The sequence below is a fragment of the Desulfuribacillus alkaliarsenatis genome (assembly GCF_001730225.1).
In the GTDB taxonomy this organism is placed as follows: domain Bacteria; phylum Bacillota; class Bacilli; order Desulfuribacillales; family Desulfuribacillaceae; genus Desulfuribacillus; species Desulfuribacillus alkaliarsenatis.
In genome coordinates this window covers 1-57,671 of the sequence record NZ_MIJE01000003.1, presented here as the reverse complement: position 1 = coordinate 57,671, position 57,671 = coordinate 1, and the positions used below count along the sequence as shown (strand labels likewise).

General features: G+C 40.0%; 50 protein-coding genes and 1 pseudogene (1 of these 51 running past the window's edge). 4 read left to right on the top strand and 47 right to left on the bottom strand.

From position 1 onward, the window contains the following. On the top strand, positions 1-392 hold the 3' portion of the coding sequence (locus tag BHF68_RS04490; RefSeq protein ID WP_069642467.1) for a YktB family protein. 235 nt of this gene lie to the left of the window's left edge; the window shows 392 of its 627 coding nt (coding positions 236-627); its start codon lies beyond the left edge, outside the window; the stop codon is at positions 390-392. A gap of 31 nt (positions 393-423) precedes the next feature. Here the strand turns inward: BHF68_RS04490 and ppaX are convergent, their stop codons facing one another. From ppaX to ftsE, 14 genes are all read right to left on the bottom strand, one after another. Then, positions 424-1,068, bottom strand: coding sequence for a pyrophosphatase PpaX (ppaX, locus tag BHF68_RS04485; protein WP_245669633.1), 645 nt, complete (start codon positions 1,066-1,068; stop codon positions 424-426). Between the two features lie 11 nt (positions 1,069-1,079). Further along, the gene (gene lgt, locus BHF68_RS04480) at positions 1,080-1,898 is read right to left on the bottom strand and encodes a prolipoprotein diacylglyceryl transferase (protein ID WP_069642466.1); all 819 of its coding nucleotides are present in this window, start codon (positions 1,896-1,898) and stop codon (positions 1,080-1,082) included. Positions 1,899-2,159: 261 nt separating this feature from the next. After that, a complete protein-coding gene (locus BHF68_RS04475; protein ID WP_069642465.1) occupies positions 2,160-3,860 on the bottom strand; it encodes a peptidoglycan DD-metalloendopeptidase family protein in 1,701 nt (566 codons plus the stop codon). Between the two features lie 182 nt (positions 3,861-4,042). Beyond that, positions 4,043-4,396 carry a phage holin family protein gene (locus BHF68_RS04470; RefSeq protein ID WP_069642464.1) on the bottom strand — a complete coding sequence of 118 codons (354 nt, stop codon included), beginning with the start codon at positions 4,394-4,396 and terminating at the stop codon, positions 4,043-4,045. Then, on the bottom strand, positions 4,389-4,598 hold the full coding sequence (locus BHF68_RS04465) for a PspC domain-containing protein (protein WP_069642463.1): 210 nt from the start codon (positions 4,596-4,598) through the stop codon (positions 4,389-4,391). The genes BHF68_RS04470 and BHF68_RS04465 overlap by 8 nt, the downstream gene beginning before the upstream one ends. 52 nt (positions 4,599-4,650) lie before the next feature. After that, complete coding sequence (locus tag BHF68_RS04460) at positions 4,651-5,430, bottom strand: transglycosylase domain-containing protein (protein WP_069642462.1); 780 nt, start codon at positions 5,428-5,430, stop codon at positions 4,651-4,653. Continuing rightward, positions 5,427-8,291 carry an excinuclease ABC subunit UvrA gene (gene uvrA, locus BHF68_RS04455; protein WP_069642461.1) on the bottom strand — a complete coding sequence of 955 codons (2,865 nt, stop codon included), beginning with the start codon at positions 8,289-8,291 and terminating at the stop codon, positions 5,427-5,429. The genes BHF68_RS04460 and uvrA overlap by 4 nt, the downstream gene beginning before the upstream one ends. 553 nt (positions 8,292-8,844) lie before the next feature. After that, complete coding sequence (gene uvrB, locus BHF68_RS04450) at positions 8,845-10,818, bottom strand: excinuclease ABC subunit UvrB (protein WP_069642460.1); 1,974 nt, start codon at positions 10,816-10,818, stop codon at positions 8,845-8,847. Between the two features lie 195 nt (positions 10,819-11,013). Beyond that, positions 11,014-11,898 carry a chemotaxis protein CheW gene (locus tag BHF68_RS15050; RefSeq protein ID WP_084019206.1) on the bottom strand — a complete coding sequence of 295 codons (885 nt, stop codon included), beginning with the start codon at positions 11,896-11,898 and terminating at the stop codon, positions 11,014-11,016. 58 nt (positions 11,899-11,956) lie between these two features. Continuing rightward, on the bottom strand, positions 11,957-13,258 hold the full coding sequence (locus BHF68_RS04440) for a PDZ domain-containing protein (protein WP_069642459.1): 1,302 nt from the start codon (positions 13,256-13,258) through the stop codon (positions 11,957-11,959). 116 nt (positions 13,259-13,374) lie between these two features. Further along, complete coding sequence (locus BHF68_RS04435) at positions 13,375-14,823, bottom strand: S41 family peptidase (RefSeq protein WP_069642458.1); 1,449 nt, start codon at positions 14,821-14,823, stop codon at positions 13,375-13,377. A gap of 139 nt (positions 14,824-14,962) precedes the next feature. Next, complete coding sequence (locus BHF68_RS04430) at positions 14,963-16,165, bottom strand: murein hydrolase activator EnvC family protein (protein WP_069642457.1); 1,203 nt, start codon at positions 16,163-16,165, stop codon at positions 14,963-14,965. A 123-nt stretch (positions 16,166-16,288) separates the two neighbouring features. Then, on the bottom strand, positions 16,289-17,176 hold the full coding sequence (ftsX, locus tag BHF68_RS04425) for a permease-like cell division protein FtsX (protein WP_069642456.1): 888 nt from the start codon (positions 17,174-17,176) through the stop codon (positions 16,289-16,291). After that, positions 17,166-17,852, bottom strand: a complete 687-nt coding sequence (gene ftsE / locus BHF68_RS04420) for a cell division ATP-binding protein FtsE (RefSeq protein ID WP_069642455.1) — start codon at positions 17,850-17,852, stop codon at positions 17,166-17,168. Before ftsE ends, ftsX begins: the two co-directional genes overlap by 11 nt. Before the next feature lie 206 nt (positions 17,853-18,058). On the opposite strand from ftsE, the gene BHF68_RS15325 reads away from it, so the two are divergent. Further along, complete coding sequence (locus BHF68_RS15325; RefSeq protein ID WP_176719875.1) at positions 18,059-18,220, top strand: hypothetical protein; 162 nt, start codon at positions 18,059-18,061, stop codon at positions 18,218-18,220. Positions 18,221-18,294: 74 nt separating this feature from the next. Here the strand turns inward: BHF68_RS15325 and BHF68_RS04415 are convergent, their stop codons facing one another. The 5 genes from BHF68_RS04415 to BHF68_RS04395 all read right to left on the bottom strand — a co-directional run bounded on the left by BHF68_RS04415 (position 18,295) and on the right by BHF68_RS04395 (position 24,055). Then, on the bottom strand, positions 18,295-18,732 hold the full coding sequence (locus BHF68_RS04415; protein WP_069642454.1) for a YaaR family protein: 438 nt from the start codon (positions 18,730-18,732) through the stop codon (positions 18,295-18,297). Between the two features lie 116 nt (positions 18,733-18,848). Beyond that, positions 18,849-20,348 (bottom strand): flagellin N-terminal helical domain-containing protein, encoded by a 1,500-nt coding sequence (locus BHF68_RS04410; RefSeq protein WP_069642453.1) that lies wholly within the window; start codon positions 20,346-20,348, stop codon positions 18,849-18,851. A 16-nt stretch (positions 20,349-20,364) separates the two neighbouring features. Continuing rightward, positions 20,365-20,832 carry a flagellar export chaperone FliS gene (gene fliS / locus BHF68_RS04405; protein WP_141706228.1) on the bottom strand — a complete coding sequence of 156 codons (468 nt, stop codon included), beginning with the start codon at positions 20,830-20,832 and terminating at the stop codon, positions 20,365-20,367. A 110-nt stretch (positions 20,833-20,942) separates the two neighbouring features. Next, the gene (locus BHF68_RS04400; RefSeq protein ID WP_069642452.1) at positions 20,943-21,236 is read right to left on the bottom strand and encodes an EscU/YscU/HrcU family type III secretion system export apparatus switch protein; all 294 of its coding nucleotides are present in this window, start codon (positions 21,234-21,236) and stop codon (positions 20,943-20,945) included. Further along, positions 21,233-24,055, bottom strand: a complete 2,823-nt coding sequence (locus BHF68_RS04395; protein ID WP_069642451.1) for a TP0910 N-terminal domain-containing protein — start codon at positions 24,053-24,055, stop codon at positions 21,233-21,235. The genes BHF68_RS04400 and BHF68_RS04395 overlap by 4 nt, the downstream gene beginning before the upstream one ends. 230 nt (positions 24,056-24,285) lie before the next feature. Here BHF68_RS04395 and BHF68_RS04390 point away from each other — a divergent pair, with 230 nt between their 5' ends. Continuing rightward, complete coding sequence (locus BHF68_RS04390; RefSeq protein ID WP_176719874.1) at positions 24,286-24,843, top strand: beta-class carbonic anhydrase; 558 nt, start codon at positions 24,286-24,288, stop codon at positions 24,841-24,843. A 186-nt stretch (positions 24,844-25,029) separates the two neighbouring features. Here the strand turns inward: BHF68_RS04390 and argH are convergent, their stop codons facing one another. The 3 genes from argH to argF all read right to left on the bottom strand — a co-directional run bounded on the left by argH (position 25,030) and on the right by argF (position 28,804). Continuing rightward, entirely contained in the window at positions 25,030-26,400 is a 1,371-nt protein-coding gene (argH, locus tag BHF68_RS04385; RefSeq protein WP_069642449.1) for an argininosuccinate lyase, read from the bottom strand. 172 nt (positions 26,401-26,572) lie between these two features. After that, positions 26,573-27,775: an argininosuccinate synthase gene (locus tag BHF68_RS04380; RefSeq protein WP_069642448.1), complete on the bottom strand. Its 1,203-nt coding sequence runs from the start codon at positions 27,773-27,775 to the stop codon at positions 26,573-26,575. Positions 27,776-27,868: 93 nt separating this feature from the next. Continuing rightward, positions 27,869-28,804: an ornithine carbamoyltransferase gene (argF, locus tag BHF68_RS04375; protein ID WP_069642447.1), complete on the bottom strand. Its 936-nt coding sequence runs from the start codon at positions 28,802-28,804 to the stop codon at positions 27,869-27,871. Positions 28,805-28,997: 193 nt separating this feature from the next. On the opposite strand from argF, the gene BHF68_RS04370 reads away from it, so the two are divergent. Beyond that, on the top strand, positions 28,998-29,189 hold the full coding sequence (locus BHF68_RS04370) for a hypothetical protein (RefSeq protein ID WP_069642446.1): 192 nt from the start codon (positions 28,998-29,000) through the stop codon (positions 29,187-29,189). 137 nt (positions 29,190-29,326) lie between these two features. On the opposite strand, the gene carB is transcribed toward BHF68_RS04370, so the two are convergent. The 25 genes and pseudogenes from carB to fliD all read right to left on the bottom strand — a co-directional run bounded on the left by carB (position 29,327) and on the right by fliD (position 57,671). Further along, the gene (carB, locus tag BHF68_RS04365; RefSeq protein ID WP_069642445.1) at positions 29,327-32,632 is read right to left on the bottom strand and encodes a carbamoyl-phosphate synthase (glutamine-hydrolyzing) large subunit; all 3,306 of its coding nucleotides are present in this window, start codon (positions 32,630-32,632) and stop codon (positions 29,327-29,329) included. After that, positions 32,620-33,744, bottom strand: a complete 1,125-nt coding sequence (carA, locus tag BHF68_RS04360) for a glutamine-hydrolyzing carbamoyl-phosphate synthase small subunit (RefSeq protein ID WP_069642444.1) — start codon at positions 33,742-33,744, stop codon at positions 32,620-32,622. The genes carB and carA overlap by 13 nt, the downstream gene beginning before the upstream one ends. A gap of 14 nt (positions 33,745-33,758) precedes the next feature. Further along, on the bottom strand, positions 33,759-34,988 hold the full coding sequence (locus tag BHF68_RS04355; RefSeq protein WP_069642443.1) for an aspartate aminotransferase family protein: 1,230 nt from the start codon (positions 34,986-34,988) through the stop codon (positions 33,759-33,761). Next, positions 34,988-35,854, bottom strand: a complete 867-nt coding sequence (gene argB / locus BHF68_RS04350) for an acetylglutamate kinase (protein WP_084019210.1) — start codon at positions 35,852-35,854, stop codon at positions 34,988-34,990. Before argB ends, BHF68_RS04355 begins: the two co-directional genes overlap by 1 nt. Before the next feature lie 522 nt (positions 35,855-36,376). Then, positions 36,377-37,585, bottom strand: coding sequence for a bifunctional glutamate N-acetyltransferase/amino-acid acetyltransferase ArgJ (gene argJ, locus BHF68_RS04345; RefSeq protein WP_069642442.1), 1,209 nt, complete (start codon positions 37,583-37,585; stop codon positions 36,377-36,379). 95 nt (positions 37,586-37,680) lie between these two features. After that, positions 37,681-38,751, bottom strand: a complete 1,071-nt coding sequence (gene argC / locus BHF68_RS04340) for an N-acetyl-gamma-glutamyl-phosphate reductase (RefSeq protein WP_301553593.1) — start codon at positions 38,749-38,751, stop codon at positions 37,681-37,683. 304 nt (positions 38,752-39,055) lie between these two features. After that, positions 39,056-39,478: a c-type cytochrome gene (locus tag BHF68_RS04335; RefSeq protein WP_069642441.1), complete on the bottom strand. Its 423-nt coding sequence runs from the start codon at positions 39,476-39,478 to the stop codon at positions 39,056-39,058. 139 nt (positions 39,479-39,617) lie between these two features. Beyond that, positions 39,618-40,550, bottom strand: coding sequence for a transketolase family protein (locus BHF68_RS04330; RefSeq protein ID WP_069642440.1), 933 nt, complete (start codon positions 40,548-40,550; stop codon positions 39,618-39,620). Further along, positions 40,550-41,422: a transketolase gene (locus BHF68_RS04325; RefSeq protein WP_245669631.1), complete on the bottom strand. Its 873-nt coding sequence runs from the start codon at positions 41,420-41,422 to the stop codon at positions 40,550-40,552. Before BHF68_RS04325 ends, BHF68_RS04330 begins: the two co-directional genes overlap by 1 nt. A gap of 92 nt (positions 41,423-41,514) precedes the next feature. Continuing rightward, positions 41,515-42,417 carry a YitT family protein gene (locus BHF68_RS04320; protein ID WP_176719873.1) on the bottom strand — a complete coding sequence of 301 codons (903 nt, stop codon included), beginning with the start codon at positions 42,415-42,417 and terminating at the stop codon, positions 41,515-41,517. Next, positions 42,417-43,527, bottom strand: a protein-coding gene (prfB, locus tag BHF68_RS04315) for a peptide chain release factor 2 (RefSeq protein WP_141706227.1) whose coding sequence is annotated in 2 segments (ribosomal slippage) — positions 42,417-43,454 and positions 43,456-43,527 — 1,110 coding nt in all. Because the reading frame shifts where the segments join, the coding sequence is not laid out codon by codon here. Before prfB ends, BHF68_RS04320 begins: the two co-directional genes overlap by 1 nt. 109 nt (positions 43,528-43,636) lie before the next feature. Next, positions 43,637-44,797, bottom strand: a complete 1,161-nt coding sequence (locus BHF68_RS04310) for a Ger(x)C family spore germination protein (protein ID WP_069642439.1) — start codon at positions 44,795-44,797, stop codon at positions 43,637-43,639. 2 nt (positions 44,798-44,799) lie between these two features. After that, the gene (locus tag BHF68_RS04305) at positions 44,800-45,915 is read right to left on the bottom strand and encodes a GerAB/ArcD/ProY family transporter (RefSeq protein ID WP_069642438.1); all 1,116 of its coding nucleotides are present in this window, start codon (positions 45,913-45,915) and stop codon (positions 44,800-44,802) included. Between the two features lie 47 nt (positions 45,916-45,962). Beyond that, positions 45,963-47,516: a spore germination protein gene (locus BHF68_RS04300; protein WP_069642437.1), complete on the bottom strand. Its 1,554-nt coding sequence runs from the start codon at positions 47,514-47,516 to the stop codon at positions 45,963-45,965. 604 nt (positions 47,517-48,120) lie between these two features. Next, positions 48,121-50,697 carry a preprotein translocase subunit SecA gene (secA, locus tag BHF68_RS04290; protein WP_069642435.1) on the bottom strand — a complete coding sequence of 859 codons (2,577 nt, stop codon included), beginning with the start codon at positions 50,695-50,697 and terminating at the stop codon, positions 48,121-48,123. A 255-nt stretch (positions 50,698-50,952) separates the two neighbouring features. Continuing rightward, positions 50,953-51,189, bottom strand: coding sequence for a hypothetical protein (locus BHF68_RS04285; RefSeq protein ID WP_069642434.1), 237 nt, complete (start codon positions 51,187-51,189; stop codon positions 50,953-50,955). Between the two features lie 89 nt (positions 51,190-51,278). Next, positions 51,279-51,818: a ribosome hibernation-promoting factor, HPF/YfiA family gene (hpf, locus tag BHF68_RS04280; protein ID WP_069642433.1), complete on the bottom strand. Its 540-nt coding sequence runs from the start codon at positions 51,816-51,818 to the stop codon at positions 51,279-51,281. A 157-nt stretch (positions 51,819-51,975) separates the two neighbouring features. Further along, positions 51,976-52,698 (bottom strand): amino acid ABC transporter ATP-binding protein, encoded by a 723-nt coding sequence (locus BHF68_RS04275; RefSeq protein WP_069642432.1) that lies wholly within the window; start codon positions 52,696-52,698, stop codon positions 51,976-51,978. After that, positions 52,695-53,357 carry an amino acid ABC transporter permease gene (locus tag BHF68_RS04270; protein WP_069642431.1) on the bottom strand — a complete coding sequence of 221 codons (663 nt, stop codon included), beginning with the start codon at positions 53,355-53,357 and terminating at the stop codon, positions 52,695-52,697. The genes BHF68_RS04275 and BHF68_RS04270 overlap by 4 nt, the downstream gene beginning before the upstream one ends. Positions 53,358-53,596: 239 nt before the next feature. Further along, positions 53,597-54,025 carry a ferritin-like domain-containing protein gene (locus tag BHF68_RS04265; RefSeq protein ID WP_069642430.1) on the bottom strand — a complete coding sequence of 143 codons (429 nt, stop codon included), beginning with the start codon at positions 54,023-54,025 and terminating at the stop codon, positions 53,597-53,599. Positions 54,026-54,055: 30 nt separating this feature from the next. Then, positions 54,056-54,496, bottom strand: a complete 441-nt coding sequence (locus BHF68_RS04260; protein WP_218070325.1) for a hypothetical protein — start codon at positions 54,494-54,496, stop codon at positions 54,056-54,058. Between the two features lie 247 nt (positions 54,497-54,743). Then, positions 54,744-55,541, bottom strand: a complete 798-nt coding sequence (locus BHF68_RS04255) for a basic amino acid ABC transporter substrate-binding protein (RefSeq protein WP_069642428.1) — start codon at positions 55,539-55,541, stop codon at positions 54,744-54,746. 463 nt (positions 55,542-56,004) lie between these two features. After that, the gene (locus tag BHF68_RS04250) at positions 56,005-56,373 is read right to left on the bottom strand and encodes a hypothetical protein (protein ID WP_069642427.1); all 369 of its coding nucleotides are present in this window, start codon (positions 56,371-56,373) and stop codon (positions 56,005-56,007) included. 6 nt (positions 56,374-56,379) lie between these two features. Beyond that, positions 56,380-56,805: a flagellar protein FlaG gene (locus BHF68_RS04245; RefSeq protein ID WP_084019204.1), complete on the bottom strand. Its 426-nt coding sequence runs from the start codon at positions 56,803-56,805 to the stop codon at positions 56,380-56,382. Positions 56,806-56,845: 40 nt separating this feature from the next. Continuing rightward, positions 56,846-57,671, bottom strand: a pseudogene (gene fliD / locus BHF68_RS15540) (flagellar filament capping protein FliD).

The window sequence follows — 57,671 nt, the reverse complement described above, 5'->3', positions numbered from 1 at the left end:
CTCGGGGTTACAAAGCTTTACCGCACTTCCAGGTGGGCATTTGGTCTACCCATGCGTATATCGACTTTGCCATTATCTATGAATCCCAGAACAAAACTGTCTTTGCAGACAATTTAGCAAAACAGCTGACAGCAATTAAGCAGCAAATTCCCGCTAACTATACCTGGTCCCTAGACCACACCAAGCCTCATGGCGAACATGTCCATCATAATATGAGTGACGAGCTATTCAATGAATACATAGAGAAGCTCAAAACTGTGAAAAAAAGCGAAATCACTTGCGGTATTGAGCTAGATAAAAATACCGTCATTAACATGGATGGTCAACAGTTTCTACAAAAAATTGAAGATACCTTCGAGCGTCTTTTACCATTGTATAGGATATCGTTTTGATTATTATTTTAGCACTAAGAATATTTATATTTTAGCTAACGATTTCAATTAACTCACGCATATCATTTATTATGTAGTCTGGTTCGTATTGTGTTAGGTATTCTAAGCCTCTCATACTCCAGCCTACGGCACAGCTTGTTACGCCTGCGTTTTTTGCACCTAGAATATCTGCAGGATTGTCGCCGACCATAATTGTCTTTTCTGGTATAGCTTTAATTCCTTGCATTGCTAGTATAAGTGGCTCAGGGTCTGGTTTATGGGCGGCCGTATCATCAAGGCAAACTGTAGCACCCATGTATGCATCAAGGCCAAATAATGTTAAACCTTTCATAGCTGCCTGCCTTTGTTTCGTAGTTACGAGGGCCATCTTATGGCCCTTATCATGTAGCTCTTTCACAACCTCAAACACATTCGGGAAGGATTGCACAAGCTGATCATGATATTCTAAATTATGCTCCCGATATACACGCACCAAATCATCGGCTATGTCAGGGTCGAAGGTCGCCATCATATCATACAAAGGCTTGCCCATCATCTCTTGTACTTGTTCACGTTTGAATTTGTTTGGATGAAATTTATTTAAGGCATGCATAAACGATGTCAATATAAGTTCATTAGTATCAATCAGTGTTCCATCTAAATCAAAAAGAATATACGGGTATTTCAAAATTTCCACGCTCCAATCCCCTATTGCTCTCCGTACTTTTTATCTGCATAACCATTGGCACGACGATACCACATAAGTACTGCCGCTCCAATAATAATACCACCGCTCATGACCTGGGCTATACGAAGTGTCTCTGTCAGCATTAAGCTATCTGTACGCATGCCTTCTATGAAAAAGCGACCTACAGAATACCAAATAGCATACCCTAGGAATACATCACCTCGTCTTACCCAATCCTGACGCCTTAACCAAAAGATGATTAATAGGATTCCAGCAACATTCCATAACGATTCATACAAAAACGTCGGGTGGTAGTAAACACCACCTATGTTCATGTGCTCCGCAATCCACCAAGGTAATATATCAATAATCCATTGCGATTTTTCTGTAATCGGTCCCCCATGGGCCTCTTGATTAATAAAGTTACCCCAACGTCCCATAGCTTTACCGAGTAAAAATGAAGGGGCAGCCACATCCGCCATCATCCAAAAGGATATATTCTTCACCCTTGTATATATATATGCGGCTAATAAGGCTCCTATTAAACCGCCATGAATAGCTAATCCGCCTTGCCAGACTGCAATTATCTCTCCAGGGTTCTGACCATAATATTCCCAACGAAATGCCACATAGTATAAACGTGCCCCAATAATAGCTGCAGGCACACCAAACATCACAACGTCAACAAAATAGTCTTGGTTGATACCTAAACGCTTAGCTTCCCTAAGCGCTAAATATAAGGCAAGAAAAATTGCCGAACCAATAATTATTCCATACCAGTGTACAGATAACGGACCAATTCTAAAAGCAACACTGTCAATAACCGAGTAAAAGAACATGTCAACCACTCCAAATATCATAGTCATTCATCTTAAAATCCGTAATAAATTATTAAATAGAATTATAAATTCACAAAATTCATTATAGCATACAGCACTACCTTTTCCAAAAATTACACGAAACATTCACACTTTTTTTAACATCTATATATACATAATATATAGATAAGCCTAATAAAAAGTAGCACAACTTCTAAAATCAAAAGTTATGCTACCACATTTCTTATATCTATTTTTCCCTTTTTATATAAGCTAATTCTATTAGCGTGTTGATCCGTAATAATTCATTGGATTAACTGGACTTCCATTCAAACGAACTTCAAAGTGTAAGTGAGGTCCTGTGGACTGTCCTGTACTACCAACTCTACCAATTACTTCGCCCTTGTTAACAGTTTGTCCAACTCGAACGTTAATACTGCTTAAATGAGCGTAATAGGTCTGCATTGATGATGTATGAGCAACCCTAATTAGATTTCCGTATCCGCCATTCCAACCAGCGAAAACAACTGTACCATGGTCTGCAGCGTACACTGGAGTACCTGTAGGATTTGCAATATCTACACCCGTGTGTCTACGAGCTCCGCCAAACATTGAAGAAATACGTCCGCCACTTGTAGGCCAAGCTAATGTTCCACTTCCATTGGCTGGTACACCAATCGTTCCGCGTGCTACTACTTGCTCTACTGGCTCTTTAATGATTGTTTCTTCAATAATCTCGCGTTCTACTTCCTTGCCATTGATTTTCGAAATTCTGTAAACTACTTCTTTTTCCCCAGGTTGTCCCCTTGTTTGCACCCTTGATTCCCATGTATACATAGAGTTGTTATTTACGTTACGGGTACTAAATGGAATAGACTCTACTACTTGGATTTCTTCAACTACTTCGACATTTACAAAAGGTTCAGGAACTACTAAGCTCAGTTCGTCACCAGGACGGATTATATCACTTTGCGACGATAACTGTGGATTTGCATCCATAATTTCACTGACTGTGACTTTATTCTTCTGGGCAATTACCCAGATATTTTCGCCACTTTCAACTATATGCTTAATCTCTTTGTCAGTTCCTCTTAACAGAACGGCTGTTGCACTTTCTAAATCACGAATATCACTAGGCTGTGCCCATTCTACTTTATAATCTACACGGTCATTAATTTCCGCTACCATGACCCTAGAATTTTCACTATTAGATACATAAGCTTGTTTCACATTCTCGATAATTTCTTCAGCGTCCTGCTCACTAGCAACCCTTACTACTGGGTTGTCATTTACATAAATCATAACAGAGCGCGTTTGGAAATCTAGTAAATTTTTAGTTTTATTAAGCACTAGAGAGTCCTGTGCTTCTATTTCATTTTCAAAATACTCTTCATAGGTAATCTCGTTAATCAATCTTGCTTCTAAATCATATGCGTACATCAAATCCGTTAGCTGATTATTAATATGGTCTTCAATAATTTGTGTGTCAGAAACATTACCTATGTATGCTCCATCGATAAACACTTTGTACGTCTTATTTTCTTCCAAAAACAGTTGATGTTGTATCTGTGCTTGCTTCACCTGTTGACCGATGCCCACAACTGCTATAATCGCAACTAAAAACACACAGGTAATTATAAACGCTTTACTACGTAGAAGATTTTGATAATCCATTTGCTTTGCATTGGCAAAGCTATCACTTAGTTTATTTCTCAAAGTTATAGCACCTTTACTAAGTCTATCTTTTACAATTGCTGCGGTGTTACTTGCCTTTTCTTTTAACTTAGTAACATCAATGCTAGTAATATATTTCTTACTTTTATCTACATATTCACTTATATTCTCTTTAATTTTCATAAAATACATTTTGCTTCTAGTCGTCCCATTTCCTTTCTCTAATGTTGATATCTCTTGCTGTGACGGCTTGCCTGCTTTCTTTCGGTCGGTATGCTGTTTCCTCTCATGAGGTCTTTTCATTTTCATGTAGCTGACATTCACCCTTTCTACTGGAAGCACTTTCTAATTTGCAACACAAATTGACTAATACTATAATTAATTCTATGTGCTGCTCAAAAAAAGCCACGGTATCCTTTCGACACCAACCTACTATATTCCTGCTTCCAGATGAAAGAATGAACCAAAAGTCCTATGCATTTTTCGACAAACTAACGGTATTTTTTATCTAATAGCGAACTAATCAAACTACTTATAACACTAGTTACTATTGAGCCTAGTAAGGCAGTGAGAAAACCCTCAACATAGAATCCTTCTAAAATATGCGCTACCAGCAGGAAGAAAACACCATTTATTACAAAGGTAAAAAGCCCTAAGGTCAAAAAGGTAATAGGTAACGTTAGAAAACACACAATAGGTCTTATTGTTATATTAATAACTCCCAAGATTAAAGCCGCCCAAACAGCTACCCAAAAATCAGCAATTTCTAGCCCTGGAATGATTTTCTCGGCCAAAAACAAGGCTAGGGCAACAACTATAATTTTAATAACGGCTCTTTTAAACATCTATATAGTCCTCCGAATCATTAAAGGGCATGATAAATAATAATGCAATATAAAGTATTAATGCTGGGAAAAACCACGTAAACAATGTAACTATGACATATAAAACACGTACTACAGTCGGATCCATATGCAGATACTCAGCAATTCCACCACATACCCCGCCAATCATCTTATTACTTTTAGAGCGATATAGCTTTCTCATGATTTTTACCTCCTCTATACTATTGTTTTAACTATCGTTATCTATCATTTAACTAATGTTCAGTTAATACAAATATTTCTAATGCTTTAGTTGCTTGGTCCTGTGAGATATAGTTTTGCTCAACTAAGCGCTCTAAAACTGTATATTGTCTTTGCAAGGCTAATTCAAGATTAGCAGGATTGCTATAAACTGATGGAGCTTGTAATATGCCTGCTAAAAAAGCTGCCTCGGCAATATCTAGTTCAATTGCCTGCTTCCCGAAGAAATGTTCAGCAGCGCGTTCGATCCCGTACATACCCTGCCCATAGTATATTTGATTTACATACATTTCTAGTATTTCATCTTTAGTGAACCTCGCTTCTAAGCGTTTTGCAAAATAAACCTCTACTAGTTTTCGAGAAAAGCGTTTATCTGGGCTTAGATACAGATTTTTAGCTAATTGCTGAGTTATTGTACTCCCACCCTGCATATATTCCCTGGCAAGCAAATTATTATAGGAAGCACGTACAATAGCGTAGTAGTCAACACCTCCATGCTGACGAAAGCGCTCATCTTCAATTGCTACTACTGACCATAGGAAGGTTTCAGCAATTTCTTCTTGTGTTACGTATTGTATACGAAATTCTTGTTTATTAGCAACAGGCTTTTCCTCGATATAGGTAATGGTTTGCGTTTCACCTTCAGTAATTTCAAGTAAATCAGCCTTAAGAAGCTGCGGGGTTGTCACTAGATAAAACCCCACAGTTACTAGATGATATGTTATAAATAATCCAAATAGAATCAACGCCAACTTAACAATTACTGCGATTAGATTCCAAAGTGCACGTATCATTGAGCAGCTGATACCTCCAAGTGTTCTTGTGCACGGGCGCGATCTCTTTCTAGTATTGGCTTTAGATAATGGCCCGTGTATGATGCTTTAATTTCAACTATATCCTCTGGTGTTCCAACTCCGACAATCGTACCGCCACCATCTCCACCTTCTGGGCCTAAATCTATAATGTAGTCAGCAACTTTTATTACATCAAGGTTATGCTCGATGACTAGTACGGACTCTCCGTTATCTACTAGTCTTTGTAAAACATTTAACAAGCGACTGATATCATCAATGTGTAAGCCAGTGGTAGGCTCGTCAAGAATATATAATGTTCTACCAGTATTACGACGATATAACTCGGAAGCAAGTTTAACACGTTGTGCTTCCCCTCCAGATAAGGTTGTTGCAGGCTGTCCTAAGCGGATATAACCAAGTCCCACATCATATATCGTTTGTAGCTTCCTTTGGATTTTTGGAATGTTTTTGAAAAATTCCAAGGCATCCTCAACGGTCATGTATAATATATCAGCAACTGTTTTGCCTTTATATTTGACTTCAAGGGTTTCACGATTATAGCGCTTCCCCTTACAAATCTCACACGGTACGTACACATCTGGTAGGAAGTGCATCTCTATTTTAATGATACCGTCACCACGACAAGCTTCACAGCGACCACCCTTAACATTAAAGCTAAATCGACCTTTTTTATAACCGCGCATCTTAGCTTCATTAGTATTGGCAAATACGTCACGGATATCATCAAAGACACCTGTATAGGTAGCAGGGTTTGAACGTGGCGTGCGTCCAATTGGCGATTGATCGATATCTATTACTTTATCAAGATGTTCTAATCCAGTTATTTTCTCATGTCTACCAGGCTTCTGCTTAGAGTTCTGTAGCTCCTTAGCTAGTCCCTTATGCAGGATTTCATTAATCAGTGTACTTTTGCCTGATCCAGAAACTCCCGTAACACAGGTGAATGTTGCTAACGGAATATCTACAGTGACTTTTTTCAGGTTATTCTCTTCCGCTTTATGAACCTTTACCCATTTGCCGTTAGGCTGGCGACGCTCAGTCGGTAGCGGGATAAACTTGCGCCCACTCATATACTGACCAGTAATCGAATCAGGGTGCTTCATTACCTGCTCCGGCGTGCCTTCAGCAATGACTTGACCTCCATGCACACCTGCACCTGGCCCAATATCAATAATCCAGTCTGCGGCCAGCATTGTGTCCTCATCATGCTCTACAACAATTAATGTATTACCTAAATCACGCATTCGTTCCAGTGTTGCAATTAAGCGATTGTTATCCCGTTGGTGCAAACCAATACTTGGCTCATCTAATATATACAAAACTCCCATTAATGAAGAACCTATTTGTGTTGCTAAACGAATCCGTTGTGCTTCACCACCAGACAGAGTCCCTGCTGAGCGGCTCAAATTTAGATAATCTAGACCCACATCCCGTAAAAAGCCAAGGCGTTCCTGTATTTCTTTTAATACTAAGCGAGCAATTGCCATGTCCTTATCAGAAAGCTCCAAACCTTCAAAAAACTCAACAGCATCGCGGATAGTAAGGCTTGTGACATAGGAAATATTTTTGTCACCTATATAGACAGCTAAGCTTTGTGGCTTTAGTCGATCACCCTTACACTTTGGACACGGCCTTGAACTCATAAATCCTTCTATGAACTCACGCACATGCTCGGAAGCCGTCTCTTTATAACGTCTTTCTAAATTTCCAATAACCCCTTCAAAGCCAACCTTGGTTTTACGCATCTCGCCAAAATCGTTTTCATAATGAAATTCTATGACATCCGATGAGCCCTTTAAGATGATAGAACGCTCCTCATCAGTCAACAGTCTCCATGGTAATTTCGTATCGATACCATAATGACGACAAACTGACTGCAAAAGTTGCGGGTAATAATTAGAAGATACTCCAGCCCAGGGAACAACTGCCCCTTCCTCTATTGATAATTTATCGTTTGGTACAACCATCTCTTCGTCTACAATCATATTTGAGCCTAGGCCACTACAAGCTTCACATGCCCCATAAGGGCTGTTAAAGGAGAACATCCTCGGCGCTAATTCTTCACTACTGTAGCCACACTCCGGGCATGCAAGCTGCTGACTAAATAAAAGCTCTTCTTCTCCGATAACATCAACGAGTAATAATCCCTCAGCCAATTTCAAAGCAGTTTCAATGGAATCAGCCAAACGACCCTCAATACTATCTTTGATAACAATACGGTCAACGACAACTTCAATGGAATGCTTTTTATTTTTCTCAAGCTTTGGTGCTTCTGACACGTCGTACACTTCACCATTTATACGGACACGAACGAAGCCGTCACGCTGCACCTGTTCTAGAATTTTTGAATGCTCACCTTTACGCCCACGAACTACTGGGGCCATAATCTGAATCTTCGTTTTTTCAGGTAAACTGAGAATTTGATCGACCATTTGCTCCACTGTTTGAGCCGCAATTTGAATATTACACTTGGGACAATAGGGTTTACCAATCCTAGCGTACAAAAGACGCAAGTAATCATAAATCTCTGTCACAGTCCCTACCGTTGAACGTGGGTTACGGCTAGTCGTCTTCTGATCAATCGATATCGCTGGCGATAATCCGTCAATCGAGTCGACATCTGGCTTGTCCATCTGCCCAAGGAACTGACGAGCATAGGCAGATAATGATTCTACATAACGTCGCTGCCCTTCAGCGTATATTGTATCGAAAGCTAAGGAGGATTTCCCTGAGCCACTCAACCCTGTTAGGACGACAAACTTGTCCCGTGGGATAGTAATATCTATATTTTTTAAGTTATGGGCGCGAGCGCCTTTAACTACGATGTTTTCTAAAGCCATAATAATCACCTTTCTTTTTTCGTGGGATGTTCAGGAACTGCACCTCTACTCACTCGCTCAAGCTTGCGGCTTTACAATTCCTAAAGCTCGTCTTGGAAAACTCTAAAACTCGCTCCGCTCAGACTGTTAGAGTTTTTGTCCAAACCTTCGCTAAGTACTTGTACAAGCCTCCAGCAAAGACTCGTTCCGCAGAGGAACAGCTCCCGAACTAACTCACAGCAGCAACACCCATAAAGGGCTTAGCTTTTGTAGCTACTGAATAGCTGGCTTGGTGCCGATGAGCGAACTCGCATCATTGCTGCATGTGATTGGTGCTGGGTCATTCATAAGCGATTTTGGCGTAAGCTTGATGATATTTCTTAGTGAAGATTTTCAACTCTAGCTCCACTTGTTTGAGCCATTTATGGCGAGTTTGGAGCTGTTGAATATTGAGCTTAGAAATTCACAAGCTGGAGACTTGGTGAGCGTTGAATGACCCAAGACAATCACATCTACTTCACTGTAGTGAGCGAATTGATACTGAGTCAGCTATTCGCTGCTTCACTCTCAGCCACTACAAATCCCCCTTAAGCTCTATAATCAAATCACGTAACTCTGCCGCTCTTTCGAACTGTAAATCTTTAGCAGCCTGCTTCATCTGTTCCTCTAAGCGTGCTATATATTCCTTCTTATCCTGCTTTGACATTGCATCGATTGGGTTTTGTGGCATATAGTCGGCATTAGCTTCTGCGACTTTTGTTGCTTCAATAACATCACGAATTGCTTTATTAATTGTTTGAGGTGTAATTCCATGCTGTTCATTATATGCTATCTGTGTAGTGCGGCGCCTTGCTGTTTCATCAATCGCTATAGTCATCGCCTTAGTCATTTTATCCCCATACATGATAACCATACCATTGACGTTCCGTGCTGCACGCCCAATTGTCTGAATCAAGGAGCGTTCACCACGTAGGAATCCTTCTTTATCTGCATCTAAGATTGCTACTAAGGATACCTCTGGCAAATCAAGACCTTCACGCAGAAGGTTAATTCCAATTAAGACATCAAACACCCCTAAACGTAGCTCACGAAGAATTTGCATCCGCTCAATTGTCTTAATTTCCGAATGCAGATATCGGACTTTAATGCCGACATCCCCCATATAGCTGGTTAAATCCTCTGACATTTTTTTCGTTAATGTTGTAACGAGTACGCGCTCTTTTTTCTCAACACGCATGCGAATTTCGTGGATTAAGTTATCAATTTGCCCTTTGGTCGGTCGCACCTCAATAATTGGATCAACTAAGCCAGTCGGGCGGATAATCTGTTCAACCACCTTCGTGCTGTTTTCCTCTTCGTAAGGTCCTGGTGTGGCTGATACAAACAATGCTTGGTTAATCTTTTTCTCAAATTCATTAAACTTCAACGGTCGATTATCTGCTGCTGAAGGTAAGCGAAAACCATGATCAATTAAGGTCATTTTACGCGAACGATCCCCTTCATACATGCCTCGAACCTGCGGTAAAGTTACATGGGATTCGTCAACTATAATTAAAAAATCGTCTGGGAAATAATCTAATAATGTATATGGAGTTGAACCTGATTCCCTACCTGTCAAGTGTCTGGAATAGTTTTCGATTCCAGATACAAAACCCATTTCTTGTAACATCTCTATATCATAGCGTGTGCGCTGTTCAAGTCGTTGCGCTTCGAGTAGTTTCCCTTTGTCCCTAAACTCTGCTAAACGTTCCTCTAACTCAGCTTCAATAAGTTTCACAGCCCTAGTAACGTTATCTTCGGTAGTAACGAAGTGAGAGGCTGGAAAAATCGCTATATGTTGGCGCTCGCCAATTATCTCACCAGTCAGTACATCTATTTCTGTAATTCTATCTATTTCGTCTCCAAAAAACTCGATTCGTACGGCATGCTCACTTCGAGATGCAGGAAACACCTCAACAGTATCACCACGGACACGAAAAGTTCCCCTAGTAAAATTAATGTCATTACGATCATACTGAATGGATACGAGCTTTCTCAATACATCGTCACGATTAAGTTCCTTACCAACGCGCAAAGAAACCACAAGGTCACGATATTCTTGCGGTGAACCTAAGCCGTAAATACTTGATACACTGGCAACAATAACAACATCTCTACGTTCAAATAGAGAACTAGTTGCAGAATGTCGTAGCTTGTCTATTTCATCATTAATTTTTGCATCCTTCTCGATATACGTGTCCGAGTGCGGAATGTATGCCTCTGGTTGATAGTAATCGTAATAACTGACGAAATATTCAACTGCATTGTTCGGAAAAAACTCCTTAAACTCACTACACAGCTGTGCTGCTAGCGTTTTATTATGCGCTAAAATAAGGGTTGGACGGTTTAGCTTAGCAATTGTATGAGCCATTGTAAAAGTTTTACCTGACCCTGTAACCCCTAGCAATGTGGTATATTTATGTTTTTCTTCTTTTAATGAATGCACAATCTGTTCAATAGCCTTAGGCTGATCGCCCTTCGGCTGGTAGTCAGACACGACTTCAAACATAATAACTAGCTCCAATCTATCTAAAGTGTATACAAATTATATAGTATCATTAATACATTTGCACTTCAGTCTATTATATCACAGTTCAATTCTTTTTTAGACAGATTCTAATGTATTGCAATTGAGAAAAGAGTGCCGATATGAATTTTCAGCACCCTTGCTTGATTGGTTCAAGTGTAGTTAATGTGTAATTAATTAGGAACGTTCATCCTGTTGGAAAAGCTTCGCTATATCTAGCAGAATAATTATCCGCTTTTTCATATGAATTAATGATTGAATGTATTCCGTTGCTTCGGACTTCTCAATATCTGGAGCAGGTTCAATCAAGTCATTGTTAACCGTTAACACATCTTTAGCAGAATCTACGAAGAATCCAACTTCTAATGAGTCATAACGACAAATAATAATGCGCGTAGAATCATTCATTTCTGTTTTTTGCCCCGTGAACCTATATTTTAAGTCTATTACAGGTATTACAATTCCCCGCAGATTAACTACTCCTAAAATATGCGTTGGAACATTTGGTACCCTTGTGATTTTTATAGTACGCTCTATCGACATGACATTGTCAATTGGTAGGGCAAATTCTTCTGAGCCAATCTGAAAAACTATATATTTCTTTTCCACTTCAACAGCTTGCTCTATCTGTTGTTGCGAATTAGCTTGTGGTTGAGGTGTGTTTTTTCCCTGTGATAGCTTGTTTTGTTGAGATAAACCATCTTCTTGAGGTAGATTATTATGTTGAGACAAATTATTATGTTGGGATAAATTATTTTCTTGAGATTGGTCATCTTGTTTGGTAGATTTGTCCTGCTGCTCAGTAACCACTTGATTAACTACACTTTCAATCTCGGATATATCTTCAATATCCTTAACTATGTCCTGTTCTGATTCCGTTGTGCTGAACACAATTTCAAAGGTATTATCGAATTCCCCTGCCTCTAAGGCTTCTATATCAGGGGTAGTAGTAATAATCTCGCTACATTCCTGTAGCTTGGATAGTACCATATAAGCCCGAACACCTTTTAATTGTGTGCCTGGGGCTACTGTAACCTGCATTTTAAATGTCTGAGCTTCCATAAGTACCCTCTCCCCACTAATTATATCTATCTTTTCAAGAATTGTTTTCACTAATGTTTTATCTTCTAAATCGCTTCCATAGTCGTTTAAACGGGTTATCTGTATTTATCTTTACATAATTTTTTGTTTTCTGCTCTGGAACGAGGATTACTCCTAGGGAATGATGCTCACCTTGATATAGCGGTGTTTTTACGAACTTTATTTCACCTTCGAGATTTTCGACCTCAAGCTTTACATATACTGGCTGCAATGATAAGGCAAAGTGTAGCTCCGTTTCATTATAAATAGGAAAACCATTGACTTTTACGATAACCTCTCCAGATTTGAGACCGATTTTCTCCGCTGTACTATTTGGCAATACTTGCAGGATACGCACTCCATTAGATGGATGGTTATAAATCGGAGTTTCTAATAGCTCTCTACGATGTCCCATGATTATAATCGACTCATGAGCAACAGCAGAGAATAGCGCCGCCAGCAACAAAAGCCATGGTGAGTACACACTTAACAGTGCCAGCATTAGCAAGACCACACTATACAGTGCTAGGTGTATTGCAGTTTGTCTAGCTTTTTGTTTTGGAGTGCGAGAAATAGCTATATCTCCGTAGCCTAATACTGCTGGTATTGGCAGCATACCCAAGACTACACCAGCAATTGTACTAATTGGTAGTAACGGCCACCATTCTGGAAAATATATCATGCCTTCGCCGCCCTCACCAGGCTCAGGTATTTCAGCCAACGCACTTGGGTCGATGGCAACAATGATGAATAGCGGTACAAACCAGAACTTTTGCATGGTAAATCCACCGACTAGCTGACCACGCTTGCTGCTTATAAATACGGGACTTGCTTTCTTATCCCCATGAATCCATATGAGCAATGACTCCGTTAGGTGTAGGATAGCTACTAACGCTATTATAACTGGTACATTTAAGTTTGCTAACCCATCCCATAAACTTCCGAATAGCGGTAGCTCTGAACCCTGCGGCCAAATGATAGTAACAAAGGCAAGGGTTCCTAAAATCCCTGTCGCATAGGAAAAACACAGATACCGAATGTTTATTAAGGCGACCATTATCGCCACAACCCATACATACATCATGTCGTATGGATTCAAGACCACACCTATGGTTAACAGCAAAATGCTAGCAAAAAGACCCCCTAGGATTCCGAATCCTATGGAGACCAATGTTTGCTCGGTCACTGAGTTAACGCGAACGGAAAACATCTTACGTTCATTATTAATTAGACGTCGATACTGCATTATGATTAGCAGAATCACTACGTAAATAAATGGATTTAGCAGCAGAAATTTTACATTCTGAGCGATTGCCATTGCTATATCTACAAACGGAAACATTTCCCGCTCCCCCATTACTTCTAACTTTATCTCTTTTTTAACTATTTATTTCTTTACATCTTTATCTTTATCGGCTCTTTACTTGATTAATTCAATGTTATTTAATAAATAATTGGTTAACGCACCTGTTGTTTAATTACTTCAAGGGCTTTTTGTAGCTGTGTATCAGACTCATCCAAGGAATCCATAACTGCCTGACTTAAGGCTGCAATATCGTCATTAGATATCTCTCCAGTTGTTGCAAGCTCTTGACTTGCTTGGAAGTCCTTCAGTGCTTGTTCTGTTTGATGGCTGAAGTAACCATCATCGCGCCCTGGGTCAAAGCCTAAGTGTTCCAACATTATCTGCAGGCTACGTACATGGTTATTGTTATCATCATACTTAAGCGCTGTGTCATGGGGGATTCTTGGCGTAGTGAACACCTTAGGTAACGTAACCTCATAGTCTGGGGTTATACCTACCTGGTCTATCCAATTCCCATTCGGAGTTAACCATTTAGCAATTGTAAACTTAATCTCACTACCATCAGCAAAACGCTGTGTTGTCTGTACCGAGCCTTTACCGACAGAGTTTACGCCGATAACTTTATATCCTCCTGATTCCTGGGCGGCAGCCGCTAATATTTCTGAAGCACTCGCACTACCACGATCTATTAACACCACTAACGGAATTCCTTCACCTGCCATCGTTGAACGAATAATTTCGCGTTCACCCGTATGGTCTTCGATTTGTAGGACTACACCTTGGTTCGGGATTAGTACATTGCTAATTTTCGCTACAGACTCTAGAATTCCTCCAGGATTATTACGAACATCGACTATAAGACCTTGCATCCCTTGTTTTTTCAAGTTATTTAATTCTTCTGCAAAACGATCTGCTGTTTTCATCGAAAACTGAGTGATTTCAATTTTACCAATATTATCATCAAGCATCTCTGCATATACAGTTTCTAGAGGAATTGTATCCCTAACTATATGCTTAGTAATTGGTTCTTTATGACCCTCTCGCTGAAATTCAATAACTACAGTAGAGCCTTTTGGTCCGCGAATCTTTAAGACTGCCTCCGTCAAAGTCAAGCCTTCAACGGACTCACCATCAACCGTTAATACAAAGTCCCCAGGAAGCACGCCCGCTTTCTCTGCTGGAGCTCCACGAATTGGTGAGACTACTTTAACACGCCCTGACTCAATTGTTACTTCAGCCCCGATACCTTGGAAAGAAGAAGCAATCGAATGTTCAAATTGCTCGGCTGCATGTGGGGTCATATAGGAAGTATAAGGGTCGCCTATAGCATCTAACATCCCCTTGATAGCTCCGTCTACCATTTTATCTATAGGAACATCTTCAATATAGCGTTCTTTAATATGCTTATATGTTTCAAATATTTTATTAAATTCTGGTGGATAACCCTCCCCAGCTACTTCAATAACCTGCGGTTCCGTTACTTCCTTACCCTCATCTATCTGATTGTCATTGGCAAAGGTTTGATAAAAAATAGATATGCTAGCTCCTAGTACAAAGAAAAAGACTGCTACAAGTATCCATTTACGTAATTGTAAGTTCAAGCCTTACACTCCTCACTTTGATTTGAAAATTCTTATATTCTTATTCTTGTCCTCATTTAATATTACCAAAACTCAGATTAAAAGTCGAAAGAAAAAGAAAAAGGGCAATCTGCCCTTTTACCATCTTAAGTATGCTTAGCTACCATTTTACATATTTTGAAGGATTTACATCCTTGCCATCTTCATAAATTGTGAAATGCAAGTGTGGCCCTGTTACGTTTCCAGAAGCACCAGCTCGCGCTATAGTGTGACCTTGCTTAACAGTTTGTCCTTGCTTAACAAGCAGCTCACTATTATGAGCGTATAAGCTGGTAATACCACTTCCATGGTCAAGTATGACTGTCCAACCAAAGCCTCGGACCCAACCAGATAAAGCGACAACGCCATCTTCTGCTGCATAAATTGGTGTTCCAACAGCTGCCCTGAAGTCTACTCCATTGTGCCATTCAACTCTTCCAGTACCGAAAGGACTCGTGCGATTTCCATACGGAGAAGTAACATGCATATTATCTAGTGGCCAGCCAAATTGACCTGTTCCACGATATACCCTTTGGTATTGCTGAAGTGTTCGATTTAATTCTTGAATTAACCTCTGCTGAGCAGCTTCCTCTTCCGCTAATAAGCGATTTAATTGGTCACGGTCAGATTGCAATGCTGATAACTGTACCCTCTGTTTACGCCCTTGCTCTGATAGTTCTTCTTTAACTACCTCAGTTTGGGCATAAAGGGTTTCTAAACTGAATTGATGCTGTTCTAACTCGAGTTTTTTAGCGAATATAAGTTCACGGTCCATCTGATTTTCTTTTAAAATTCGATGATCCTGATCAACAATCAGATTTAAAGCTTCGAAGCGATTTAAGAAATCTATGAAACTATTAGAACCGAGCAATACTTCTAAATAAGATACCTTACCATTCTCATACATAGAGCGCACCCTTGACTTGAGGATGCTGTCACGGTCAGCCACCCGTTGTTCAGCCTGTTCAAGTTCTATCGTTGTTATTTCCACTTGTGTTTCTGTCTCTAGTATTTGTAAGGATAAGCTTTCAAGCTCCGCATCTTTTTGTCTAATTTCATTTTCTACCTGTTGAATCTGCGATAATGTACTTCGCTCCTGTTGTCTTACAGAGCTAATGTCGTTTTGTATTTCCTGTGTTTTACGCTCTGATGCAGCCTGCTGAGCCTTTATCTCGTCCATTTTCCGCTGCAACTCTCTTAATTGAGCATCATTAGCTGAGCTTGGCACTGGATTTACTAGCGTAATAGCCAAAACGATTGCTAGAATAAAAAATATGCTTCTTTTGATGTGTTTATAATTTAGTTTATCCGAAGGTTCTTTCATCAATCAGCTAGCCTCCTTTGCAGAAACTTGTCTACGTCTATTTTACATGACAGCTTTTTACAATATAAGGGTCTTTTTGACTAAATCTAGCATAATAAAGCACACTCTTACATATACTGAAGCTTAAACTTTCAAGAAACGTCGCACTGACATCAGGCTTCCTACGATACCGATTAGGACTCCAGTACTTACTAATGCAATCGCCAGGTTAATCATGAATGGGAAAAATGGCATTAGCTCTAGGAAAAAAATCGGTGATGAGTAGCGGTCTAAAATGTGTAAATACCCTAAACTTAATATGATAATAGGAATTATCGATCCTATTAGACCCATAATCATACCCTCTAAGAAAAATGGCCAGCGTATAAACCAATTCGTCGCTCCGCAAAGCTTCATTATTTCAATTTCTCTGCGTCTTGCATAAATTGTCAAACGGATTGTATTAGCAATTAGAAATAGCGAAGTGAATGCCAGTCCCAAAGAGAAAACTAGACCCACATTACGGATAATCGATGTTACATCAAATAATGCTTCAACGGTATCACGACCATATTTCACCTCAGCGACATTAGGAACATTTGAAATTTTTGCAGCTAATTCACCAATTTGACGCGGGTCAAAGCTCTTAACATAAAACGCATCGCGTAATGGATTATCTTCTTCTAGTCCATCAAGCACACTGGCGTCTTCACCTAAGTCCTGGCGTAGAATTTCTAAGCCTTCCTCTTTAGTGATAAAGGTAATTTCCTTAACTTCAACCATTGAACGCAGGCGTGCGTCGACGGCTTCAACCTCGTATTCTGTTGCATTTTCATTTATAAATACACGGATTTCAACCTGCTCTTCTAGTCGTTCAGCCATATAGTTTACGTTCATCGTTAATAGCATAAACACACCTAAAATAAACAATGATACTGCAACTGCGCCTACGGAAGCGGATGTCATCCATGAGTTTCTAGACAGGTTCTTAAAGCCTTCACGTATGTGTCTACCCATCGTACTAATTCTCATAGTTGTAACCCCCTCGACGTTCATCACGGGCTATTTGCCCACCTTCGAAGGCTATTACACGCTTCTTCGAGCGATCTACGATGTCTTTATTATGGGTAGCCATAATTACCGTTGTACCTCTATAATTAATATCTTCTAATAGGCGAACAATTTCCCAAGATGTATCTGGATCAAGGTTGCCTGTAGGCTCATCGGCGATAATAATTGCTGGATTATTTACAAGGGCTCTTGCTATGGAAACACGTTGCTGTTCCCCACCAGATAATTCATTGGGTTTAGAATTTTCTTTGCCCTTAAGTCCAACTTGAGCTAGGATTTCTAGTACTTTATTTCGGATTAGCTTTCTTGGTGTTTCTATTACTTCTAAGGCAAATGCTACGTTTTCGTAGGCTGTAAGATTCGGTAGTAATTTAAAATCCTGAAACACGACTCCGATTGTTCTACGAATTAAGGGAATTTGGCGTTCACGAATTTTCTCTACATTAAAACCGTTAACGAATATTGCGCCTTTAGTTGGTTTTTCTTCGCGGTATAAGATTTTTATAAATGTAGATTTACCAGCGCCACTTGGCCCTACTACATAAACAAATTCACCTTTACTGATTTTCACACTAACACTTTTAAGTGCATTAACTCCATTCCCATAGGTCTTCCATACGTCATATAATTCTATCATTTACGAAACTCCTTCTACCCTATGTTTATGTCTTATTATTTCAATATATAATTATATCGTAAGAAACTAACTAATGAAAAAGTAAATTATGTTAACTTTTTTTAATAACTCTTCACTTGTCTTTATTTATTCGACATTCTTCTTTGGAAACCTTCAAAGTAATACAAATTTAAAGAAAATAGGGCAAAGGGTGGAGGGGAGGATTTTTGCGGGGAGTTCTTGTAAGTAGCGGCAGAATATATGGTTTGCTATCAATTCGCTCACAAGGTCTTCGGCTTAAGGATTGCTACGGCTTGGGTTGGCAAGCACTCCTAAAAGCCTACGACAAAGGTCGCTCATCGACAGCAAGCCATATATTCAAGATGTAGCAGCAGCTATAAGACTACCAGCTTAAACAGAAAACACCTCACACTGTATAGTTTTTGTGAGGTGAATATAATGCCTACGTATATATATTAACCAGCAATCCTTTAATCTCTCCAACGAGAGCAAGGATTTCGATGTTTTTCTTTTGTTTGTCTAGCGCGGCGTCAGTTACTTCTAGAAGTTTCTTATCAACTTCTTTGATAATTTTATAGATTTTATTGCGTCCGCGGCGATTAAAGCCCTGGCGCTCTTCTAGCTTTAGACCAAACTTAACAGTCTCGTCGAGCATGTCTTTGACTAGACGTTTGAATTTATTTAAATCATCAACAGTTCGATGCTCAGCTAAGCGTTCCCCTTGGCGCTCGATATCTAATAAGCGCTGATTAAATCTCTCAATTTGCGTAGCGTCACGTTTTTGTGTAAGAATTTCTGTAAAGGTTGTTTTTTCAGTCATACCGTCGGCTTTTGATGTGCCTTTAGCCCCACTGGTCCTATTGACTTTATTTACTTCCATGCTGTATCACCTACCATTTTCGTGATATGTTAAATATTATTAGCAAAATTCACTACAATTAAGTAATAGGCAGGTATCACTACCTGCCTATTACTTAATTATAACTGTTTATTATGTTATTGCAATAACTGAAGAACTCCTTGAGGTAGCTGATTTGCTTGCGCAAGCATTGCTGTACTCGCTTGATTTAATATGTTATTGCGTGTGAACTCAGTCATTTCTAGTGCCATATCTGCATCACGAATTCGTGACTCAGCAGCCGTTAAGTTTTCACGAGTCGTGCTCAGGTTATTCAATGTATGCTCTAATCGATTTTGTACCGCGCCTAACTTTGAGCGTAATGATGAAACTTTAACTATCGCTCTATCCAAATCTCTAATCGCATTATTTGCATCAGCATTCGTTGTAACCTTAGTGTCTTGTATACCTAGCATTACATTACTAATTTCTTCAACATCAATTCTCATTAATTGATTTGAATTTGGTCCAATTTGGAAGTTAAGAGCGTTATTGCCTACATTAAACTCAGTTTCATAGAATCCTAGAGTATCATCAAACCCTTTAAATTCCATTTCAAAGCCCGCTGCTTGAAGTAGACCGTTATGTGTTTTCAACTTCGTCGCAGGCGTTATATCTTCTCCGTCCTTCTGCAATTGCATACCTAACTCAAGTTCGACTTGTACATTTATTGTACCAGCCATTTTAATCAACCTAGCATCTATTTCAATAAATATCTCAGGATTATCATTATCTTCTATTTTAACAACATCTGCTGCTGCAGTCGGCGCACCTGACACATCATCTCCTACTGATCCTTGTCTAGTACCTATAAGCGTACCATTAGGATCGTATACCTCAATTAATGCCTGAGCATGTGATCCAGCTATAACTGGAGGTCCGGCAGAAGGTTGAACTGCTGGCACAAAATTTTTAACTTCTATCCTGTATTCACCCAAAAGATTTTCTTTACCTATCCCTACATGGGCACCTGTAGTTGCTATCAAATCAGTTTCATTACTATTAACCCCTGCTCCTTGCTTATTTATTTTACTAGTTAAGACTGTCGCAACAGAAGCCGGACTTGTATTAGGGCCCACCAAAACTTCATAATCACCATCCATGACTTTTGGCGATATTGCTCTAACACTCATTATTCCATCACCTTTTGTAGTACTATCTATACCTACGTTAACCGAACTTTCACCATTAAGAAGCTTACGCGTATTAAACTCAGTTTTATCCTTAATCTCATCAATCTCGTCTAATAATTGATCAATTTCTTTCTGTATTTCTGCTCTATCCGAGTCAGTATTAGTATCATTTGCTGCCTGAACTGCAAGTTCTCTCATACGTTGCAACATAGCATGCACCTCTGTAAGTGCGCCTTCTGTTGTTTGCAATAAAGATACTCCATCTAGTGCGTTTCTCTCAGCCATTTGTAAACCGCGAATTTGACCACGCATTTTTTCAGAGATTGCTAGTCCTGCTGCGTCATCTGAAGCACGATTAATTCTTAGTCCTGAAGATAGTTTTTCTAAATTTTTCGATGAACGAAATTGGTTTTTATTTAATTGATTATATGAATTTAATGCTTGAATATTATTATTGATACGCATACTACGCCTCCTAAAATCAAATGGATTTTTTATATCCTGCCTTGTCATTTTCCATATTGAAGTCTAGCTGTTCTTCATATGAACTCTTTTTCTTAATAGCTTGATTGAGCTTAGATCCTGATTTATGACTTGCCATAGATTGTATCCAACCGTCTGCTATACGATTTGTGATTTTCAAAACCTCTTCGCATGTTTCGATATCTTTGCGTACGTTAGCTTGGAAGAGTTTATCGCTCATGTAGTTGTATAGTACATGCAACTGGTCCGCAATAACACCTGCTTCGTAGTTAATCCCAACTCCTAGCCGTTCTACTATTTCGTTAGATCGCTGAAGCTTTTGATTTGCTTTGCCAAAATCTTTTCTTTTAATTGCTTGAATTGAATCCTCTATGTTTTTTGTTAATGCTTGATAGAGTAATAAAGTTATTTCCTCTGGCTTCATCTTGTATAGTTCTTCTTTTGTCAATGTGCTTGTATTAATCAAACACTGCACCTCCTGTGAGTTCACATCCGTGTGAATTACTTCCCGTCCTTTGACTTTCTATAATGTTTATCGACAAATCACACTATATGTTTACTAGTTTTTCATTTTACTTAGGAGTTTTCTATTTCCTCTAGCATAATTAGTACTTCCGCTATAACGTGGTAAAGCTGCGGTGGGACGTTAGACCCTAAATCCATATCTATCAAATCTAGTACGAGAGAAGGATTTTCTTGCATTGGCACTTCATTATCTTTCGCTAAATCTAAAATGCGCTGGGCCACTGCCCCTTTCCCATGGGCAACGACTACTGGCTTATCATCTTCACCTTCTTTAAAACGTAGAGCGGCAGCCGACGGACCTTCAAGTTCTTTTTTCCGCTTTTGGTTAAAATGCTTTTGAATCATATCTTAAGGTCAAATCCTTTCTGTTTATATGTTCCACTGTCTACTTGCTTGCCGTTTTCATCCCCTGTCTTACTAGGGTTTGCCTGCTTTTCCTTTTCTTCTGTAAGCTTTGAAAATTTAACACCCATTATATGGTAACCCACCTCGTCTAGCTGTTCTTTAAAGCGTTCTATTAATGGGTCAAAAAATCTTTGTAAACCTGGGGTATCGTTTTTGACTGTGACTGATAGATTTCGATTAGTGGCCGAGATTTGAATACCGATTTCCCCTAGTTTTTTTGTTTCTAGTAAAAAGTATAAACTGCAATTCTCCCAATCAATTTTTTCTCGTTTGCCTTTTCCATTGATAAATACTTTCAGATTATTAATTTGCTCCTGAAAAGCCACTGGTAGCTGGAAAAACATCGATTGATTATTTGACTGTGAATCTCCTTTACTAAGCAATTGTTGTCCCGTTAGCTGGGCTAGGGTTTGCTCGGCGTTCTGCTGGCCTAAAGCTCTTTGAGCAACGTTTTGCTTTATAAGCTCCATAACGGCTGTTTTCAAGTTTTTTTGCTGTCCTGCTTCTCCCTGCAGGTGGTTTAATAATTGTTGCAATAGTTGCGGACTTCTATGTTTAGGGTCAATATGCCTTAGCACCTGCTCTGTTCGCTGCAATTGATCAGTTTGTTGTATATTTCGCTCTAGTTGCTCGAGCTTTTGCATTAATTGTTGCGGCATCCCTTGTCGTTCAGCATTGATAATTGAACGGTGTAGTTCTTGTAATAACGGCTGTACGTCAGTTCCCTGTCTTGTAGCCGTACTTATCTTTGTTAACATCTGCTGCATATTCGATAGAAATTGCTGCGAATTAGCCACTGGTTGTTGCTGCGTTGATTGCTGTTGAGTTTGTTGAGTAGCCGTATTCTGGGCAGGATTAGCTTGTAATTGCTGGGATTGTTGTGATTGCTGTGATTCCTGCCTTTGCACTAGACTTAACAGCTCCGTCATCTGTCTACCAACCGCTTGCTGCAGTTGATTGCGCTCTGCTAGGATTCTTGGATCAACATTAGTGTTGGTCGTCTGCTGCTTGAACTGATCCAACTGCCTTACATTCTGCTCTAATTGCGAAACCCTTTGCATTACATCCTGGGGAATCTCTTGTCGGCCTGCTCCAGTGATTGTTCGCTGTAATTCTTGTAATGATGTCTGTAAATCTCCTCCTGGAGTTACAGTGCTTTTATATAATGCCAGTTGGCTTAATAGTTGTACTTGTATTTGCGCTGCCGTCATATTATGGGCTGCTACCTGCTGCTGGGCTCCTGCCGGCGCTTGCATATTTGCTTGTGCACTTGCTATCCCTTGCCTTGGCTGATTTAGTGCTTGGATGATAGCGTCACGAATTACTGGGCGTTGTAGTAACTCTTGTGCTTCCCTAGTTAATTGCATTGTCGTAGCCTGTGCTGATTCAATATTCCTCGCTGTCGGCCAGGTGTTTGGAAGCTGGTTTGCTTGAGAATTTCCTTTAGTTCCTTTACCAGAAAGCTCTGCTACTAGCCTTTGAGCCGCTTCACTCTCGTGATTTAATCCTAATGAGCGCATGAAGTCAAAGACTTGTCGAGCTGACATTGTGTCTTTATCGACACCTAAGACATATTGATTAGCGCCTGCTGTATTAGATAAAAGCGTCTGTTGAGCAACTGTAAGTTGACGGTCACCAATAGCCGCCTGACGGTTTCCTATTTGTTTAAGTTGTTCTAGCTGTTGTTGCCCCTCCATAACGAAACGTTGCACTCTATCTGCAGATGGCTTCCATTTTAAATTGCTTATGGTGTCCTGTACCTGTTGGACTAATTTTAGAGCAGCTTGACGGTCACCCTTTGCTAGTAGTGCCCTCGCGGCTTCTAGGTCAGCAGTTGCCTTCATAAGTTTCTTCTCAGTTTTCATATCGGTGAAAAGAAACATATCGCTTTTTAAAATTGCCCGTTCAAGCATTTGAATCGTAGGTTCTATCATACGCTGAGCAGCTTGTTCCGCACCTCTTACACCTGTCTCCAGTGTACGAATAACATTATTAATATTTTTTGTGATATCTCTACGAAGATCACGGAATTCATTGCCGACTTCGGCCATCTTTTTTGTTACAACACTAATCAGAAAATCCTTCGTGTTGAGAGAAGTTAAGCTCTGAAGTAGCTCTTGATTGACATAGCCATCACGCTGCAGTTGCCCGAGTTCACTTCTTAAATTCTTAACTGCATCTGCTAGGTTGCTTCCATGAAGCGCTTCATGAATTGCCTGTAGGTGGACATTGCTAATGTTTAAATTTTTTCCAACAGCCGCCTGAAGTGTCGCTAGTTTATTATCTAGGCGATTCATTGCCTCTATCTGACTAGGATTTCCCGAACCCGCATCGAAACGTGTATCTAAAAAAGCCCGCACATGCTGCACTAATTCTTTAGATAATGGTGTTCCTGAATCAACGACTATACGCAGTGCTTGGCGTAAATCTGGCGATAATTTTTCGCCAAACTGACGGGCAATTTGTTGTATATCTGCATCAACTGAACCACGACCAGAAACACGTACACTGGCATCATCCATTGCACGTACCGTTACACCTTGTGCATCATTGCTGCGAACTTCTACTAACATCCGCTCACCTTGAGGCATTTTCCCTTCAAAGGTTGCGCGAATCTCCTGTCCTCTTACGGACACGATTGCTTCCCTATCTGAAATGCGTTCTTTCACATTAACTGATACTACTTGCCCTGGACGTAATTCCGCTCTGTTATCCTGAGCATTTCTACCGTTAGCTGCTATTTGACTTGTAATTTCCATGTTTGTTCACCAACGTTCTATCAAGAATCTATATTTAACTATTGTTATTTGTGAATTTTAATTACACTTGCTATAACATACTTATTATCGGATAAAATCAGGTAATCTTAATGCATTATTACTTGTTTTAAATGTCATGTGATAGTAAAATTTACATCAACAAACAATATGTTCGTGAACTGGTTGTTTTATAATTTCTACAATTTATAAAAGTTGGTGTTTGTATGCCTTTGATTAAAAAAATTTTAAACCACAACTTACAATTTACATCTGAGATAAATGCTAACCCTGTCGAGGAAGCAGTTAAGCCTTCTAAATACCCTAATCAGCAATTAGCAATAATAACATGTATGGACACACGCTTAATCGGCTATTTAGAATCAGCCATTGGAATTAGTTGTGGGCAGGCAAAAGTTATAAAAAATGCTGGTAATATCGTATCAGATCAATTTGGTGAGACAATAAAAAGTATAATTATTTCAATCTATGAGTTAGCAGTTAAAGAAATTATCATAATCGGTCACACTGATTGCGGTATGACTTCAATAACACCACATAGCTTGATTAACAAAATGCTTGCAAGAGGCATTACTGCAGACTCAATTGAATCGATACGCACTGATTTGACAAACTGGGTTGAATCTTTTCATAATCCTACAGACAACATACGGAAAGCTGTCTCGTTAATTAAAAACAATCCGTTTATTCCTAATGAAATTTTAGTACATGGGTTGTTGTTTAGTCTGGAGAAAGGTACAGTTGAGGTAATTATTCACGATAAAACCTAATCTTACAGAAAACTAGCTTTGCAGAAAACTAAACTTATAGAAAACTAATCTTATAGAAAACACTGCCTACAACGACAAAAAAACCGAATGGTCCATTTAGCATAACGCTTTGCTACCATCCAGTTAATAAATAACCTCTCAAAATATCATATTGAATTTTATATTGAAACTGCGCTCAATCCTATGTTAAAGCAGTGCCTTCGCCTTTTCAATTGCTGCTAATACCTGTGGCTTCGCTGTTCCTCCATGAACATTTCTAGCGTTCACTACGTTTATTGGATTAATAACTTCGTATACATCATCTTCAAACAGGTCTGAGAACTGCTTATACTCTTCCATTGTTAAATCTGGTAAAAACTTCTGATTCTGAATGCAGTACAATACAGTCTTGCCTATTACTTCATGGGCATCACGGAATGGTAACTGCTTGCGAACGAGATAATCTGCTAAATCAGTCGCATTGGCAAAATCTTGGTTAACCGTTCGCTTCAATACATCTTCGTTTAGCTTCATCGTTTCAATCATCGGGGCAAACAGCGTTAGCGACATCTTCAATGTATCTACAACATCAAACATACCCTCTTTATCCTCTTGTAAATCCTTGTTATATGCTAAAGGTAGGGATTTCATCACAGTTAACAATGACATTAAATGCCCATAAACTCGGCCTGTCTTGCCACGCACTAGCTCTGCTACATCTGGATTTTTCTTCTGTGGCATAATACTACTGCCCGTACAGAATGCATCATCTAGTTCAATAAATTGAAACTCTGTACTTGACCATAGCACAAGCTCTTCACAAAAGCGCGACATGTGCATCATTGTAATTGCCGAATCCGATAAAAACTCAAGGATATAGTCCCTATCACTTACAGCGTCAAGACTGTTCTCGTATATTTTTGAAAAACCTAATTGCTCTGCCACATATTCACGGTCAATCGGGAAGGTTGTCCCAGCCATTGCACCTGCCCCTAGTGGTAGCATATCGGCACGCTTTAGTGCATCCTGGAAGCGTTCAACATCGCGTTGGAACATCCAAAAGTACGCCATCATATGATGGGCAAATAATACTGGCTGCGCTCGCTGCAGGTGTGTATAACCTGGAATTACAGTATCAATATTAGCTTCCGCTTTATTCACTAAAACCTGCTGCAGGCCTTTAAGCAACTCAATAACCTCACGCATACGATTACATAGGTACAAATGCATATCTGTAGCAACCTGATCATTACGGCTACGTCCAGTGTGGAGTTTGCCACCTACAGACCCAACCTCTTCAATCAGTGCCTTTTCGATATTCATATGTACATCTTCATCAGCTACAGAAAACTCAAACTCACCCTTCTCAATACGCTGGCGGATTATAAATAAGCCCTCTTTAATTGTTTGTGCATCTTCTGCTGGAATAATCCCTTGTTTGCCAAGCATAGAAACGTGGGCAATACTGCCTTCAATATCTTCCATGGCAAGCTTTTGATCAAACATTACAGAAGCTGTGAACTCGTCAACTAGCTTATGGGTTGATTTTGTAAATCTTCCACCCCATAGTTTCATAATATGTTAACCCCTTTATATACTTAGTAGTATGAAACCTACCCACCCAAAAAAGGGCAGATAGGAATTCAATAGTAACTATTTTTAACTTGAAAATATTATTAACCATAACCATATTTGTAATATAACTTACGGTATTTATAGTGCTTAGATTTGTTAGCTTAATAATATTGCATTACTTGTCTTTTTTGTTTACTGTTGCGTATACCTTTGTTGGTAGGCCCCAAAGCGTTATAAAGCCAATTGCCGCATTATGGTCAAATGTATCCTCTGGCTTATACGTTGCTAGGTCATGGTTGTATAGGGATTTCTCAGATTTTCTACCTACTACAAATGATGATCCTTTGTGTAGCTTCACGCGAGCTGTTCCAGTTACGGTTTTTTGGCTTTCTTTTAGGAACCCGTCTAATGCATCTCTTAATGCAGAGAACCATAGTCCGTCATAAATTAATTGAGTATATTGCTTCTCAATAATTGGCTTAAATTGAATTACTTCCTTTGGCAATGTTAAAAATTCAATCTCCTTGTGGGCTTGGATTAATACCATTGCTGCTGGAGCTTCGTATACTTCCCTTGACTTGATACCAATAAGGCGGTTCTCAACGTGGTCTATACGACCAACACCATGCTTGCCTGCAATTGCATTTAATTTAGCAATCAGTTCATATAAAGGATATCTTTCGCCATTTAAAGCTACTGGAACGCCCGCTTCGAAATCAATCTCAATATATTCAGCTTCGTCTGGAGTTTCACTGATTTGGTTCGTCCAGTCAAACGCTCCTTCTGGTGCCTCTGCCCATGGATCCTCTAACACTCCACACTCACAGCTACGCCCCCAAAGATTTTCATCAATACTGTAAGGGTTTTCTTTAGTTATTGGTACTGGAATTCCTCTTTCTTGAGCGTATTGAATCTGCTCATCACGAGACATTGCCCATTCACGAACTGGTGCAATAATTTTCAAATCTGGATTTAACGCTGTTACTGATACGTCAAAACGAACCTGGTCGTTTCCTTTTCCAGTACAACCGTGTGCTACCGCTGTAGCTCCTTCTTTTTCAGCAATTTCTACTAACTTCTTGGAAATTAACGGACGGGATAGTGCCGCTGATAATGGGTATTTTGATTCGTATAATGCATTTGCTTGTAGTGCTGGTAAAGCAAACTCGTTAGCAAACTCTTCACGAGCATCAAGCACATAAGACTCAACAGCGCCAATAGTAAGCGCCTTTTCCTTAACAAAATCTAAATTCTTACCTTCTCCTACATCCAAAGCAACTGCTACAACATCATAATCGTACTTTTCTTGAAGCCACTTAATAGCTACTGAAGTATCTAAACCACCAGAATAAGCTAAAATAATTTTTTCTTTACCCATAACGAACTTCCTTTCATATTTGGATTACCTGTAATTTTTAGTATATATGTAACGATACATATCGTACACTTTTTACGCCCGTTATGCAATATATTAGTCTGCCATACAAGCAACTAAAATTGCCTTTTGGGCATGCATGCGATTTTCCGCCTCATCAAAGATTACCGAATGCTTACCGTCAATAATTTCTGCTGATACTTCTTCGCCTCGATGGGCTGGTAGGCAATGTAAGAAGATAAAGTCAGATTTAGCGTGGCTACACAATTCCTCGTTTACTTGGAAGCCTGTAAACTTCTGTACGCGCTCATCCTGCTCAGCTTCTTGGCCCATACTCGCCCACACATCAGTATAAATGACATCTGCGTCCTTAACTGCTTCTACTGGGTCATTCGTAATAACTACGGTTGAACCTTGCTCATTAGCAAATCCTTCAGCCTGAGCTACAATATCTGCGTCTGGCTCATAGCCAACTGGCGAAGCAATCGCCACGTCCATACCCACCTTCGCACTACCGATTAGTATCGAATGGGCTACATTGTTTCCATCACCGATATAGGCTATTTTCAAACCTTTGAGCTTACCTTTATGCTCCTGTATTGTTAGCATATCGGCCATCATCTGGCATGGGTGATATGAGTCTGTCAGTCCATTAATCACTGGGATATCTGCGTGTTCCGCCAGTTCCTCAACCTGCTCATGACCATGGGCCCGAATCATAATTCCATCTAAATATCTTGATAAAACCTTAGCTGTATCGTATATTGTTTCGCCACGACCTAGTTGAAGATCATTGTTGCTTAAAAACAACGGATGACCACCAAGCTGCAGCATCCCCACCTCGAAGGATACCCTAGTTCTTGTTGAAGATTTTTGAAAAATCATACCTAATGTTTTGCCTGCAAGTGGCTTGACTGGTCCCTTTCCTGCCTTCATATCAGCTGCAAGCTCTAACAACGCTAATATTTCTTCCGTTGAAAAATCAGCTAGTTTAAGAAAATCCTTACCTTTTAGGGCGCTTAATATGTTCATGTTCAATTCATGCACCTCGTTTCAAAGTTTGTGTTGCGTTTATTTAAAAGAAAAGATTGATTGTAAGTATATCAGCGAATAGTTGACTCGGCATCAATTCGCTCACTATAGTCTCCAGCATTAAGTATTGCTATGGCTCAAAGCTGGCAAAGCTCCAAACTCGCCTGTTCGGCTCAAACAGGTGGAGCTTAACTTGCCAGCTCATCGCCTAGCACTACTAAATGCTTGCGCCAAAGTTCGCTCATCGACACCGAGCCAACTATTCTGTAGCTACATAAACATAACAGTTACACATGATTGCATATTCATCAACTTAGCGTTACCGAGTGCTTGGGATGGGTTCGACGGAGCAAACTTTGCTGGAGACTTTGCTAATAGTACTTAGTGAAGGTTTCCGATGCAAGCTTCACCTGTCTGAGACGAAGTCGAGTTTGAAGCTATCGGAAGTCGAGCTTAGTACTATCAAAGTCGCAAGCCTTGTGAGTGAGTTGAACCCGTTCCAAGCACGTCACCAATACATCATTATTTAATCTGCTGCAAGAACTCCCCACCGAGAAATTCCTCCAGCGTGAATGGCAAGTATTTATCCTGCTCTTCAATACTTTGGCATAGTGCTTCTGCTGTATCTAGGGCAGTTAGACAACCAACTCCAAATTCTACAGCTAACCTTCTTAGCTTAAAGCCTTGACGATTTGGGTCTTTTCCTAGTGTAGGGATGTTTAATACAAGATTAATTTCTTTTCGACGGAACATTTCCCGTATTTGCACATGCTGCCAAGGAACTTCCTGCACCTCCAGCCCAGCTTCTGCAAGTGCCTTAGCCGTTGTCGGAGTAGCATAGAGTTTGAAGCCTAATGCAGCAAATTTCTTAATCAGCTCGATTCCAGCCTCTTTTTCACGATTTGTAATAGAGCATAATAGCCCTGGCTGCTGAGATTCTGCAGCTTCACGAATATGTCCTGTGGCAAATACTTTTCCAAGACCTCCGACAAAGTTTCGGGCTATACCTAAAACCTCACCAGTGGATTTCATCTCAGGCCCTAGGGAAATGTCTACGTTACTCATCTTTTCAAAGGAGAATATTGGTGCTTTCACGGCGACAAAATCACGGTTTGGAATTAAGCCGCTTTCATAGCCCATAGCTTTTAGTGACTCTCCTAGTCCTACCCTAGTTGCCATTTGCACAAGTGGTGTATCAGTAATCTTACTTATAATTGGTACTGTTCGTGATGCTCTTGGGTTTACCTCAAGCACGTAGACAACCTCATCAACGACTACGTATTGGATATTAATTAGGCCACGGACTTTCATTTCCCGGGCAATATTTGTCGTATGCTGTATTAATGTGTCTAGTACCTGCTGGCTTACATTCTGCGGCGGATAGACTGCCATACTATCTCCTGAGTGTACTCCTGCTCGCTCGATGTGTTCAAAAATTCCTGGAATTAGTACAACTTCATCATCAGCTACGGCATCAACTTCCACTTCCTTGCCTGGTAAGTATTGATCAAGCAGTACAGGTCGTCCTGGAGAAACATCAACTGCTTCTTCGAGGTAGCGCTCTAGCTCTGATTGCTCATGAATCACCTGCATTGCACGCCCACCGATAACATATGACGGTCGCACCATCAATGGGTAGCCGATATCTGCAGCAACCTTTAGTGCTTCCTCCACGTTTTCTGCCATTGCACCTATTGTCTGCGGTATATTAAGACGGTCTAGGAGCTTGCGGAACTTATCACGGTCTTCAGCTAGGTCAATACCTTCTACGGAAGTTCCGAGAATTTCTATACCATACTCAACAAGCCCATGGACGAGATTAATCGCTGTTTGACCACCAAACTGTACGAAGGCGCCTTTAATTTGTTCTTTCTCTGCAATATTTAATACATCTTCTAAAGTTAATGGTTCAAAATACAGACGATCGGCGACATTGAAATCGGTACTCACTGTTTCAGGATTGTTATTGATGATAACAGCTTCATAGCCTGCTTCTTTTAAAGCCCAAATTGCATGGACCGAACAGTAGTCGAACTCAATCCCTTGACCTATCCTAATTGGACCTGACCCGATGACGAGGATTTTTTCCTTATCAGTCTGCTCTACTTCATCTTCTCCAGTATAGGTTGAGTAGTAGTACGGTGTTGTCGCCGGAAATTCTGCAGCACATGTATCTACTAACTTATAAGCTGGTAAAACCTTAAGTTGTTTACGTTTACGACGTACATCAAGTTCAGAAATCCACCGTTGTTCGTATTTGCTTTTGTTGCTAAAGCTTATGCTTTCATCTGTACTCGTCCTTGCCTTTATACCTTCATTTAATAAATCTGCAATATAGGCATCGGAAAATCCAACCTTCTTCCATGTACGCATTTTTTCAGCTGAGACAAAATCTAGCTTCGACTTTTTAACCTCATCCTCCCAGTGTACGATGTTTAATATTTTCTCTGTAAAAAATGGATCGATTTCTGTCAGGGCGCGAACCTTATTAACAGTCATTCCCTTTCGCAATGCTTCAGCTAGTACAAATAAGCGTAGGTCATCAGGTTCTTGACTGAGCTTTTCCGTTAGCTGTTCCAGGGTCCAATCAGCAAACTTTGGATGACGTAGGGTTTGCACCTTTAACTCTAATGAACGAACAGCCTTTAAAAGTGCCCCTTCAATTGTGCGCGCAATCGACATGACTTCCCCTGTTGCTTTCATCTGTGTACCTAGCGTACGATTAGCCTCTGGAAATTTATCAAATGGCCAGCGCGGTATTTTCACTACTACATAATCTAATGCTGGTTCAAAACTAGCATATGTTAATCCTGTAACAGGATTTAGAATTTCGTCTAAGTGTAAGCCAATGGCAATTTTTGCAGCTACTTTGGCTATTGGGTAGCCTGTCGCCTTAGAAGCTAGAGCACTAGAGCGACTTACACGAGGATTTACTTCGATTACACAATATTCAAAGCTAAAAGGATTTAAGGCAAGCTGGACATTACAGCCACCTTCAATTTTTAGGGCTCGAATAATGTCTAAGGAAGCTGTCCGTAATAGCTGGTATTCACAGTCTGTTAGGGTCTGTGAAGGTGCGATAACGATACTATCACCTGTATGCACGCCAACTGGATCAAGATTTTCCATATTACAAATGGTTATGCAGGTGTCGTTCGAGTCCCTCATAACCTCGTACTCGATTTCCTTCCAGCCCTTGATACTCTTTTCTATTAAAACTTGGCCGATAGGACTCTGCGATAAGCCACGGCTGACAACCTCCCGTAGCTGTTCATGGTCATCGACAATACCACCACCAGAGCCTCCTAATGTATACGCTGGGCGAATAATTAATGGGAATCCAACACGGGCTGCAAACTGCTCCGCCTCTACTAAATTATCTATTATTTCACTTTCTGGTATCGGCTGTCCAATTTCTAGCATCAACGTACGGAATAAGTCTCTATCCTCGGCCTTTTGAATTGCTTCCAAGGAAGTTCCTAAAAGCTTTACGTTGTATTCATCTAATATTCCTGCTTCCGAGAGCTTCACTGCAAGGTTGAGACCCGTCTGCCCACCTAGTGTAGGTAAAAGACCATCAGGACGCTCACGGGCAATAATTTGTTTCAGCGAACGAACGGTCAGAGGCTCGATATAAATCTTGTCGGCAATTCCTTGATCCGTCATAATTGTTGCAGGGTTGCTATTTACAAGCACAACCTCAATGCCCTCTTCTTTTAATGCGTTACAGGCCTGCGTGCCTGCATAGTCGAACTCCGCAGCTTGCCCGATGATTATCGGACCTGATCCAATTACAAGTACCTTTCTAATCGATTCTATTCTTGGCAAGCCGCTTCACACCTTTCTTTATGGGTATTAATCATATTTATAAATTCACCGAAGAAATACAGGGAGTCCTTAGGTCCTGGACACGCTTCCGGATGGTATTGCACACTGAATATCGGCAAAGAATTGTGCTCGATTCCTTCAACGGTCCCGTCGTTTACGTTGATGTGGGTGACTTCCATATCTGTTCCTTTAAGTGACTCTGGTTCAACAATATAGCCATGGTTTTGTGAGGTGATATACACCTTTCCGTTTCTTAAATCTTTCACTGGATGATTGCTACCACGATGTCCGTAGCGCATCTTTTTCGTTTTAGCTCCAAAGGCTAACGCTAGCATCTGATGTCCAAAGCAGATTCCCATCGTCGGGAACGCTTCCGCCACCCGCCTTAACTCGGGCGTTATTGCTACAATATCCATTGGATCCCCTGGTCCATTGGAGAACAAAATACCATCAGGATTTAATTTAGCTACTTCGTCAAGGGAGGTGTTGAACGGAACAATCGTGACTTTGCAGCCAATGACATGTAAGGAGCGAATCATATTTTGCTTGAATCCAAAGTCATAAATTACAATATGATGAGTTGGTTTCTTTACATTAGCTGGATCAAAAGTGGCGCGTATTTTCCTCGATACACGGGCTACTAAATCCTTCGATATATCTGGAAACTCTAGGTCATCAACAACTATCTCCTGATAAGGATTCTTCACCTGCTCCTCTGGAACAATATGACCCTTCATAGTGCCATTTTCACGGATTATCCGTACTAACTGTCGAGTATCAATATCAGACAGGCCAACAACACCTTGGGACTTCAAATACTCATCAATTGTAAATGAACTGCGGAAATTACTCGGTGTAGGACACATTTCCCCAATGATAAAGCCTGCAACATGGGAACGATACGATTCATGATCATCAACATTTATCCCATAATTCCCAATTAGCGGGTAGGTCATAATTACAATTTGACCTGCATACGAAGGGTCAGTAAGTACCTCCTGGTAACCAGTCATACCCGTATTAAAGACGACCTCTCCGTACGTATTGCTAAGATTTCCAATTAGATTGCCTTCAAAAACATCTCCGTTTTCAAGTACAAGTAGTCCTTTCATCATATACCCCCATCCTAGCTCTCACTGTTTTTGTCCGTAAATTCCCCTAAAACTTCACGAATGATAGTAAACGCCTTCTCAATTTCTTGTGGACTGACATTAAAAGGCGGTAACAATCGTAGGGTATTATCACCAGCTGGTGTAATTAAAAGACCCTTTACTCTACATTTCACGATTACGTCCATTACAGGAATTGCTTCGTCTAATTGCACGCCCCGTAGCAACCCCAGTCCCCTGGATTCTATAATTAAGTCTGGATATTGGTTTTTCAATAACTTAAGTCGTTGCTCTACATCTATGACATTAGCTTGAAACTGCTCTTGCACCTCTTGCCTTTGTAATTCCGAAATTATCGTGTTTGCCGCTGCTGTTACTAGTGGATTTCCGCCAAATGTCGAAGCATGAGTCCCTGGAACAAAGGCTTTGGCAACCTCATCCTTAGCCACACAAGCACCTATAGGTACTCCACCACCTAATCCTTTAGCAAGGGTATAGATGTCTGGTTGGAAATCAAACTGCTGCCACGCAAACATAGTGCCTGTTCTGCCGATTCCCGTCTGGACTTCATCTACGATTAACAAAATGTTATGCTTTTCTGCCAGTTCCTTTAATTCTTGTAAGAAGTCGCGGTCAATAACGTGAACGCCACCCTCGCCTTGAATTAGTTCAAACATTATTGCTGCAGTGTTATCGGTAATTGCTTGTTTTACCGCGTTGATGTCATTTAACGGACAATATTTAAACCCATCAGGTAACGGCAAAAATCCTTCCTGATACTTCGGCTGAGCCGTTGCTGTTATCGTCGTTAATGTCCGTCCATGAAAGGACTTCTGAAATGTAATAATTTCGTATCGGTTTTCATGTCGTATTTTTTGATGATAGCGTCTTGCTAATTTAATTGCCGCTTCATTCGCTTCAGCACCACTATTTGCAAAAAACACCTTCCCATAGCCTGCTTCCTCAACTAGAGCATCTGCTAGTTGCTCCTGATTCGGGATTGCAAACAAGTTTGATACATGAATTAGCTTTTCTGCCTGTGCTTGAATCGCTTTTACCATTGGTGGATAGCTATGTCCAAATTGATTAACAGCAATTCCTGATGTGAAATCAAGATATTCCTTTCCATCAACATCCCAAAGGTAGCTCCCTTCACCACGGTCTACCGTAATCGGCCAACGATTGTATGTGGTCATTAGGTTGCTCTGTTTCTCAACTTGCTGTTCGTTTACTTCAGTAGAACTCATTAAACATCGTCCTCCTTTGTAACCATTGTGCCAACCCCTGTATCTGTTAACAATTCTAGTAGTAATACATGCTCCTGGCGACCATCGACAATGTGTGTTCGTTGTACTCCCCTACTTAAAGCCTCTAAGCATGCCTGGACTTTAGGTACCATCCCGCCATGGATTTGCCCGCTGGCAATGTATTCTGCAATTTTTTTTGCGCCTATAGCGGAGATTGTCTGCTTCTCACCGTTTTCTTCAACATAAAGCCCTGCAACATTTGTTGAAAGCACAAGCTTCTCAGCATTTAGAGCACCCGCAACAACAGCAGCTACGGTGTCTGCGTTAATATTGTAGCGTTGACCCTGATGGTCTACACCTAGAGGTGATATTACTGGTATATACCCCTGTTCGATTAAGCCGCGTAACAGCGTACAATTTACTTCTTTAATTTCACCAACATAACCTAAATCAACATCCTTTGATTGCTTTTTCTCGGCTAGTAATAATTTGCCATCAATACCACTTAAGCCGATGGCGTTTCCTCCATAGGACTGGATTTGCGAGACAATCTGTTTATTTATTTTTCCTACTAGTACCATACTGGCAGCGTCTAAAACCGTATGGTCTGTTACCCGTAGGCCGTTCACAAACTGTACCTGGGAGCCCATAGATTCTAAAAGTGCTGTGATTTCTGGACCACCGCCATGGACAACCACTGGGTGGATGTTAACTTGCTTCATCATTACTAAGTCTTGAAAGAACGAGGTTGAGTCCTCATTCCTTGTGCTGCCGCCGTATTTGACGACAACGATCTTGCCTGAAAATTTCTGTATATATGGTAGTGCTTCTACCAATATTTGCGCTCTATGCAAAACGGCATTCATTCCGTAGACCTCCATTTTTCTAAATTGCTTCCTTTCTAGTGGTTGTTCAGAAAATCTTGTAAGTAGATTAGCGGAACTTGTAAGTAAATCAGCGAATATGTGACGTAGTATCAATTCGCTCACTATAGCCTCCAGCTTCTGTATTGCTAAAGCTCGGATTGGCTGACTCCACAACTCCCTCTGGTCAGACACGTGGAGCCTTTAGCCAATCCTTCGCTAAGCACTACTAGAAGCTTCCGCCAAAGTTCGCTCATCGACACCACGCCACATATTCTGAAGATACACCACGTCACCTACAACAAAAGTGATGCAGCTTAGCTGTAGTGCTTGGAATGGGTTTGGCGGAACGATCATTGTTGGAGACTTTGCTAATCGTACTTAGCGAAGATTTCCTATGTCGCGCTTCACCTGTTTGACCGAAGGGAGTTTGAAGCGATAGGAAATCAAGCTTTAGTACGATCAAAGTCGCAAACCTAGTGAGTGAGCTAAACCCGTTTCGAGCACTACTACTCACACTTTTATCTAGGTTCGATAGCTCGCATTAATTCTTACATAGTCATAGGTTAAGTCGCAGCCCCATGCGCGAGCCTGTGCCTCTCCTTGGTGCAGATTGATTTCTATCGGAATCAGTTCCTCCTGCATTCTTGCCTGTACGGCTTCTTCATCAAAGTCTACGCCCATACCATTTTGGAAAATAAGTGTCCCCATCAGGTACACGTCTATTTTATCTGGGTTAAATTGAGCGCCGCTATAGCCAGCCGCAGCTACAATTCTACCCCAGTTCGCATCTGCTCCAAAAATTGCTGATTTCACTAAAGAGCTTCCTATAACCGATTTCGCAATCATCGCCGCTTCTTCAAAGCTAGCACCATTGGTAACAGTAACTTCAATAAGCTTCGTCGCTCCTTCGCCATCTCGGGCAATTGCCTTCGCCAAGTATTCAGATACATGGGTAAAAGCACTAACAAATTTATTCCACTCTGGATGTGACTCATCTATGTTCACCCCAGATTGACCGTTCGCCATGACTACAACCATATCATTTGTACTTGTATCACCATCAACTGTTATCATGTTAAATGTCTGGTCAGTTGCCGTTGCAAGTAGCTTCTGCAGCACTTCATGCTCAATACCAGCGTCTGTAGTAATAAATCCAAGCATTGTTGCCATATTCGGATGAATCATTCCTGAGCCTTTTGCCGATCCAGCAATTGAAACTGTATTACCTGCAATTTCAACTTGAACTGCGATATTTTTCTCTATCAAGTCAGTCGTTAAAATACTCTCACTAAAGGCTGGACCTCCGTTTTCTGATAAATCGGCAAGTGCCATTTCAATACCCTTTTCCACACAATCCATCGGTAGCTGTTGTCCAATAACTCCTGTAGATGCTACACCCACTAGTTCATTAGGGATATCTAGACCTGTCGCCACAAGCTCTTGCATTTTGCGGGCGTTTTTGTCTCCTTCGACTCCTGTACAAGCATTGGCGTTACCGCTATTTACTACTAGGGCCTGCAGCTGCTTTGATTTTAAAATTGACTCCTTTGTCAGCTTTAATGGTGCTGCCTGGACAACATTTAATGTATAAACTCCTGCTGCATTTGCAGGGTTTGTTGAATACAATATTCCTAAATCATTACGTTTACGCTTAATTCCTGCGTAAACTCCCTGTGCCTTAAATCCTTTTGGTGTTGTTATTGTGCCACCATCTACTATTTTAAAATCCATTTTTATACACTCCTATCTTGCATCATGTTAAGCGATGATTGCATAAATATTCATTTTATACAGTATTATTATTCATTTATTTATTTATTAATTTGCTATGGGATAAGCGGTATATTGTCAATGCCAGTTGCTTCATCCCAGCCGTACATTACGTTCATATTCTGTATCGCCTGCCCAGCAGCGCCTTTGACCATGTTATCTATAGCAGATACAACTATTACACGCTCAGTTCGCTCTTCAACATATACCCCGATATTACAAAAGTTAGTACCGTATACAAATTTAGTCTTTGGAAAATCGCCAGATTTATGAATACGGACGAATTTTTCTTTTTCATAAAAGCCTTGGTAAAATTCCTGTAGTGAGTCGCTTGTTAAGTTCATTTCTCTAGCTTTATCCGTTAACTGACCATACATTGTGCTTAAGATTCCACGTGTCATTGGCACAAGGTGTGGTGTAAATGTTGTTAATACATCTTTGCCTGTTACGTCAGCTAGAAACTGTTCGATTTCTGGAGTGTGCTGATGGGCGCCGATTTTATATGCATGAATACTCTCCTGTACTTCTGAAAACAGTGTGCCCACTGCCGCTCCCCTACCTGCACCTGATGTTCCTGACTTCGCATCTATAATAATGCCCTTTGCTTCTATTAAATCGTGTAACAGTAGCGGCGCTAAGCCTAGGGCTACGCTCGTTGGATAGCAGCCAGGATTGGATACAAAGCTTGCCTTTGCCACATCTGCGCGATTAAACTCCGTCAAACCATATACTCCTTGGCTTTGGCTTCGTCGGTCTGGCGCCTGCTTCTTATACCACTGTTCGTGAATCGATGCATCACGTATACGGAAGTCTCCAGCTAGATCTATAACTTTTAAATCTTTTTCAAGCAGGTTAGGCACTAATGAACTACTGATTCCCGATGGCAGACTAAGGAATACCAGCTCTACCTTTTCTGCAATCACATCGGCATTTATCTCCTGTAGCTGTGTATCACTGACATATTCAAGCTGCCCTTGTAAGTGAGGATATACATCTGCAATATCTAAGCCAGCCTGAGAGTGTGAGCCTAGATATGCAACTTCTATATAAGGGTGATTTTTCAGCCAGCGCAGTAGTTCAATTCCTCCGTAGCCTGTAACACCAATAATTCCGACCTTTATTTTCATTTGAATTCCCCCTAAACTTGTATTAAAGCAAACTATATAACATGTATAAGATAATTCAATATAACCTACGTTAACTTTTAAACTATCACTAGACATACTTATCATTATCTTTTACTCTATCACGTCTTATTATCGTTTTAAAATTTCTTGACGTAATTATTAAAAAGCAAAGTAATTATTGCAACATTATACATATTAATGAATATTTTTTCAATGGGTTTTTATGAATTAATTTAAAAAACTCCCGCCATTTAAACGGGAGATAATTCTGTCATCTATTTAGTTACCTATTCTGTTATCTATTTTATTTATCTATTTCTATTAGCCATTCTGCAACTGCCCTAGCTTCGTCACCTTGGAGGAATCCACCTGTCATGTCTCCCCTTCCGTCAATGATTATTGTATACACTTGATCTGCTGTATATTTTTTCGCTGTGTTTAGTAATGGCGGGTTTTGCAAACGCCCTTCTAATTGTTCGCCATGGCATAGGGCACAGGATTGATTATACCAACGCTTAGCGTTCATCCTTTGTTGTTCTATCTCAGCAGTAGATTGTTCCTTACTTTCCTCCACATTTTCACTGCTAGCCTCTGTATTCGTTCGATCCCCGATAAAAGGACTGCCTGTACACATGCTTAAAATTATGGCTAAGGATACAATGGTGACACTTATTCCTAACCACATCCAATGCTTCTTATCAATTTTAACAACTTTAAACTGCTTCAAACTTGTCCACCCCCATATTAATAGCAAGCTTACGAATATACATTTAGTATAGTAAAAATAAAACCACCCTTCGAATATATAATCATATATATGCAAAGGGTGGGACAGGTATTCATGTTAATCGGACAAGTATTATTGCTTATTTTTTATGTAAAGACTTTACTGCTTCTACTAGTTTATCTACGGTTAAACCATATTTCTCAAGTAGTGCGTCAGGTGTCCCTGACTCGCCGAATGTGTCTTCAACGCCTACGCGTTTCATTTTCACTGGATGATTTTCTGCTACTACTTCTGCAACAGCACTGCCTAGTCCACCAATTATATTATGCTCTTCTGCGGTTACTATAGCGTTTGTTTCCATAGCTGCTTGGATAATAATATCTTTGTCAATTGGCTTAATTGTAGAGATGTTAATAACGCGAGCAGAGATTCCTTCTTCTTGAAGTTTTTCACTCGCTTCAATCGCTTTACTAACCATTAGACCAGTAGCAACGATTGTTACATCTTTACCAGGGCGTAGCATATGACCCTTACCAATTTCAAATTTATAATTCTCGTCAAAGATTACAGGTACTCCTGGGCGACCCAGTCTTATGTACATTGGACCGTCAAACTCAACTGCCTTTTCTATAACCTGTCTTGTCTCTTCTGCATCAGCAGGAACGACTACGGTCATATTAGGCACAGCACGCATCAATGCTACATCTTCAATTGCTTGGTGGGATCCACCATCTTCACCTACAGTTAAACCAGCATGTGTTGCCGCGATTTTTACATTGAGCTTTGGATAAGCAATGGAGTTACGTACCTGATCCATCACGCGTGCAGTTGCAAACACGGCAAATGTACTTGCAAAAGGAATCTTACCTGCTGCTGCAAAACCAGCAGCCGTACCCATCATGCCCTGCTCTGCGATTCCCATATCGAAGAAACGCTCTGGAAATGCTGCCGCAAAATCTGCAGTCTTAGTTGACTTCGATAAGTCAGCATCTAATACTACGACATTTGGATTTTTCTTACCTACTTCTACTAACGCCTTACCATAGGCATCTCTAGTTGCTATTTTGGTCATTACTCAGCACCTCCTGCATCCACTATGTCACATAAATCTGCTAATGCGCGGTCAAGCTGTTCTTGGCTTGGAGCGTTTCCATGCCAGCCAACCTGATTCTCCATATATGATACGCCTTTACCCTTTAAAGTCTGAGCAATTATAATTGTCGGCTTGTCTTTAATTGTTTTTGCTTCTTGTACCGCCGCATGTATCTCTTCAAAGCAATGTCCATTGATTTCAATTGTGTGCCAATTAAACGACTGCCACTTTGCAGCCACATCGCCTAGGGCCATTACTTCTTCTGTAGGACCATCAATTTGAAGACCATTGTAATCAAGGAAGGCCGTTACGTTATCAAGCTTATAATGGGCCGCTGCCATCGCACTTTCCCATATCATGCCCTCTTGGATTTCACCATCGCCCATCATTACAAATACACGATAGTCCATCTTATCTAGCTTGCCAGCTAAGGCCATACCGTTAGCTGCCGCTAAGCCTTGTCCTAAGGAGCCTGTGCTCATATCAACACCAGGAATACCCTTCATCTCTGGATGCCCTTGTAGCATTGCGCCAATTTTACGGAAGTTCTCTAGTTCTGCACGTGGAAAGTAGCCTTTCTCAGCTAATGCGCCGTACAAGACTGGTGACGCATGCCCTTTACTTAATACAAAGCGGTCTCTGTCTGGATTCTTAGGGTTTTTCGGATCGACATTCATTTCCTGAAAATAAAGGTAAGCTAAGATATCTGCTGCAGATAATGATCCCCCTGGATGTCCTGACTTTGCCTGACAGGTCATAATGCAAATGTCTTGACGAATGCGCTGTGCTTTTTCTTTCAACATGCATAGCTGTTCCGTCGTTAATTGTACTTCTGGTAATACTCTAGCCATATTCATTAACCTCCGTATTATATTTACTTATTGTATTTTTTGTATTTTATTGCATTTATTGTGTTTTATTGTGTTTTTTGTGTTTTTGTTTTTTATGATTGCTGTGGATGTTCACTATTGTTTGCTTTATAGTCTTTAGATACTCCTCGAAAGCCTCGGCCAACAACTTCTTGGGCGTTCCCTACTATTATAAATGCATTTTCATCAACATGCTTGACTAAATGTTTAAGGGCTGTGATTTCTTTCTGTTCGACAACACACATTAGCATTGGTTTGTCCTGACCAGTAAACCCACCCTGCGCTTGTAGCTTTGTTACCCCACGATTGATATCTGTGAGGATTGCTTCCTGTAGCTCGTCTGATTTATCGGAAATAATAAAGACCATTTTCTCAAAGCTAAAGCCTTCTTGAATTAAATCAATCGTTTTACTCGTTACATATAAAGCTATTAAGGCCATTAGTGCAAACTCGGCACCAAAGACAATTGCCGCTGTTAATATGACAAGTCCATCAATAAAGAGCATACATATACCTAAGCTTAAGCCAGTAAACTTATTGACTACCTGGGCGATTAAATCCGTTCCACCAGTGCTCGCCCTAGCTCGAAACACGAGTCCTAGGCCTGTACCAATAAGGAGTCCACCGTATAAGGCGGCCAACAGTAGGTTGTCTGTTATCGGCGCTATCCACTCAGTCGCGAAAATGAATACCGATACAAGTATTAGCCCAACAAAGGACTTAACACCTGTTTTTGAGCCTAAAATCATTGTCCCAATAATAAATACTGGTACATTAATAACAAGGAATATTATACCCACAGATATACCTGTTACATGGAAAAGGATATTCGCTATACCACTTATTCCACCTGACGCCAGTTTATTTGGGACTAGAAACCAGTTTAACGCTAAGGCTAGAAACAAACAGCCGACGGTTAATAAAGCATAATCTCTAATAATTTCCCTAGTTGAGTCTTTCTTTAGCTTCGCCATCATTAGTCATTCACCGCCAACTTCTGACGTAGGTATGCGTCAATAAACGGATTAATATTACCATCCATGACGGCTTGCACATTACCAATCTCAACGTTGGTGCGATGGTCTTTGACCATTGAGTATGGATGAAAAACATAGGAACGAATTTGACTACCCCAGCCTATCTCCTTTTGTTCGCCACGGATGGCTAAGGTTTCCTGCTTTTGCTCGTCTAGTTTGCGTTCTACTAATTTACCCATGAGCATTTTCATCGCCGACGCTCGATTCTTAATTTGTGAACGCTCCGACTGACACGTTACTACTACCCCTGTTGGAAGATGAGTTATTCTAACGGCGGAGTCAGTAGTGTTAACATGCTGTCCTCCCGCACCACCTGAGCGATAAGTATCTACTTTTAAATCATCCTGCTTCAAATCTATATCAACATCATTTTCTAATTCAGGCATGACATTAACAGATGCAAAGGACGTGTGCCTTTTTCCAGCTGCGTCAAAGGGTGAAATACGTACTAAACGATGAACTCCACGCTCTGTAGATAAGTACCCATAGGCGTTATAGCCTTTTATTAGCAGTGTTACACTCTTAAGTCCTGCTTCATCTCCTGCTAAATAATCGAGGGTCTCTACTTGGAAGCCTCGTTGTTCTGCCCAGCGTGTATATAGTCGTAACAGCATCTCCGCCCAGTCCTGGGACTCAGTACCTCCAGCACCTGGGTGAATTTCTAGGATTGCATTATTACGGTCATAGGGCCCATCTAGCATTAACTCTAATTCAAAGGATGTTAGTTCTTCCGTTAAATCCTTGATTGCTTTATGTAAATCAGGTAATAGACTCTCATCTTGCTCTTCTTCTATTAACTCGTAAAAGGTGTTCATATCATCATGTAGCCGCTGGAGCTCGTGGAAACGCTCTACGATTTTCTTGATAGCATTCGCTTCATTTATAAGCTTCTGCGCTTCCTGCTGATTATCCCAGAAATTCGGCTCACCCATGACTGCTTCAAGCTCAGCAATTTTCTTTTGCTTAGTTGTTACGTCAAAGAGACCTCCTGATATCTTCAAAGCTCTGCTTAAGTTTTAATACATCTGACTTTATTTCACTTAATAACATAGTTACTGCACTCCTAACTTCTAACCCTAACTTATCGATTACAGTCTAACATTATATCATACTATTGTTGTCGATTACTAATATTTTTAGCAGTACCTAGTAAACAAAATTAATTCATAGAATCATATTCCCTTAGCATCATGCGTCCAGTTATCGACACATTTATATCATAACTAACCTCAATGCTTGGATAGGTTTCCTCACACCAACCCGCTTCAATTTCTCTCCACTCATTAGGGCGCTGACGATACATTGCTCGACCAAACCCAGCAGGATCGGTTTGCAGCTCCTGTGTAATCTCTAATAACCTTTCTATCTCACGCTCGATAAGCTTAGCTGCCTCTTCCTCAATCATCGCTTTTATTTCTGATTCCTGGTCTCTATAAATTTTCTCGCGAAATATATCTTCGCCGAAGCTTACTTCTACTTCTGACTCCACTGTAAATTTTAGATTGCCGTTAGCAACTATTTTTGTACTCGCCGCTAGAACTTCTAGACTTACTTCTCTAATTGCAAAGTCATTTTTTTTTGCTGTTTCGGTAACATCAATCACTAGAATAGCACTTTTAACACGATTTAATAACCACAGTAGCCCGCGTGTCTCATTAGCAGTCAACTCACCTACTAATTTATTTTCTGCAATTAAAGCAGTACCATCTAGTTTAAATACAGACTGCCCAGCTACTTCATTTACTGTTAAAATCGGTACAACTACACAAATACCAGGAGTAGAGTTTATCTTCATAAAATTGCTAACTGGCATTTCAATTACCTTGGCATTTGCTGCATAGTTTTCTATTAGTGACCTTAGCTCTAGCATTGGTAGGGACTTTTTTGCAACATGCATATTCATAACCTCTTCTATATCACCTTTGAACAGTACTAAATCAACAAAACGATTAACCTCGTGATCGCGGGCAAAAAAACTTATTCCCTCCATGATACCATCCTTGGCAAATTCTTCACCTATCAATAGCACTTGATGGTGTCCCCAAAACATTTTATTAGCGGAAGTTAAGGTTACGTTACGAATAGCATCAAATACAGTTCTTCCCGTCGCTGAATATACCCTAAAGGCAGGCTCCTGCGGAACATCCGCAGCCAGGATTCCAGCCCTAGCTACCTGAGCAGCTACTAACACCTCATTGTCAACAATATCAAGCCCCGCACCTAGTAGAATATCCATTTGATCAAGCTCTTGTCGATTCCAGCAACCACTACAAGTTAGGCTCATTATCAATATTATAATTATTACAACAGTTTGTCTCAATTCTACACCCCTTTTCTACGAATGCGCATAGTAACGTAGAGTAATATTGGCATAATTCCACCAATAAACAAACCTATTACGCCATAGGTGCCTACATTATAAAACTGCAACAATGAGTGCATATCGGGGAATAAGTGCGGCTTAATAATCCCAACAACTAGTATAAGTGCCACATTGACATATTTAGTGTGTTTGTTTAGTCGTTTAAACATATGCAAAAACAACTCCCGACACACATAAAGAAACATCGTTACTGTCAAAAATATACTAGCATACCAAATACCTACAACCATAAACTCTAAACGCTCTAAAAAGCCAGCAACAGATACCGCCCTGACCAAGGTGAATAGTGGAAACTGAAGTTCTTCAGCTTCTTTAGCTCCAAACACAGCCACTAAACTACCACTTACTATTAGGAGTAATAAACCTGCCAGCAAATGAGCCAAATACGGAACACGATATGTCCATTTTGTAGTCTTAACCATCGGCAAAATATGTAAAATAAATAAAGTCTCAAAAAACAGCACTGTGGGTACTAGTAAACCCACCAGTAAAGGTTCCCAGCCGTGATACATAATTGGCTTAAATTCCTGAAAGTCTAAATCTGGTAGCAAAAAGAAAACAAGTGTTATGCTTGCAAGGATTAGAATAGTAAAAAACAGCCCGCCACTTCTTATTACACTTGCTGGACCTCTATATAAAGAATAAAAGCACACAAATAAGAAGCACCATTTAATTACCGAACGTGGTGTTTCTGGTAGAATTGTCTGATTAGTATGGGCCATATAAGCTGTCATTGCAGTTGCTAAAGAAAAAAAATAAACAAAAAATATTACAATTGCTATTTTACCTAAATATTTACCTAAGATATGGTCACATAACTGTTCTAGCTTAAAGGTGGGTAAGCTTCGGTGTAAAGCAAGCAAAAACCAAACAACAATCAAGTTCAAAAAACTAGCTAATATTACGACAATCCATACGTCCTGTCTAGTATAACCCCCTGTTATTGCTGGAGTAATACTTATGGCAATTGTGTTTCTAATAACTACAATAACAAAGAAGAGCTGTGCATTAGAAATCCACTTTTTTGGTACTGCCATAATTTCTTGTGATTTCATACAAAAACAGCCCTCCTAACCTATATCTATAATTTGTTGTAATCCCATTACTCTTTTCTATAGTTACCCATTTCTGAAATTGCTGGTCTTTCTGGAGACACTTTGTTTTCCGCACGATTAAGTCCAATATTGTAAACGTCCTTAGCCTTAGAGCGCCAGTCTTTTCGTAAAGCAAAATCACGAAATTGACTATACTTAATTGGCGACAACGGCTCAAAGTAAGGAGTGCCGTAAGATTGCATAGAGTTTAAATGTACCAACATCAGTATTGCTAATAAGACTAATCCAATTAAGCCCAGTACAGCACTGACAAACAGGACCACAAATCGTAGAAGCCTCAATCCAATCGACAAACGATATGAAGGTATTAGAAACGAAGATACCCCAGCCACTGCAACAACAACTACTAATGAAGGAGATACTAGTCCTGCTTCAACAGCAGCTTGACCAATAATTAGAGCACCTACGATACTAACAGCAGGTCCAATCTGTGACGGTAATCTTAAACCTGCTTCCCGCAATAATTCAAAAGCTAACTCCATAACAAATGCTTCAACTGCCGTTGGAAATGGCACTCCTTCTCGAGCCCCAGCTAATTTAAGTACTAGTGGGGTAGGTAGCATTTCCTGATGCATAGTTGTGAGAGCGACCCAAAACCCTGGAAGAAACAGAGCTAAAGTGATTCCTAGTATACGGATCATTCTTAATGCCGTAGCATACCAGTAGTTTTCATAGTGGTCTTCAGCTGCCTGAATAAACTGCGTAAAAATTGTCGGCACAATTACCACACTCGGTGCCCCATTGACGATAATCCCTACACGACCCTCTAGTATTTCTGCAACTAGTTTATCTGGTTTTTCTGTATGCTCCGCTTGTGGCAATGGTGTACTCGGATGGTCAATCAAAAATTCCTCTAAATAGCCTGTATCAAGGACACTTTGAATATTAATAAATGACAATCGATCACGAACTTCTTTGATTATCTCTGGGTCACATATACCTTTTACGTAAACTATTGCTACCCTTGTTTCAGATATACTGCCTATTGTCATTTCTTCAAAAACCAAGGATGGAGTGCGCAGCTTTTTACGTAATAGACCCATATTCACCTGAAGGTCTTCAATAAACCCCTCCCGTGGCCCACGGACAGTTTTTTCTCCCTCTGGCTCCATAACCTGTCGACGCTCAATTTGTGGTAGCATAATTAACGCAGGCTTAGTTCCGTTCCTTTCAAAAACTACAGCACTTCCTTTAATCATTTGTCTAGCAATTACTATCCATTCTCGCTCTAAATTAATTACCCCACTGGTAAAAAGTCGATGGTAGCGGTCTGGTGGCTCTTGTTCGAATTTTTCTTCATTATCTTCATGTAAATATTCCTTTAAAGGTGCGATAACCGTACGCTCTAATCTGTCAAAATCTATAACTGAAAACAGATAGGCAATAAGAAAACGATCACCCACCTCGCGAAATGTTAAATCTAAGCTCTTGCTAAATATCTTTTCTAGTTTCCTTTTGCAATGACTAAGTTCTATTGGCTTCTTCACATATTTGATTGGTACACTACGATGCAGGACAAAGGGTGATTTCTTTCTTTGCAAAGGAGCCACCTCCATATTTAATGCGTAAAAATTTCCCTAGTTTGTTTGATGATAGTAGATATTTTGTCCGAATATTTGAAAGCTATGCGGGCAAGGGCAGAATATATGACTCGACATTAATTTGCTCACGTAAGCCTACAGCTTTAAGTATTGCTACGGCTTAAGGTTGGAAACTCAAAACTCCCTCCAGAAACTACCGTCCGGTCAAACAGTTGGAGTTACATGCCACCACTTTCACCTAGCACTACTAAAAGCTTCCGACAAACTTCGCTCATCGATATCAAGCTCATATATTACCAACACCACAAGTCAAAAAGCACACAGGAGTCAACCTGTGTGCTTATCTCAATTTATATATTTTTAGCTATCTGTGCAAGTGAACTGGTTTCTTAGTGCTGAGGGGCTGTGTTCGACTAAGTGAACCTTGCTGAAGGCTTTGCTAAAATATCTTAGTGAGGATTACCGTTCAGAGCTTCCTTGTTTGAGCGGTTTGTGCGAGTTTGGAAGTTAGGTAATCGAACTTAGATATTTCAAAGCCGCAAGCCTTGGTGAACGCGTTGAATGCGGTTCCTCAGCTCTTACTCAAAGCTTTTACCCACAATCATTACCCACAACACTTCTTATGCTTCTTCCCACTACCACACGGACATGGGTCGTTACGCCCAACCTTGTTTTCATTAACATAAGGAGTGCGTTTAACTTCCTTATCTCTAGGGCTAGTGCTCTGACCCATTGGACCTTGAGCACCGCCAAGCAAACCTATAGCACCATGACTAGCAGTTTGCCCTTTAGCAACCTCTTTACGCTCTAGCTGTTCTTTGCCTTGTACTTGAGCTTTCATTACGTGCGTAGATACCTCTTCCTTAATGGAGAAAATCATCTCTTCAAACATTTCAAATCCCTCAAAGTTATATTCCATTACTGGATCCCGCTGACCATAGGCACGCAGGTGAATACCCTGACGCAGCTGATCCATGGCATCTATTTGATTCATCCATTTACTATCAACGGAGCGTAGGACAATTACCTTCTCTAGCTCACGCATCATTGGCTCGCCAAGGTCCTGCTCACGGTCTGCATAGATTTTTTCGATTAACTCGTTAAAGAATTCGATTAGTCCTTCTGGCTCACGCTCAAAGCGCATACCGTCCAGCTCTTCATAGGACAGTTGCTCAGGCTTAAGATAGACACGCATTAAGCCTTCATGAAGTCCTTTCATGTCCCAATCCTCAGGCACTTCCTCCGCTGGACAGTAGATTTCTACTAAGCGAGCCGTTACGTCCTCCATCATCTGTACTACGATATCACGAATGCTGTCATTCTCTAGCACTTCACGGCGCTGTTTGTACATAATCTCACGCTGTTTGTTCATGACATCATCGTACTGTAGGATATGACGGCGTATTTGGAAGTTATTAGTCTCAACCTTCTCTTGGGCTTTCTCAATAGCACGAGATAGCATGCTAGATTCTAACGGTTGGTCTTCGTCAAAGCCGATTTTCTCCATCATGCCCGTAATCGCTTCGCCACCAAACAAACGCATTAAGTCGTCTTCTAATGATACGAAGAATTGCGATGAACCTGGGTCACCCTGACGTCCAGCACGACCACGCAACTGGTTATCGATACGTCTACTTTCATGGCGCTCCGTACCAATTATATGCAAACCGCCTAGTGCATGGACGTCAGCACCAAGCACGATATCCGTACCACGTCCAGCCATGTTCGTAGCAATTGTGACAGCGCCCTTTTGCCCTGCTTTAGCTACAATTTCTGCTTCCTGTTCATGGTATTTCGCATTTAAGACGCTATGTGGAATACCTTTCTTTGTAAGAAGCTGTGAGAATAGCTCTGAGTTCTCAATTGAAATAGTACCAACAAGCACTGGCTGACCAGCTAGGTGTCGTGCAGCTATTTCTTCAACGACGGCGTTGACTTTACCCTTTAATGTCTTATAGACTACATCTGGCATATCCTCACGAATCATTGGTCTATTAGTTGGAATCGTAACAACGTCAAGACTGTATATTTTCATAAACTCTTCTTCTTCCGTCTTTGCAGTACCAGTCATACCAGCAAGCTTTTCATACATACGGAAGTAGTTCTGAATTGTAATTGATGCTAGTGTTTTACTCTCTTCACGGGTCTTCAAGCCTTCCTTGGACTCAATCGCTTGATGTAAGCCATCACTAAAGCGACGCCCCTGCATTAAACGGCCCGTAAACTCGTCAACGATGACAACCTCACCGTCCTGAACGACGTAATCGACATCACGCTTCATGATGACTTTAGCTTTAAGGGCTTGCAGAACTTGATGGTTAATTGTCAGGTTCTGGTCATCATAAAGATTTTCAATGTTGAAATGCTGTTCTGCCTTCGTTACCCCTTCGTCCGTCAGGGAAACAGATTTTGCCTTCTCGTCTAAGGTGTAGTCTTCTTCGGCCAGCTTTCTAACAAAGCGCGTAGCTTGATTGTAGAAATCTGCAGACTTCTCACCTTTTCCAGAAATAATTAACGGTGTTCGCGCTTCATCAATTAAGATACTGTCAACCTCGTCAATAATGGCGTAATAAAGCGGACGCTGAACTAATTGCTCTTTATAGAGCACCATGTTATCGCGCAGGTAGTCAAAGCCGAATTCGTTGTTCGTTCCATATGTAATGTCCTTACGGTAAGCTTCCTGCTTTTGTTCATGGCTAAGTCCATGTACATTTAAGCCGACAGTCAATCCGAGAAATTGATGAATTTGTCCCATCCATTCACTGTCACGCTTTGCTAGGTAATCATTTACGGTGATTACGTGTACACCTTTGCCTGTAATCGCATTTAAGTAAGCAGGTAGCGTAGCCATTAGCGTTTTACCTTCACCCGTACGCATCTCAGCAATTCTATGCTGATGTAGAACGATACCACCCATTAACTGTACATCAAAATGACGCAGACCTAGTACACGCTTGGACGCTTCACGTACAACAGCATAGGCTTCTGGTAAAATATCATCTAAACTCTTACCCTGTTCGTACTCCTGTTTGAATTTATCAGTCTTGCTTTGCAAATCCGCATCCGATAATTCAGATATTTCAGGCTCAAAGGCATTAATTTTATCAACTATTTTTTGTAGCTTTTTTACATCTCGCGCGTTTCCGTCTCCGAATAGTTTTTTAAATAATCCAACTACCACGTATCAAACACTCCTTCACCAATATAATCCAAGGCTATTTTATCAGTATAACATAGATTAGACAACATATACGAGCAAACGCGATTACAACGCAAAAAGGACGGTCATTACACTTTAACCGTCCCATGTTCCAATACTTCATATATCAATCCATGCTCCAATACTTCATATATCAATCCATGCTCCAATACTTCATATATCAATCCATGCTCCAAGCTTCGTGTAGCTAGTGTTTTGACGTGAGTAATTCACTGGTCATCTTTCTCCTGATGCAACCTCTTGGTTGGCTTGCACTACACCCAACACGAAGGCAGTAAATAAGATTATCTGCCCAGGTTCCTTAATATAATACAATACAATCACTGTGCTAATACCGACACTTGTATATATCATCCAGCCAGGTATAAATGTTGAATTTCTTATATTCCAATAAGCGATATGAGAGGCTAGCCATACGACAAAAAATAAAAACATATACCAAAACAGCTGCACATTTATCCCCCCATCATTCATTCTGATAGTACTAGGGTATGTGCAGCTGCTTTCTTTTGCTATGGGCTATCGCCCTTGTTTTTTGCGATTTACATTTGTGGTTTAATTAAAGCGTATTTTCCATCGTTGCGCTTGTAAACAACATTTACAGCATCTTCTTCAGCATTTAAGAATACGAAGAAGTTATGTCCAATTAGGTTCATCTGTAGAATTGCCTCTTCAACAACCATTGGTTTAACATTGAATGCTTTAGTCTTAACTACAGAGAAATCTTCTTCTTTTTCCTCTTGGTTATTAGCTAGCTCTTTAAATAGAGTACGGATACCTTGGTTCTCATACTTTCTGTTAACACGAGTTTTGTATTTACGAATTTGACGCTCTAACTTCTCAACAACTAAGTCAATACTTGCATACATATCGTCACTTGTCTCTTCAGCGCGAAGCATCATCCCGTTTAAAGGCAATGTAACTTCAATCGTGTGATCAGACTTCAGCACACGCAATGTTACTTGAACATCAGTAGCTGGCAGCTCATCGAAATACTTTTCAATGCGGCTAAGCTTCTTCTCTACATACTCTCTCAATGATTCTGTTACTTCAATGTTGTGCCCTCGAAGGTTATATTTCATAAATAACCCCTCCTCTGAATGATGTGTTACTGGAAAATTATTACTAATAGTATTTCACTTTCCTATTATATATATTCTTCCTGTTTGTCTAAAATCCTTTTTTTCGATGTGTATTTTACAGCTTGAATGTGTAAATTCTTATTTACATGTGCAAGTTTTAAAGGACTTTACTTAAAAACGCCTGTGTTCTTGGGTTTTGTGGATTTCTGAAAATTAGCTCTGGTGTTCCTTCCTCTACAAGTAACCCCTCGTCCATAAACAACACACGGTCGCCTACCTCGCGGGCGAAGCCCATCTCATGAGTTACGACTACCATGGTCATACCCTCTAAAGCTAGCTGCTTCATTACCTGCAAAACCTCACCAACCATCTCAGGATCAAGTGCTGATGTCGGCTCATCGAATAGCATTACCTTTGGCTCCATAGCAAGTGCACGAGCAATCGCCACACGCTGCTTCTGTCCACCAGAAAGATTATCTGGATACACGTTTGCTTTATCCCTTAAGCCTACCTTGTCTAATAGCTGGTATGCTTTTTCCTCGGCTTCTTTTTTTGACTTGCCGAGGATTTTCATCGGCGCTAAGGTAACGTTCTGTAATGTTGTCTTATGTGGAAACAGGTTAAACTGCTGAAATACCATCCCCACATCACGGCGAACTTTATTAATATCTGTCTTTTTATCGGCAATATTCACACCCTGAATCCACACTTCACCTGAGGTTATATCCTCCAATAAATTCATACAGCGCAAAAATGTACTTTTACCCGATCCACTGGGACCAATGACGACGACAACTTCCTTTTCTTTTACAGAGGCGTTAATGCCTTTTAAGACGTGCAAATCGCCGAATTTTTTGTGTAGGTCTTTAACTTCAATCATTTTGTCTCCAGTCTCCTTTCTAGGTAACTAACTAAATAAGTGAGTGGAATTGTTAGCATTAAATATAAGACGGCAACAGGTAAATAGGCTTCCCAAGGAGATAAGGTAGCTGCCATAACCATTCGCCCAGCCTGTGTTAAGTCGTGAACTGCAATAACTGCAACTAACGATGAGTCTTTTAGAAGTATAATAAATTCGTTACCAAAAGGTGGAACCATCTTTTTCACTGCCTGTGGTAGAATAATCTCACGCATTGCTGTCCAGTGGCTCATACCTAATGATCTAGCTGCTTCCATTTGCCCCTTATCTATGGATTTAATCCCCGCACGGAAAATCTCAGAAATATAAGCAGCACTGTTTAAAGCTAGGGCGACCGCTCCAGAAAAGAATGGTCCCTGGGATGTACCAAAAATAGCTGGAATTAAGGCAAAGTGAACTACTAATAACTGTACGAATAAAGGAGTCCCTCTAAATATGTTTAAGTACAGAGATGCAGGCCAGCGAATGAAAAAATACTTAGATAATCGCATAAATGCTATGATAAGACCAAGAATAAGTCCAAAAGTTATACCAATTACAGTTAGCTGGACCGTCGTCACTACACCTTTGAAAAATAGTGGACTATAGTCAACTACAATGTTCCAATTGAAATCAGACATTATACTACGCTTCCTTTCTACTACTTATTTCGATACTATATAGAACTTGTATATTATACCGTGATAAGACAAGCGGTGCAATACAAATGCATAATTACCAAAAAAAAATATTAAAAACTCAGAAATATATTTGCCAAGGTCAAAACTAAATAGTAAAAGCATAGCCTAGACTATGCTTTTACTATTTAGTGATTACAATATTTTATTGTATTGGGCACAATATTTTGTTGTATCAGAAACTAGATTTTATTATAGCGTTGCAAAATTCCCTCTAACATTCTAGCATGTCTTGCTTCATCTTTAGCAGACTCATAGAAGTAGTCTCGAACTGTGTCCAATCCTAACTCCTGCGCCTTGTCACCAGCTTGCTTCTTTGATTCATTAGCGAATATTTCTCCCTCTAGCATTTGCTTAAGGTTATCAAATAAATCGTCTTGTATTAGTCCATTAAACTCGGCAAAACGTGCTGCATGCTCTGCTTCTTCCCACGCCAATGTCTTAAGTACTTCGGCAATTTCAGGGTATCCTTGCCTCTGAGCTAGTCTCCCCATCGCTAGGTAAATACCTACCTCACTTGTTTCTCCTGTAAAATTTTGTTTCACAGCTCTTTCTAAAGCTGTCCCTTTAGTTTCACCTATAATATTTTCAACAGTTAACTGCTTCTCCATTAAATCATAGCCTCCTGTATTTTATGTAATTTAACTTGCTGACTTCTTTTGCTGAAAAGATGCAAGCACTTTATCTGCAATTTCTTTATTAACACTTTTTAAATCATTAAAATATACTAAGGTACTGCCTTTATAATCCTGGTAGTCACCTAATAGGATAATCTCAAGTGAAGATCGAGTAATATTAATAATGCACTCATCATCATGATAAACATTACAATTACGACATTGTAGTAGTAACGAAGCTAAAGAGTTAATAATGCTATCATTATCATAAATTTTGGAGTCATTATAGGGAATCCCTTCCATTCCACCATCTAAAAATTCATCCTTCTGTTTCAAACAACTAGTTAAACTTTGTTTGCAATAGCCTACCAGACACTCATCTTTTTTACATATTCCACAATCAGTTATACAACATTCCCCTAGTTGTGATATCAATTCCTCATAATTAATCATTCTGAATATCAATACCTCCTATTCATCCATATAGATACAGTGCTTAAGAATTCTTCCCTACTGCATAGCTATCATAACTACTTCTATAAAAGACTGTCAAAACTCTTTAGAGCTAATATCACCTAATTAGCTGGTACATTCTAGTATTTTCTTTCATAATTACTATTTTAGAATCATTTTAAATAATGTAAATAAAAGAAGGTCTGAATAAAATTCACTCAGACCTTTTTTATATTATCTGTTTATTAGAGAAATTAAATTACTGACCAAAGTACTCAGCATAGATTGCATCGTATGTGCCATTTTCTTTAATAATTCTTAAGCCTTCGTTTAGCTTCTCTAGTAACTCAGTGTTACCCTTCTTAACTAAGAATCCGTAGTACTCAGCATCAAATGCATCGTCAAATACGTAACGAAGATTAGCATTCGGGTTTGCTTTCACGTATTCCATAACTACAACGTTATCTGCAACCACTGCATCAACTTGACCAATCGATAATGCTTGAATAGCAAATGGTGTGTTCTCAAATGGCTTCACACCTGAGTATTGTTGTCCAAAAGCACTACGAACAGCGATATCACCAGTAGTCCCTTGTTGAACTCCAATGTCTTTACCCTCTAAGTCTGCTAAAGAGTTAATGTCAGAGTTTTCAGGTACTAAGATAAGCTGTGTTGCTTCGAAATACGGATTAGCAAAATCATACTTTTGCTTACGCTCTTCTGTAATAGTAATTGCAGAAACAGCCATATCTACTTCGCCGTTTTCAACAGTTTCGAATAATCCTTCCCAACCTTTATGTTGGATATCTACTCTAAATCCAGCGGCTTCACCTACAGCGTTGATTACATCAACGTCAAAACCAACAATATCACCGTTTGGCATAGTCCATTCGAACGGCTTGTACGCAGCGTCAGTACCTACTTTGTATACTGGTAAGCTTGGGTCTGCAGCGTCATCATTTGCTGGTGCTTGTGTGTCGGATGATCCACATGCTGCTAATAATGCTACGGATAAAGCTAATGTGAAAACTAGGAACAATTTTGTCCACTTTTTCATCAATATTCCCCCATGTTTTTATTTAGTTTTATGAATAAGAATTCACTATAATATTATACAACCGTACCCATGGAAATTCAATATAATAATTAATCAGAATTATTATTCACAAATTCAAAATCATCATCCATTAGTACTAATTTATTACTAGATTATTGACAAATGTGCTTATAGACCTGCCAAAAAAAATGTCAAGAGAACGAGCGTTTTTCTACATATTGCCTTCAATTTTACTCACAGGATTAAACCCTATCAAATCAGTTATTCACAGACTTATACACATTATCCACAAAAATAAAAAAAAATTCTCCACAGCAAAACTTATCAATCTGTGTATAACTATGTGCTTATCCACAGATTTTGCACTAAAAACGATGTTTTCTGTGTATAACTAAAAAACAAAAACCTACAGCTTTTAATGTTTGCTGTAGGAAAGGTGATTAATTGCACAACTATTATATTACTATTTTTTCTTATCAAAAAAAGCTGCCGACGGAGTCATTTGATATGGGTTTCTTCTAGCTGTTGTTCTAGTATTTCGTCCATGGTCATAGAGGTCAGAGGATTGTTTGCCCTTTTGAATTTTTTTGATATTATCTGCTACTTGATTTTTGTGCTTTTGAATTACTGCTTCGGCTTGTTTTGTCAATTGATAGAGTTCCTGGAACTGTTGATTATTCACTTGTATTGATTTATTTTCAATTCCTTGTTGAAAAGCTTCAAATAATTTGTTGCGTTCATCAATTATGTTCAGAAGCTCATCATCAGCTTCACCAGTGTGTTCTGCAATTGTTTTAGTTAAGGATATGAGTTCATCAATTAATTGCTTCACTCGATGTTACCTCTTTTCATCTAGTAAGATCCCGCTCATTTCCCATATCTTCGCTACTAAGTCTAAAACCTCTTCGGCAGGAATTTCTTTTATTACTTCATCATTTACCGTATCTACGACTTTAACCATTATACGCTTCGTATCTTCGTGAATCGAATATTCAAAGCGAGCATTGTTTTTGTCTATGCTGCTATTTGCCCGTTCAATTGCTTTTAATAAATCATCCTCAGATACGGTTTGTCTTTGAGACTGGTTTGCCCTCTGTGATTCTATATTAGCCTGAGTTCTTGATTGCTGACGCTGGTTTTGGTTATGTGCTTGGTTTGAAGCTTGTTGGTTTACTGCTTGATTCAATACTTGATTATTACTTTGTTTTGGTTGTACCCTATCAGAATTCCCCAAATTCGCAGATGAAATGTTCTGAATGTTCATTATTCTCACCTCGTTTCGGCTAGTAATAACTAAAGGCTTTTTATTGTTGCATCATATGCTGCATTAGCCAATCTCCCTGGGAATGCAACTGAGATAAAGCTTTCTCCATCGCCGTAAATTGGCGCCAGTAGCGCTCTTCAACACTTGCTAATCTTCTTTCGAAGCGTTCAATTTGTTCGTCATATTGACGTATTTCACGTTGCATAAAACTATTGTCTACAACCGCACCTTCTCTACCAGCTTTATCTTGAATACTTTTGATTGCAGCTCCCGCAGACTCATACAGTCTAAATCCAATACCTTTATTTGACGCATCATTACTTTGGTTAGTAAACAAACTGATTATTTCTTCTGGCTTTTCATTTATAGCTTTTCGAACCAGTAGTTATACCTATTTGGGCTAATGAGGATATCCTTCCATCACCTAATCCCTTTACCTGGTCAGATATCAACATACGCATGTCCGTTAAAATACCTGATAGCATATGATCTCCACGAAGCAAACCACTCTTCGCTTTTTCTTCCCACATCTCAATTTCTTTGTCATCCATTGCTCTTCTTTGTTCATTTGTTAATGGCGGAAAATCTCTGTAACGTCTTTCCATAAGTTTCTCATTTACAAACCCTTTAATTTTATCGAAGATGGCATCAGTATCTGATACAGAAGAAACGGTTACAGCATTATCTGTAACAGCTTTAATGGTATATTCCACTCCACTAATTGTAAAAACGTTAGCTTTACGTTCAGTCTCTAAGCCATTAAGTACAAATTTAGCATTTTTACCATTGCTATAGTTAACTGGTTCATCTCCATTGTTTACTTCATATAAATTAAGTACTTCATGTAAAAAATCAGAATCATCCAC

What these genes read in the sequence shown, in the direction of transcription:
- lgt (WP_069642466.1), bottom strand. Translation starts at nt 1,898, where the DNA reads ATGTTCTTTTACTCGGTTATTGACAGTGTTGCTTTTAGAATTGGTCCG.
- BHF68_RS04475 (WP_069642465.1), bottom strand. Translation starts at nt 3,860, where the DNA reads ATGAAAATGAAAAGACCTCATGAGAGGAAACAGCATACCGACCGAAAG.
- BHF68_RS04470 (WP_069642464.1), bottom strand. Translation starts at nt 4,396, where the DNA reads ATGTTTAAAAGAGCCGTTATTAAAATTATAGTTGTTGCCCTAGCCTTG.
- BHF68_RS04465 (WP_069642463.1), bottom strand. Translation starts at nt 4,598, where the DNA reads ATGAGAAAGCTATATCGCTCTAAAAGTAATAAGATGATTGGCGGGGTA.
- BHF68_RS04460 (WP_069642462.1), bottom strand. Translation starts at nt 5,430, where the DNA reads ATGATACGTGCACTTTGGAATCTAATCGCAGTAATTGTTAAGTTGGCG.
- uvrA (WP_069642461.1), bottom strand. Translation starts at nt 8,291, where the DNA reads ATGGCTTTAGAAAACATCGTAGTTAAAGGCGCTCGCGCCCATAACTTA.
- uvrB (WP_069642460.1), bottom strand. Translation starts at nt 10,818, where the DNA reads ATGTTTGAAGTCGTGTCTGACTACCAGCCGAAGGGCGATCAGCCTAAG.
- BHF68_RS15050 (WP_084019206.1), bottom strand. Translation starts at nt 11,898, where the DNA reads ATGGAAGCTCAGACATTTAAAATGCAGGTTACAGTAGCCCCAGGCACA.
- BHF68_RS04440 (WP_069642459.1), bottom strand. Translation starts at nt 13,258, where the DNA reads ATGTTTCCGTTTGTAGATATAGCAATGGCAATCGCTCAGAATGTAAAA.
- BHF68_RS04430 (WP_069642457.1), bottom strand. Translation starts at nt 16,165, where the DNA reads ATGAAAGAACCTTCGGATAAACTAAATTATAAACACATCAAAAGAAGC.
- ftsX (WP_069642456.1), bottom strand. Translation starts at nt 17,176, where the DNA reads ATGAGAATTAGTACGATGGGTAGACACATACGTGAAGGCTTTAAGAAC.
- ftsE (WP_069642455.1), bottom strand. Translation starts at nt 17,852, where the DNA reads ATGATAGAATTATATGACGTATGGAAGACCTATGGGAATGGAGTTAAT.
- BHF68_RS04415 (WP_069642454.1), bottom strand. Translation starts at nt 18,732, where the DNA reads ATGGAAGTAAATAAAGTCAATAGGACCAGTGGGGCTAAAGGCACATCA.
- BHF68_RS04410 (WP_069642453.1), bottom strand. Translation starts at nt 20,348, where the DNA reads ATGCGTATCAATAATAATATTCAAGCATTAAATTCATATAATCAATTA.
- BHF68_RS04400 (WP_069642452.1), bottom strand. Translation starts at nt 21,236, where the DNA reads ATGATTCAAAAGCATTTTAACCAAAAGCGGAAAAAAGAACTTGAAGGT.
- BHF68_RS04395 (WP_069642451.1), bottom strand. Translation starts at nt 24,055, where the DNA reads ATGGAAATTACAAGTCAAATAGCAGCTAACGGTAGAAATGCTCAGGAT.
- BHF68_RS04380 (WP_069642448.1), bottom strand. Translation starts at nt 27,775, where the DNA reads ATGGGTAAAGAAAAAATTATTTTAGCTTATTCTGGTGGTTTAGATACT.
- argF (WP_069642447.1), bottom strand. Translation starts at nt 28,804, where the DNA reads ATGAACATATTAAGCGCCCTAAAAGGTAAGGATTTTCTTAAACTAGCT.
- carA (WP_069642444.1), bottom strand. Translation starts at nt 33,744, where the DNA reads ATGAAAGGACTACTTGTACTTGAAAACGGAGATGTTTTTGAAGGCAAT.
- BHF68_RS04355 (WP_069642443.1), bottom strand. Translation starts at nt 34,988, where the DNA reads ATGAGTTCTACTGAAGTAAACGAACAGCAAGTTGAGAAACAGAGCAAC.
- argB (WP_084019210.1), bottom strand. Translation starts at nt 35,854, where the DNA reads ATGAATGCCGTTTTGCATAGAGCGCAAATATTGGTAGAAGCACTACCA.
- argJ (WP_069642442.1), bottom strand. Translation starts at nt 37,585, where the DNA reads ATGGATTTTAAAATAGTAGATGGTGGCACAATAACAACACCAAAAGGA.
- argC (WP_301553593.1), bottom strand. Translation starts at nt 38,751, where the DNA reads ATGAAAATAAAGGTCGGAATTATTGGTGTTACAGGCTACGGAGGAATT.
- BHF68_RS04330 (WP_069642440.1), bottom strand. Translation starts at nt 40,550, where the DNA reads ATGACCAAAATAGCAACTAGAGATGCCTATGGTAAGGCGTTAGTAGAA.
- BHF68_RS04325 (WP_245669631.1), bottom strand. Translation starts at nt 41,422, where the DNA reads ATGGCTAGAGTATTACCAGAAGTACAATTAACGACGGAACAGCTATGC.
- BHF68_RS04320 (WP_176719873.1), bottom strand. Translation starts at nt 42,417, where the DNA reads ATGATGGCGAAGCTAAAGAAAGACTCAACTAGGGAAATTATTAGAGAT.
- BHF68_RS04305 (WP_069642438.1), bottom strand. Translation starts at nt 45,915, where the DNA reads ATGAAATCACAAGAAATTATGGCAGTACCAAAAAAGTGGATTTCTAAT.
- hpf (WP_069642433.1), bottom strand. Translation starts at nt 51,818, where the DNA reads ATGAAATATAACCTTCGAGGGCACAACATTGAAGTAACAGAATCATTG.
- BHF68_RS04275 (WP_069642432.1), bottom strand. Translation starts at nt 52,698, where the DNA reads ATGATTGAAGTTAAAGACCTACACAAAAAATTCGGCGATTTGCACGTC.
- BHF68_RS04270 (WP_069642431.1), bottom strand. Translation starts at nt 53,357, where the DNA reads ATGTCTGATTTCAATTGGAACATTGTAGTTGACTATAGTCCACTATTT.
- BHF68_RS04265 (WP_069642430.1), bottom strand. Translation starts at nt 54,025, where the DNA reads ATGGAGAAGCAGTTAACTGTTGAAAATATTATAGGTGAAACTAAAGGG.
- BHF68_RS04255 (WP_069642428.1), bottom strand. Translation starts at nt 55,541, where the DNA reads ATGAAAAAGTGGACAAAATTGTTCCTAGTTTTCACATTAGCTTTATCC.
- BHF68_RS04245 (WP_084019204.1), bottom strand. Translation starts at nt 56,805, where the DNA reads ATGAACATTCAGAACATTTCATCTGCGAATTTGGGGAATTCTGATAGG.